The 57671-nt window shown below is 62.8% G+C and carries 48 protein-coding genes (2 of these 48 cut by a window edge); 19 read left to right on the forward strand and 29 right to left on the reverse strand.

The window, feature by feature from the left end:
• Positions 1–632, reverse strand: partial view of a trigger factor gene (gene tig / locus KW825_RS00265; RefSeq protein WP_042653668.1) — the 5' end (the start) only. Its footprint begins 679 nt before the window's first position; 632 of the gene's 1311 nt are visible here — the first part of the coding sequence; it begins with the start codon at positions 630–632; the stop codon falls past the left edge of the window.
• Between the two features lie 429 nt (positions 633–1061).
• On the opposite strand from tig, the gene KW825_RS00270 reads away from it, so the two are divergent.
• Positions 1062–1496 carry a YccF domain-containing protein gene (locus KW825_RS00270; protein WP_042653667.1) on the forward strand — a complete coding sequence of 145 codons (435 nt, stop codon included), beginning with the start codon at positions 1062–1064 and terminating at the stop codon, positions 1494–1496.
• A gap of 90 nt (positions 1497–1586) precedes the next feature.
• A complete protein-coding gene (yfbR, locus tag KW825_RS00275; protein ID WP_042653666.1) occupies positions 1587–2177 on the forward strand; it encodes a 5'-deoxynucleotidase in 591 nt (196 codons plus the stop codon).
• A 77-nt stretch (positions 2178–2254) separates the two neighbouring features.
• On the opposite strand, the gene lolE is transcribed toward yfbR, so the two are convergent.
• The 3 genes from lolE to KW825_RS00290 are packed head-to-tail and all read right to left on the reverse strand — an operon-like array spanning position 2255 to position 5485.
• Positions 2255–3496 (reverse strand): lipoprotein-releasing ABC transporter permease subunit LolE, encoded by a 1242-nt coding sequence (lolE, locus tag KW825_RS00280; protein WP_218327830.1) that lies wholly within the window; start codon positions 3494–3496, stop codon positions 2255–2257.
• Positions 3496–4209 (reverse strand): lipoprotein-releasing ABC transporter ATP-binding protein LolD, encoded by a 714-nt coding sequence (lolD, locus tag KW825_RS00285; RefSeq protein WP_218327831.1) that lies wholly within the window; start codon positions 4207–4209, stop codon positions 3496–3498. The genes lolE and lolD overlap by 1 nt, the downstream gene beginning before the upstream one ends.
• A 40-nt stretch (positions 4210–4249) precedes the next feature.
• Complete coding sequence (locus KW825_RS00290; protein WP_218327833.1) at positions 4250–5485, reverse strand: lipoprotein-releasing ABC transporter permease subunit; 1236 nt, start codon at positions 5483–5485, stop codon at positions 4250–4252.
• 76 nt (positions 5486–5561) lie between these two features.
• On the opposite strand from KW825_RS00290, the gene KW825_RS00295 reads away from it, so the two are divergent.
• Complete coding sequence (locus KW825_RS00295) at positions 5562–6137, forward strand: PilZ domain-containing protein (RefSeq protein WP_042653662.1); 576 nt, start codon at positions 5562–5564, stop codon at positions 6135–6137.
• Positions 6138–6177: 40 nt separating this feature from the next.
• Positions 6178–9621 (forward strand): transcription-repair coupling factor, encoded by a 3444-nt coding sequence (gene mfd / locus KW825_RS00300; RefSeq protein ID WP_218328148.1) that lies wholly within the window; start codon positions 6178–6180, stop codon positions 9619–9621.
• A gap of 67 nt (positions 9622–9688) precedes the next feature.
• Here the strand turns inward: mfd and fbp are convergent, their stop codons facing one another.
• A complete protein-coding gene (fbp, locus tag KW825_RS00305; protein ID WP_218327835.1) occupies positions 9689–10723 on the reverse strand; it encodes a class 1 fructose-bisphosphatase in 1035 nt (344 codons plus the stop codon).
• Between the two features lie 370 nt (positions 10724–11093).
• Here fbp and KW825_RS00310 point away from each other — a divergent pair, with 370 nt between their 5' ends.
• Positions 11094–12710: a peptide ABC transporter substrate-binding protein gene (locus tag KW825_RS00310; protein ID WP_218327837.1), complete on the forward strand. Its 1617-nt coding sequence runs from the start codon at positions 11094–11096 to the stop codon at positions 12708–12710.
• 50 nt (positions 12711–12760) lie between these two features.
• Here the strand turns inward: KW825_RS00310 and KW825_RS00315 are convergent, their stop codons facing one another.
• From KW825_RS00315 to sixA, 3 genes are all read right to left on the reverse strand, one after another.
• Positions 12761–13681, reverse strand: a complete 921-nt coding sequence (locus KW825_RS00315) for a DMT family transporter (RefSeq protein ID WP_218292268.1) — start codon at positions 13679–13681, stop codon at positions 12761–12763.
• Positions 13682–13882: 201 nt separating this feature from the next.
• Complete coding sequence (locus KW825_RS00320) at positions 13883–14089, reverse strand: DUF1107 domain-containing protein (RefSeq protein ID WP_042653763.1); 207 nt, start codon at positions 14087–14089, stop codon at positions 13883–13885.
• Between the two features lie 132 nt (positions 14090–14221).
• Positions 14222–14689 carry a phosphohistidine phosphatase SixA gene (sixA, locus tag KW825_RS00325; RefSeq protein ID WP_042653657.1) on the reverse strand — a complete coding sequence of 156 codons (468 nt, stop codon included), beginning with the start codon at positions 14687–14689 and terminating at the stop codon, positions 14222–14224.
• Positions 14690–14850: 161 nt separating this feature from the next.
• On the opposite strand from sixA, the gene KW825_RS00330 reads away from it, so the two are divergent.
• Positions 14851–17625, forward strand: coding sequence for an insulinase family protein (locus KW825_RS00330; RefSeq protein ID WP_218327840.1), 2775 nt, complete (start codon positions 14851–14853; stop codon positions 17623–17625).
• A gap of 291 nt (positions 17626–17916) precedes the next feature.
• Here the strand turns inward: KW825_RS00330 and KW825_RS00335 are convergent, their stop codons facing one another.
• From KW825_RS00335 to KW825_RS00365, 7 genes are all read right to left on the reverse strand, one after another.
• Positions 17917–18564, reverse strand: a complete 648-nt coding sequence (locus tag KW825_RS00335) for a thiopurine S-methyltransferase (RefSeq protein ID WP_218327842.1) — start codon at positions 18562–18564, stop codon at positions 17917–17919.
• Between the two features lie 149 nt (positions 18565–18713).
• The gene (locus tag KW825_RS00340; RefSeq protein ID WP_218327843.1) at positions 18714–20099 is read right to left on the reverse strand and encodes a leucine-rich repeat-containing protein kinase family protein; all 1386 of its coding nucleotides are present in this window, start codon (positions 20097–20099) and stop codon (positions 18714–18716) included.
• Positions 20100–20477: 378 nt separating this feature from the next.
• On the reverse strand, positions 20478–20900 hold the full coding sequence (locus tag KW825_RS00345; RefSeq protein WP_218327845.1) for a hypothetical protein: 423 nt from the start codon (positions 20898–20900) through the stop codon (positions 20478–20480).
• Positions 20901–21348: 448 nt separating this feature from the next.
• Entirely contained in the window at positions 21349–22938 is a 1590-nt protein-coding gene (gene guaA, locus KW825_RS00350) for a glutamine-hydrolyzing GMP synthase (RefSeq protein WP_042653655.1), read from the reverse strand.
• Positions 22939–23019: 81 nt separating this feature from the next.
• Entirely contained in the window at positions 23020–24483 is a 1464-nt protein-coding gene (gene guaB / locus KW825_RS00355; RefSeq protein WP_042653654.1) for an IMP dehydrogenase, read from the reverse strand.
• A gap of 275 nt (positions 24484–24758) precedes the next feature.
• Complete coding sequence (locus KW825_RS00360; RefSeq protein ID WP_218327847.1) at positions 24759–25397, reverse strand: YitT family protein; 639 nt, start codon at positions 25395–25397, stop codon at positions 24759–24761.
• A gap of 569 nt (positions 25398–25966) precedes the next feature.
• Positions 25967–29176, reverse strand: a complete 3210-nt coding sequence (locus tag KW825_RS00365; RefSeq protein ID WP_256353704.1) for an alpha-amylase family glycosyl hydrolase — start codon at positions 29174–29176, stop codon at positions 25967–25969.
• A 395-nt stretch (positions 29177–29571) separates the two neighbouring features.
• Here KW825_RS00365 and KW825_RS00370 point away from each other — a divergent pair, with 395 nt between their 5' ends.
• From KW825_RS00370 to xseA, 5 genes are all read left to right on the forward strand, one after another.
• The gene (locus KW825_RS00370) at positions 29572–30336 is read left to right on the forward strand and encodes an energy transducer TonB (protein ID WP_218327849.1); all 765 of its coding nucleotides are present in this window, start codon (positions 29572–29574) and stop codon (positions 30334–30336) included.
• Between the two features lie 2 nt (positions 30337–30338).
• The gene (locus tag KW825_RS00375; RefSeq protein WP_218327857.1) at positions 30339–31091 is read left to right on the forward strand and encodes a MotA/TolQ/ExbB proton channel family protein; all 753 of its coding nucleotides are present in this window, start codon (positions 30339–30341) and stop codon (positions 31089–31091) included.
• The gene (locus KW825_RS00380) at positions 31091–31513 is read left to right on the forward strand and encodes a biopolymer transporter ExbD (RefSeq protein WP_042653650.1); all 423 of its coding nucleotides are present in this window, start codon (positions 31091–31093) and stop codon (positions 31511–31513) included. The genes KW825_RS00375 and KW825_RS00380 overlap by 1 nt, the downstream gene beginning before the upstream one ends.
• A 172-nt stretch (positions 31514–31685) precedes the next feature.
• Positions 31686–32600, forward strand: a complete 915-nt coding sequence (locus tag KW825_RS00385) for a DMT family transporter (protein WP_218327859.1) — start codon at positions 31686–31688, stop codon at positions 32598–32600.
• A gap of 127 nt (positions 32601–32727) precedes the next feature.
• Positions 32728–34089: an exodeoxyribonuclease VII large subunit gene (gene xseA / locus KW825_RS00390; protein ID WP_218327861.1), complete on the forward strand. Its 1362-nt coding sequence runs from the start codon at positions 32728–32730 to the stop codon at positions 34087–34089.
• A 62-nt stretch (positions 34090–34151) separates the two neighbouring features.
• On the opposite strand, the gene hutW is transcribed toward xseA, so the two are convergent.
• From hutW to pspA, 12 genes are all read right to left on the reverse strand, one after another.
• On the reverse strand, positions 34152–35498 hold the full coding sequence (hutW, locus tag KW825_RS00395) for a heme anaerobic degradation radical SAM methyltransferase ChuW/HutW (RefSeq protein WP_218328150.1): 1347 nt from the start codon (positions 35496–35498) through the stop codon (positions 34152–34154).
• A gap of 325 nt (positions 35499–35823) precedes the next feature.
• On the reverse strand, positions 35824–36312 hold the full coding sequence (locus tag KW825_RS00400) for an OmpA family protein (protein WP_218292255.1): 489 nt from the start codon (positions 36310–36312) through the stop codon (positions 35824–35826).
• Between the two features lie 37 nt (positions 36313–36349).
• Entirely contained in the window at positions 36350–37594 is a 1245-nt protein-coding gene (locus KW825_RS00405; protein ID WP_218327862.1) for a diguanylate cyclase domain-containing protein, read from the reverse strand.
• Positions 37591–38133 carry a YfiR family protein gene (locus KW825_RS00410; RefSeq protein ID WP_218327863.1) on the reverse strand — a complete coding sequence of 181 codons (543 nt, stop codon included), beginning with the start codon at positions 38131–38133 and terminating at the stop codon, positions 37591–37593. Before KW825_RS00410 ends, KW825_RS00405 begins: the two co-directional genes overlap by 4 nt.
• A gap of 183 nt (positions 38134–38316) precedes the next feature.
• Positions 38317–39864, reverse strand: coding sequence for a transcriptional regulator TyrR (gene tyrR / locus KW825_RS00415; RefSeq protein WP_042653644.1), 1548 nt, complete (start codon positions 39862–39864; stop codon positions 38317–38319).
• Positions 39865–40168: 304 nt separating this feature from the next.
• Positions 40169–40507: a 4a-hydroxytetrahydrobiopterin dehydratase gene (locus KW825_RS00420; protein WP_218292253.1), complete on the reverse strand. Its 339-nt coding sequence runs from the start codon at positions 40505–40507 to the stop codon at positions 40169–40171.
• A 49-nt stretch (positions 40508–40556) separates the two neighbouring features.
• The gene (phhA, locus tag KW825_RS00425) at positions 40557–41351 is read right to left on the reverse strand and encodes a phenylalanine 4-monooxygenase (protein WP_218327864.1); all 795 of its coding nucleotides are present in this window, start codon (positions 41349–41351) and stop codon (positions 40557–40559) included.
• Between the two features lie 155 nt (positions 41352–41506).
• Positions 41507–42547 (reverse strand): YcjF family protein, encoded by a 1041-nt coding sequence (locus KW825_RS00430; RefSeq protein ID WP_218327865.1) that lies wholly within the window; start codon positions 42545–42547, stop codon positions 41507–41509.
• A 58-nt stretch (positions 42548–42605) separates the two neighbouring features.
• On the reverse strand, positions 42606–44012 hold the full coding sequence (locus KW825_RS00435; protein WP_218327866.1) for a YcjX family protein: 1407 nt from the start codon (positions 44010–44012) through the stop codon (positions 42606–42608).
• A 67-nt stretch (positions 44013–44079) separates the two neighbouring features.
• Positions 44080–44481, reverse strand: coding sequence for an envelope stress response membrane protein PspC (pspC, locus tag KW825_RS00440; RefSeq protein WP_106886959.1), 402 nt, complete (start codon positions 44479–44481; stop codon positions 44080–44082).
• Positions 44482–44575: 94 nt separating this feature from the next.
• On the reverse strand, positions 44576–44812 hold the full coding sequence (gene pspB / locus KW825_RS00445) for an envelope stress response membrane protein PspB (protein WP_042653638.1): 237 nt from the start codon (positions 44810–44812) through the stop codon (positions 44576–44578).
• A gap of 3 nt (positions 44813–44815) precedes the next feature.
• Positions 44816–45496 carry a phage shock protein PspA gene (gene pspA / locus KW825_RS00450; protein WP_042653637.1) on the reverse strand — a complete coding sequence of 227 codons (681 nt, stop codon included), beginning with the start codon at positions 45494–45496 and terminating at the stop codon, positions 44816–44818.
• A gap of 195 nt (positions 45497–45691) precedes the next feature.
• On the opposite strand from pspA, the gene pspF reads away from it, so the two are divergent.
• The 6 genes from pspF to KW825_RS00480 all read left to right on the forward strand — a co-directional run bounded on the left by pspF (position 45692) and on the right by KW825_RS00480 (position 52747).
• Positions 45692–46732, forward strand: a complete 1041-nt coding sequence (gene pspF / locus KW825_RS00455) for a phage shock protein operon transcriptional activator (protein WP_218327867.1) — start codon at positions 45692–45694, stop codon at positions 46730–46732.
• A 256-nt stretch (positions 46733–46988) separates the two neighbouring features.
• Positions 46989–48584 carry an ABC transporter substrate-binding protein SapA gene (sapA, locus tag KW825_RS00460; RefSeq protein WP_042653635.1) on the forward strand — a complete coding sequence of 532 codons (1596 nt, stop codon included), beginning with the start codon at positions 46989–46991 and terminating at the stop codon, positions 48582–48584.
• Between the two features lie 79 nt (positions 48585–48663).
• Complete coding sequence (locus tag KW825_RS00465) at positions 48664–49623, forward strand: ABC transporter permease subunit (protein WP_042653634.1); 960 nt, start codon at positions 48664–48666, stop codon at positions 49621–49623.
• A 149-nt stretch (positions 49624–49772) separates the two neighbouring features.
• Positions 49773–50666 (forward strand): ABC transporter permease subunit, encoded by an 894-nt coding sequence (locus KW825_RS00470; protein WP_042653633.1) that lies wholly within the window; start codon positions 49773–49775, stop codon positions 50664–50666.
• Positions 50667–50748: 82 nt separating this feature from the next.
• Positions 50749–51747 carry an oligopeptide/dipeptide ABC transporter ATP-binding protein gene (locus KW825_RS00475; RefSeq protein WP_042653632.1) on the forward strand — a complete coding sequence of 333 codons (999 nt, stop codon included), beginning with the start codon at positions 50749–50751 and terminating at the stop codon, positions 51745–51747.
• 214 nt (positions 51748–51961) lie between these two features.
• Positions 51962–52747 carry an ATP-binding cassette domain-containing protein gene (locus KW825_RS00480; protein WP_218327868.1) on the forward strand — a complete coding sequence of 262 codons (786 nt, stop codon included), beginning with the start codon at positions 51962–51964 and terminating at the stop codon, positions 52745–52747.
• Between the two features lie 142 nt (positions 52748–52889).
• On the opposite strand, the gene KW825_RS00485 is transcribed toward KW825_RS00480, so the two are convergent.
• Both KW825_RS00485 and KW825_RS00490 read right to left on the reverse strand, forming a co-directional pair.
• Positions 52890–53648 carry a tRNA-(ms[2]io[6]A)-hydroxylase gene (locus KW825_RS00485; RefSeq protein ID WP_218327869.1) on the reverse strand — a complete coding sequence of 253 codons (759 nt, stop codon included), beginning with the start codon at positions 53646–53648 and terminating at the stop codon, positions 52890–52892.
• A gap of 104 nt (positions 53649–53752) precedes the next feature.
• Positions 53753–54763, reverse strand: a complete 1011-nt coding sequence (locus KW825_RS00490) for a LacI family DNA-binding transcriptional regulator (protein ID WP_218327870.1) — start codon at positions 54761–54763, stop codon at positions 53753–53755.
• A 259-nt stretch (positions 54764–55022) separates the two neighbouring features.
• Here KW825_RS00490 and ascF point away from each other — a divergent pair, with 259 nt between their 5' ends.
• A complete protein-coding gene (ascF, locus tag KW825_RS00495) occupies positions 55023–56480 on the forward strand; it encodes a PTS cellobiose/arbutin/salicin transporter subunit IIBC (RefSeq protein ID WP_218327871.1) in 1458 nt (485 codons plus the stop codon).
• 33 nt (positions 56481–56513) lie between these two features.
• On the forward strand, positions 56514–57671 hold the 5' portion of the coding sequence (locus KW825_RS00500; RefSeq protein ID WP_218327872.1) for a 6-phospho-beta-glucosidase. It continues 273 nt past the right edge of the window; only the first 1158 of its 1431 coding nucleotides appear in the window; it begins with the start codon at positions 56514–56516; the stop codon falls past the right edge of the window.

Genomic DNA, 57671 nt, shown 5'->3' on the forward strand with positions numbered 1-57671 from the left:
AACTCGTCGCCCGCTTTCTTGCCCAGGATGGCATCTTCGAAGCCCGGGATCATGCGGCCAGCGCCCAGCTCCAGGGTGAAACCTTCGGCCTTGCCGCCGTCGAACTCTTCACCGTCGATGGAACCGACGAAGTCCAGGGTGACACGCATGCCCTTGGCGGCAGCGGCGTCAACATCGGTCCAGGTCGCGTGCTGCTTGCGCAGGGTGTCGATCATGTTGGCCAGATCTTCATCCTTGACGGTCGCAACCGGCTTCTCGACCTTGATGGTCTCGAGGCCTGCAACTTCAAACTCCGGGTACACTTCGAAAGTGGCGGTGAACTCGAAATCCTGGCCTTCCTTGATCTCTTTCGGATCCATGGTCGGCGCGCCGGCCGGGCTCAGTTTGTTTTCGATGATGGCCTTGATGAAGTTGTTCTGCATCATTTCATCGGCAACGCGGGCATGGGCCATGGCGCCGAACATCTTCTTGATGATGGCAACCGGAGCCTTGCCAGGACGGAAACCGTCGATGCGACGAGTCTTGGCCAGGCCATTCAATTCTTTACGCACGGCAGCGTCAACGGTAGCAGCCGGTACAGTGATGGTAAGACGGCGTTCCAGACCCTGGGTTGTCTCTACAGAAACTTGCATTCTTTTACCTCGTTCAACTCAGCACTGTGTGCTGACCCTTTATTACCCCTGGGTAAAACCCGGAGTCTTCCTGTTTATAAAGACAACGACTGTCTTTGTGATGAGAAAATATGACACGACATTATAGCGGCGCACATTGGTCGCGTCGAGCCGCACATCCCCCATCCGGGGCACAGACGGCACAATTTGCGCATGTCTGCCCCTTATATGGGGAAGCCCTGGCCCCAGTTCAAGCGCCAGGTTAGCAATAATTTGCACTCGCTCACCTTTTTACGCACCAACCCTCCCTTTTTCCACCCCTGTGGCCCGCAAAACGGCCCCGCCGAGGGCGGCTGCGACCCAAATTGTCCACCTTCTCGCATCAGCCATTGCGTCCCTCGACGCCGCTCGCTATGGTGACAACCAATTTATGAGTCTGGAGTGACCCACATGTCCTTTTTCCGCTTCTTGTTTAACCTGCTCTGGTTTGTACTGGGGGGCGTCGTCATGGGGCTGGCCTGGTGGCTGGCCGGGCTGCTCTGCTTCGTGTCCCTGATAGGGATCCCCTGGGGGCGTTCCTGCTTCGTCATCGGCACCTTCACCTTCTTCCCGTTTGGCAAGCAGGCGGTGAGCCGCAAGAGCATGACCGGCCAGAGCGACATCGGCTCCGGCGTGCTGGGGCTCATCGGCAACATCCTCTGGTTCCTGGTGATCGGGGTCTGGCTGGCCATCGGCCATATCGCCTCGGCGCTGGCCTGCTTCGTGACCATCATCGGCATCCCGTTTGGCATCCAGCACCTCAAGCTCGCCTTGATCGCGCTGGCCCCCATCGGGCAGATGGTGGTGACCAATCACGAGGCCGAATCCGGTCGCTACATTCGCTAAACAAGAATGCGGCGGCGGGCTATGCCTGCGAGGTAAAAAAAGGGCAGACTAGGGTCTGCCCTTTTTCATTGCCCCCGTTCGAGGTCATTCATGCTCCCCAGCCACTTCTTCGCCAACCTCGCCCGCATGCGACTCATCTATCGCTGGCCGCTGATGCGCAACATACAGCCGGAAAACATCGCCGAGCACAGCCTGCAGGTCGCCATGGTGGCCCACGCCCTCGGGGTCATCCAGAATCGCCTGTTTGATGGCAGGGTCGATGCCAACCTGGCCGCGGTGATGGCGCTCTACCACGACAGCAGCGAGGTGCTGACCGGTGATCTACCGACCCCGGTCAAGTATTTCAACCCCGAGATAGCCCGTGAATACAAGAAGATAGAGCTGGCGGCCGAGCAGCGCCTGCTGGGGATGCTGCCCCCCGAGCTGATGGAAGATTTTCGCCCCCTGCTCGACTCCGGCGCCCAGGATGGCGAGCTCAGCCGGCTGGTGAAGGATGCCGACACCCTCTGCGCCTACACCAAGTGCCTGGAAGAGATCAATGCCGGCAACCGGGAGTTCGAGCCGGCCAGGAAGCGGCTCGAGCAGATGCTGGCCGCCCGCATGAACCCGGCGATGCGCTACTTCATCGACGTGTTCGTGGCCAGCTTCTCGCTGCCCTTGGATGAACTCAACGCCCACTGAGCCTTCCATCGCCGCCACCAGAAAAAGCGAAGGGCCCGTAACGGGCCCTTCTTCTTTGTCTTCACATCCGGCGTCGATCAGTGTCCCAACTCGCGGGACGGCACCAGGCCACTCGCCCGCCAGGCGGGATAGAGGGTCGCCAGCAGACTCATCAGGATGGCGGCGCTGGTGACTATCACCAGATCCTGCAGGTGCAGCTCGGTCGGCAGGAAGTCGATGAAGTAGATGTCCGGGTTGAGGAAGCGATGGCCGATCACCCCCTCGATGAAGCTCAGGATCTGGGTCAGCTTGCTCGAAAGCAGGCCGCCGAGCAGGGCCCCGAGCAGGGCGCCGAGCACCCCGTTCACCATGCCCTGGATGACGAAGGTGAGCCGGATCTGGCCCGGGCTCGCCCCCATGGTCTTGAGGATGGCGATCTCGCTGCGCTTCTCGTTCACCGCCATCACCAGAGTGGAGACGATGTTGAAGCAGGCTACCGCCACCACCATCAGCATCACCACGTACATCACGGTGCGCACCATCTGGATGTCCTGATAGAGGTAGCCCTGGCGGCTCATCCAGCTGCTGATGTAGACGTAATGCGGAAATTTCTGGGCGGCCGCCACCGTGATGGACTGCGCCTTGAGCACGTCATTCACCTTGAGGCTGAAGCCCTCCACCGCGCTGCCCATGCCGGTGATGGCCTGGGCGTCGGCGAGGTGCATGAAACCGAGCAGCCCGTCGAGTTGGCCGCCTATCTCCAGCAGCCCCACCACCTTGAGCGCCTCCCGCTTCGGATTCTTGATGCCGGCTGCATCTCCCCCCTGCGGCAGCAACAGGGCGACGGTGTCACCGATCCCGACCCCCAGCTTGTCGGCGATGGTCTTGCCGAGGATGACCCCGTTGCCACCGGCCTGCAGCTCGCGCAGGCCGCGCCCCGTCATGTACTTGCCCGCATCGGACAGGTTGGCCTCGAGCTCGGGCAACACGGCGCGTACCTGCACCCCCTTGAGGGCGGAGCCGTGTTCCAGCAGGCCATCGAGACGGATGACGGGGGCGGCAGCTTCGATCCCGGGCTGGGCCAGCAGGTAATCCCGCAGCCTGGGCCAGTCGGGCAGCGGCGCCTCCATGCCGATCAGCTCGCCATGCGGCACCACCGAGAGCACCCGATTCTTGAGCTCGCGCTCGAACCCGTTCATGGCCGAAAGGCCGAGGATGAGGGCCATCACCCCCAGCGCGATGCCGATGAGGGAGGAGGCCGAGATAAAGGCGATAAAACCGTTACGACGGCGGGAGCGGCTGTAACGCAGGCCCAGAAAGAGGGGCAGCGGCTTGAACATCAGGCGACCTCCGCCATGATACCGCTCACCAGGGTCACCCGGCGATGCAGCTTGGCGGCGAGGCTCAAGTCATGGGTCACCACCACGAAGGCGGTGCCCAGCTCCCGGTTCAACTCGCACAGCAGCTCGTAGACGGCGGTGGCACTGGCGTGATCCAGGTTGCCGGTCGGCTCGTCCGCCAGCACCAGGCTCGGCTCGTTGACCAGGGCGCGGGCGATGGCCACCCGCTGGCGTTCGCCACCGGAGAGCTCGGACGGCCTGTGATGGAGGCGATGGGAGAGCCCCACACGCCCCAGCATCCGGGTTGCCTTGTCGCTGGCGCTCGCCACCGATTCCCCGGCGATCAGCAGCGGCATGGCGGTGTTCTCCAGCGCGGTAAACTCGGCCAGCAGATGGTGGAACTGGTAGACGAAACCCAGCTCCTGGTTGCGGAACCTGGCCTGGGTGCGACTGTCCCAGTGATGGATATCCTGCCCCTTGAACAGCACGGCGCCGCTGGAAGGGTTGTCTAGCGCCCCCATCAGGTGCAGCAGGGTGGTCTTGCCCGAACCCGAGCTGCCCACCACCGCCAGCATCTCGCCGGGGGCTACGCTGAGATCTATCCCCTTGAGCACCTGAGTCTCGAGATTGCCCTCTTTGTAGACATGATTCAGTGCCTCGCAACGCAGCAGAGGTTCACGCGGCTGAGCGTTACGTGATAAGGACTCATTCATAAGAGGGGCTCCACTGGGATGCAATATAAGAGAAGATGAATTATTCATAACGCAGCGCCTCGGCCGGTTTCACCCGGGCCGCACGGGCCGCAGGGTAGAGGGTGGCGCTGAAGCTGAGCAGCACGGCGCCCAGCAAGATGGTGACGACCTGGGCGGGCTCGACGATCACCGGCAGGCCAGAGCCGCCGGCGGCCATATAGAGGTTGAGCCCCACCGCATCGAGTAGGGGGTTGAGCCCCAGGGAGAGGCCAAGCCCCGCCAAACCACCAAACAGGGCACCTATGACCCCGCTGGAGGCGCCGAGTACCATGAAGATCTTGACGATACCGGACTCGCTCATGCCCATGGTCCGCAGGATGGCGACCTCCCCTTCCTTGTCGGTGACCACCATCACCAGGGCGGAGAGGATGTTGAAGGTGGCGACCGCGATGATCAGCACCAGCATCAGCCCCATCATGCGTTTCTCCATGGCCACCGCCTGGAACAGCTCGCCGCGCTCGCGGCGCCAATCCTGCCACTCCAGCCCGTCGGGCAAGGGGGTCTTGATCACCTGATCGGCGGCGAAGGGATCATCCAGCCAGAGGCGAATGCCGCCGACTGTGCCTTCGGGCAGGCGCAGCATGCGCTGGGCGTCGCCGAGCGCGATCAGTGCCACCTGGCTGTCCACATCGGCGCCGACCCCGAAGATGCCGGAGACGGTGAACAGCCGCTGGGCCGGTACCCGGCCAAAAGGCGTGAAGCGGGTGCCCTCGGTCAGGATGAGACGCACCTGGTCGCCGATGGACACCTTGAGGCGGTTGGCCACCCCCTGCCCCAGCACTATGTGGTATTCACCGCGCTGCAGGCTGTCCAGCCGCCCGCCCAGCATCTGGGCGTGCAGGATGTCATCCTTGGGCCACTGCGCCGGATCTATGCCCTGCACGCTGACGCCGGTGAGCTGGCCCGGGCTCTGCAACATGCCTTCGCTGTCGAGCATGGGGGCACGGGCGACCACGTGGGGCAGCCTGGCCAGATCGGGCAGGCCAGGGGGCGCCACCTCCATCCGGCCGGCGGCATTGGTCACCACCACATGGGGGATCACCCCGAGGATGCGGCCCTTGAGCTGCCCCTCGAAACCGTTCATCACAGAGATGACCACCATCAGGGCCGCGACCCCGATGGCGATGCCGAAGGTGGAGAAGAGGGAGATGAATGAAACGAAGCGGTTACTGCGTCGTGAGCCTGCATAACGCAGGCCGATGGCCAGCGACAGTGGCTGAAAAAGTCCAGTCTTCAAGGATATGTACGTTGCCAACGAAATAAGATACCGGATAATAAAGGCAAATAGACTATGACAACAAGGGATAGCCTCCATGCAGGAACAGTTCTTCAGCGTCACCCATGCCACGCCGGTCAATGTGATCCCCATGCCGGCCGATTTTCACCTGCCGACGCTGGAGGCACTGGACGCCGAGCTGCCCGAACCCTTTCGCATCGCCTCCTCCATCACCTCCATCGACATGATGAGCAGCCGCCTGCTGCGCAACCAGAACGAGTCGATGCACGATCTGGTGGAGATCATCAACCAGCAGTCGCGCAAGATCGACATGATCATGGGCTATGTGCTGGCGGTACAGGATCACCCCGAGCATCGCTTCCACACCCTGCGCTTTGGCGCCGGTCAGCTCACCTACCTGCATCCACGTCAGGGGCATGGCGAGGCGCCGCGGGTCCATCAGCTGGTGCGCCTCAAGATCTTCCTGCGCGAGGAGGCCTCCGCCGTCTACTGCTATGCCGAGGTCAAACACCTGGAGCCGAGCGAACATGGCGTGCACGTGGTGCTCGACTATGTGCGGATCCGCGAGGATGACCGGGAACTGCTGGTGCGCGCCAGCCTGCATGTGCAATCGAAACAGCTCAAACTGCGTGCCCAAGAGCGTCAGCGCTAACCACAGCCAACGTCAACGTTAAAAGAATCGAACGATGCCAATGAAACTCCCCGCCTTGCCCGCCAAAGCGGGCCAAAAGTTAACGCTCGGCCAGCTGGTCGGCAGCAGCCTGGCGCTGGTTGCCGCCCGCCTCACCCAGGAGGCGAATCGCCCCGTCCTGCTGGTGACCGCCGATACCCCGAGTGCCCTGCGCCTCGAACAGGAACTGCAGTTCCTGCTGGACGATCCCGTGCTGATGTTCCCGGATTGGGAGACCCTGCCCTACGACACCTTCTCCCCCCACCAGGACATCATCTCCCAGCGGCTCGAGACCCTCTACAAGCTGCCGCAGATGAACAGCGGCGTGCTGATCGTGCCCATCTCCACCCTGATGCTGCGCTGCGCGCCCCAAGTCTATCTCGACAAGTACAGCCTGCTGGTGAAGGCCGGTCAGCGCCTCAACCTGCAACAGCTGCGGGGTCGCCTCGCCGAGGCGGGTTACGTGGCGGTGGATCAGGTGCTGGAGCACGGCGAATTCGCCGCCCGCGGTTCCCTGCTCGACCTCTTCCCCATGGGCAGCAACAGCCCCTATCGCATCGACTTCTTCGACGACGAGGTGGACTCCATCCGCCCCTTCGATCCCGAGACCCAGCGCTCCAGCGAGCCGGTCAAGAGCGTCAGCCTGCTGCCCGCCCGGGAGTTTCCCACCGACGAAGGGGCCATCGAGCTGTTCCGGGGCCAATTCCGCGAGCAGTTCGAGCTGTCGCGCGCCGAGGGATCTGTCTACCAGGAGGTGAGCAAGGGGCGCTGGCCCGCCGGCATCGAATACTATCTGCCGCTCTTCTTCGCGCAGACCGCCAGTCTGTTTGATTACCTGCCGGACAACACCCTGCTGCTCACCGTGGGGGAGATCTATCCCGCCGCCCAGCGCTTCTGGAACGATATCGGCCAGCGCTATGAAGACAGGCGCTGGGACAACACCCGCCCCTTGCTGCCGCCCCAACAGATCTATCTGCCGGTGGAGCAGCTGTTTGCCGCCCTCGGCCAGTATGGCGCCGTGCGGCTGCAGGAGGCCGCCACCGACGGCGGCGCCGGCCACTGGGATCTGCCCCTGGCTCCCCTGCCAGACCTGCAGCTGGATCACAGCAAGGAGCAGCCCCTGCTGGCGCTGGGCCAGTTCCTCGACCAGTTCAAGGGCCGCACCCTGTTTGCGGTGGAGTCCGAGGGGCGGCGCGAGGTGCTCGGCGATCTGCTGGCACGCATCCAACTGCAGCCCAAGGAGTTCGCCTCCCTCGATGCCTTCATAGGGAGCAAGGCGCGCCACGGCCTGCTGGTCAGCCCGCTGGAGCGGGGCTTCCTGCTGCGCGAGCCCGGTCAGGACGAGCTGGCGCTCATCACCGAGACCGAGCTGCTTGGCGGCAAGATCCGCAGCAAACGGCAGCGGGAGAAGAGCAAGAACCTGAGCTCGGATGCGGTGATCCGCAACCTGGGCGAGCTGACCCAGGGCCAGCCGGTGGTGCACCTGGATCACGGGGTCGGTCGCTATCTCGGCCTCGAGACCCTGGATGCCGGTGGCCTGCCCACCGAGTTCCTGACCCTGGAATACGCCGGCGGCGACAAGCTGTTCGTGCCGGTCACCAACTTGCACCTGATCAGCCGTTACACCGGCTCCGACAATCCGCCGAGCCACAAGCTCGGCGGCGAGGCCTGGACCAAGGCCAGGCGCAAGGCGGCGGAGAAGATCCGCGACGTGGCGGCCGAGCTGCTGGACGTCTATGCCCTGCGCGCCGCCCGCAAGGGCTTTGCCTTCAAGCACGACAAGGAGGCCTACCGTCAGTTTGCCGCCGGCTTCCCGTTCGAGGAGACCGAGGATCAGCTCAACGCCATCAACGCTGTGCTGGGGGACATGTGCCAGGCCAAGAGCATGGACAGGCTGGTGTGCGGCGATGTGGGCTTTGGCAAGACCGAGGTGGCGATGCGGGCCGCCTTCGTGGCGGTGCACGGCGGCAAGCAGGTGGCGGTGCTGGTACCCACCACCCTGCTGGCCCAGCAACACTACGACAACTTCCGCGATCGCTTCGCCAACTGGCCGGTGCGGGTGGAGGTGCTGAGCCGCTTCCGCTCCGCCAAGGAGCAGACCGCCGTGCTCAAAGAGCTGCGCGAGGGCAAGGTGGACATCATCATCGGCACCCACAAGCTGCTGGGCTCCGAGCTTACCTTCAAGGATCTGGGGCTGCTCGTCGTCGATGAGGAGCACAGATTCGGGGTGCGCCAGAAGGAGAAGATCAAAGCGTTGCGGGCCGACGTGGACATCCTCACCCTCACCGCAACCCCCATACCGCGCACCCTCAACATGGCGATGTCCGGCATGCGGGATCTCTCCATCATTGCCACCCCGCCGGCCAAGCGACTCGCCATCAAGACCTTCGTGCGCCAGCAGGAGCCGGCGGTCACCCGCGAGGCGGTGCTGCGGGAATTGAAACGCGGCGGTCAGGTCTACTACCTGCACAACGACGTGGAGAGCATCGAGAAGTGCGCAGGCGATCTCGCCGAGCTGGTGCCGGAGGCGCGCATCGGCATCGCCCACGGCCAGATGCGCGAACGCGATCTTGAGCGCATCATGTCGGACTTCTATCACCAGCGCTTCAACCTGCTGGTCTGCACCACCATCATAGAGACCGGCATCGACGTGCCGAGCGCCAACACCATCATCATGGACCGCGCCGATCATCTGGGGCTGGCCCAGTTGCACCAGCTGCGGGGCCGGGTCGGCCGCTCCCATCACCAGGCCTATGCCTATTTGCTCACCCCCCATCCCAAGCTGATGAGCAAGGACGCCATCAAGCGGCTGGAGGCCATCGCCTCCCTCGAGGATCTCGGTGCCGGCTTCGCGCTGGCCACCCACGATCTGGAGATCCGCGGCGCGGGCGAGCTGCTCGGCGACGATCAGAGCGGCCAGATCGAGTCGATCGGTTTCACCCTCTACATGGAGCTGCTGGAGCAGGCGGTGGAGGCGCTCAAGAACGGCAAGGAGCCGTCCCTTGAGCAGCTGATGAGCCAGCACACCGAGGTGGAGCTGCGCCTGCCGGCCCTGTTGCCGGACGACTACATCCCGGACGTCAACATGCGGCTCTCCATGTACAAGCGCATCGCCAGCGCCGCCGACGAGCAGGAGCTGCGCGAGTTGAAGGTGGAGCTGATCGACCGCTTCGGCCTGCTGCCGGAGCCGACCAAGACGCTCATGGAAATTGCCGCCTTCCGCCAGCGTGCCACGGCGCTCGGCATCCGCCGGGTGGAGATGAGCGAGCGCGGCGGTTATCTCGACTTCAACCAGGACACCAGGGTCAACCCCGGCTATCTGGTCAAGCTGCTCTCCGAGCAGCCGCGCATCTACAAGATGGACGGGCCGACCCGCTTGCGCTTCCAGGTGCCGAATCAGGACAGGGCCATGCGCCTGAAGCTGGTGGACAGCCTGCTGACGGATCTCGCCAACCACAGCCTCTAAACACGGCGAGCACACAACAAAACGGGAGCCATATCGGCTCCCGTTTTTTATGCGGCTGGCGCAGGCATCAACCCTGGCTGGCCGGATCCTCGTGGGCGGAGAACTCCCGCATGAAGGCCTCGGCCCGCTCCACCATCTTGGTGGAGCCGACGAAGTAGGGGGTACGCTGGTGCAGCGCGACGGGCTGGACATCCATGATGCGGCCAAAGCCGTCGGAGGCCTTGCCACCGGCCTGTTCCACCAAAAAGGCCATGGGGTTGCACTCGTAGAGCAGGCGCAGCTTGCCGTTCGGAGAGTTGGTGCCAGACGGATAGATGTAGATGCCGCCCTTGAGCAGGTTGCGGTGGAAATCCGACACCAGGGAGCCGATGTAGCGGGAGGTGTAGGGCCTGTGGGTCGCCTCGTCCCGCTCCTGGCAATACTTCAGGTACTTCTTCACCCCGTCCGGGAACTTGATGTAGTTGCCCTCGTTGATGGAGTAGATCTTGCCTTCCTCGGGGATGCGGATGTTCTCGTGGGAGAGGCAGAAACAGCCGATGGAGGGATCGTAGGTGAAGCCGTTGACGCCGAAGCCGGTGGTGTAGACCAGCATGGTGGAGGAGCCGTATACCACGTAACCGGCGGCGACCTGGCGGTTGCCCGGCTGCAGGAAGTCTTCCAGGGTCACGCCGGCGCCCGGCTTGCTGACCCGGCGGTAGATGGAGAAGATGGTGCCAACCGAGACGTTGACGTCGATGTTGGAGGAGCCGTCGAGGGGATCGATCAGCACCACATATTTGGAGTGACGGGAGAGCTCGGAATCGAAGGAGACGAAGTCTTCTTCCTCCTCGGACGCCATGCCGCACACCTCGCCGCGGGCCTCCAGCGCCGCCTTGAAGCGCTCGTTGGCATAGACGTCCAGCTTCTGCTGCACCTCGCCCTGCACGTTTTCGGCCCCCATGGAGCCGATGATGTCCGCCAGCCCCGCCTTGTTGATCTCCCGGTTCACCACCTTGGCAGCCAGACGAATGGAGCTGAGCAGTGAGGTCAGCTCACCGGTCGCGGTAGGGTAGTCCGCCTGCTTCTTGACGATGAACTCGCCCATGGTGATCATGTTTCGCATTCTTGTTCCTTTAGGAGCGTTTCCGTTGGCCTTTGAAAACGTTTGCAAGCATCGGCAAAAAAAGTGCCGATCCTCGGCTGCGTTATTTTGTAACCTAATGTAACGCCTGTTTTTTGTTTTTGCAGCGAATTAAGCCGGCGTATAAATCACCAGTTTGCCCCGTAAAAACGCGATGGAACGCTGAAAAACAGGTTTCAATCGGCCTCTTTCTTCATGTTAATTCGTGACAATTATTCATCTTCGCCCCTCTCCCATACCCGGCCCCCATCCGGTCCAATGCCTGAAAAGCGGCCTGAGCCCCCCTTGAGATCTCGTCGCCAATACAGCATATTGGTTTGGCTTTGGAAGCAAAAAAACATAAGGATATTCAATGAAAAGGACTCTCATTGCCGGCACGGTTGCCACCCTGCTCGCCCTCCCCGCCCTGGCGGCCCAGGTGCCTGATGGCACCAAGCTGTTGCCCAGCGACCAACAAACCTTCGTGCGCAACATCGGCACCGAGCCCTCCTCCATCGATCCCCAGATGGCAGAAGAGAGCGCGGGCAGCGACATCGTCAACGATCTGTTCGAGGGACTCTATAGTCTGGACAGCAACGGCAAGCTGCGAGCCGCGGGCGCGCTCAGTTACGAGCTCGACAGCACGGGCACCGTCTACACCTTCAAGCTCAGACCCGAGGCCAAGTGGTCCAACGGCGAGCCGGTCACCGCGGCCGATTACGTCTATGGCTGGCAGCGGGCGGCCAACCCCAAGAACGCCTCCAACTACGCCTGGTTCATCGAGCTGACCGGCGTGGTCAACGCCGGTGGCGTCATCCAGGGCAAACGGGCACCGGAGGCGCTCGGCATCAAGGCGCTCGATGCGCACACCCTGCAGATCACCCTGAAAAACCCTGTCCCCTTCTTCCTGAAGACCCTGGCCCACTACACCACCTTCCCGGCGCCCAAGGCGGTCATCGAGAAGTTTGGCCATGAGTGGGTCAAGCCGGGCAACATCGTCTCCAACGGCGCCTTCGCACTCAAGGAGTGGACCCCGAACGAGCGCCTGATCGCCGAGCGCAATACCCACTACTGGGACAATGCCCATACGGTGCTGAACAAGGTGATCTACCTGGAGATCGTCTCGGAGACGGCGGCCTACAACCGCTATCGTTCGAGCGAGCTGCACTACACCACCTATCCGCTGGAGCAGTACCAGCAGCTCAAGAGCCAGAGCCCTGATGAGCTGATCAATGCCCCCTCGCTTGCCACCTATTACTATGTGTTCAACACCCAGCGCAAACCCTTCGACGACGTCAGGGTGCGCAAGGCGTTGTCACTTGCCATCGACCGGGACACCATCACCGGGAAGATCCTGGGCCAGGGCCAGATCTCGGCCTTCAGCCTGACCCCTCCCAGCGTGGATGGTTTCGAGCTCAAGCGTCCGCCCAGCGAGCAGATGAGCAAGGAGGCGCGCCTCACCCAGGCCAAGGCACTGCTGGCCGAGGCGGGCTACGGGCCGCAGAATCCGCTGGATGTGGACATCCTCTACAACACCAACGAGGGGCACAAGAAGATAGCGCTGGCCATCTCCTCCATGTGGAAGCACAACCTGGGGGTCAAGGCAGAGCTCAGCAACATGGAGTGGAAGACCATGGTGTCAGCCCTCAACGAGGGGGATTTCGGGGTCAGCCGCTACTCGTGGAACGGGGATTACAACGATGCCTCCACCTTCCTCGACATCATGACCTCCAGCAGCAGCGCCAACAGCGGCAAGTGGTCCAACAAGCAGTACGACGCCCTGCTGACCAAGGCCCACGACTCCAAGGATCCGGCCGAACGCAACCGGCTCTATCAACAGGCCGAGGTGCTGATCGACGAGGAGGCACCCATTGCCCCCGTCTACTTCTACGTCAAGTCACGGCTGCTCAAGCCCTTCGTCAAGGGCTATCCCTACCACAACCCGCAGGATCTGGTCTATTCGAAGGACCTCTATCTCACCGCGCAGTAACGCCCTAGACCCCGTAAACGAAAAGACCGCCTCAGAGGCGGTCCTTTTATTCAATCTTCCTGGCAGCTGGCCATCGCGAGCCTTGCCCGTCGCCGCACGACCACGGGTTTGACCAGCAATTGCGCCAGCAACACCCCCAGCAGGGTCATGCCGCCACCGATCAGGTGGTAGCTGGTCAGCTCCTCCCCCAGCCAGCTGATGGCCAAGGCTGCCGTCATCACCGGCAACAGGTTCATGAAGATGGCGGTACGGCTGGCGCCCAGCAGCGCTATCCCCTGCATCCACAGCCAGGGGGAGAGGGCCGAGGTCGGGATCCCCGCATAGAGGATGAGCCAGAGCGCGCTGCGATCGGGCCATTGTCCATCCACCAGCAGGTAGAAGGGGGTGAGGAACAGCAGGCTGCACAGCACCTGGCCGTAGAGCATGGACCAGTTGTCGAGCCCCAGATCCCAGCGCTTGAGCAGCACGCTGTAGAGCGCATAGGTCGCCGCCGACAGCAGCATGTAGACGGAGCCGATGTGGATGCCCTGCGTGAGCAGCCGGGTCGGATCCCCCTGCCCCAGCAAGACGGCCAGCCCCAGGATGGAGATGACGCCGCCGAGCAAGGCCCCCCAGGTGGGCCGCTCGCGCAGCAGCCAGATGCTGAGCAACACCGTCATCAGCGGGGTCAGCCCCATCATCAGACCGATCTCGGTGGCTCCCAGGGTCTGGGCCGCGTAGTAGCCGAACGTCTGGTTCAGCACCATGCCGAGCAGGGCCAGCATGGCCAGCTGGCAAAAACCGGCCCGCAGTTTGGCCCGCACCCGCCAGGCCCGACGGGCGAGGAAGGGAGTCAGGACAATGGCCGCCACCATCCAGCGCGACCAGGCCAGCGCCGCCGGTGAGAGCACCCCCACCGCCAGCTTGCTGACGATGCCGTTGCCGGCCCAGATGGCCATGCAGGAGAAAGGAAACAGAAAGGCAAGGGGCATTGCTATATCCAGAAAGAGGGGGTGGGTATTTTAGGCGGGAGTATAAAGAGGCAAACAAGATTAGCAAGTGCGGCAATGGGGGAGCCCGGCAGTGCCTGCAGAAAGGGAATCAAACAGAACCGAAATCGAGGCGGCAGGGCCAAAAACAATCATGCCCGCACGGTGGCGGGCATGGGGAGGACGACCATCAGGATGCGATGATCAAGCCGCATCCATGTGCAGTCTCGAGATCAGCTCATTGACCTCGAGCACCGTCTGGCGGTGGGGAATGTCCGCTGGCGAGGGCATCATCAACAAGCCGGACTGGAAATCGAAGCGCCCCCTGCCGTGGATATAGATCCGCCCCTTGAAGAAGGTTTTGACATGCTTTGCCACCATCAGCGGCAGATACTTCTTGAACACTCTCATCGTTTGCAACCTCTTGCAGTTGTATCCGTATGACAGCAGCTTCTGCGAAATAATTCCGTTAATTTTGTATAAAAAACCGGAAAAATAGCCTATCTCATCCCAAAAAACCAATTCGTAACTTTTTATTAACTTTTAGCGTATTGTATGTGGTCCTTCGAGCCAGAGCAATACCCCCTTACCATCTTGCCACTCAATACAGGCCATTCCCGAGGTGGCAAACATGGGCGCACCGGCCGCCGGGCAGAGGCTCTGCACCAGATAACCCACCAGCGGCAGGTGGCTGACCATCAGGATGCTCTCATGCTGTGTCGCCAATGCGGCCAGATAGCTCGCGACCAGCGCCGGATCGCCATAGGGCGTGATCTCGCCGCTCTCTTCCACCTCTTGCGCGTCGGGCAACTCGGGGGCGATGGCCTGCCAGGTCTGTCTGGCTCGCAGGTAGTTGCTGTGGACCACCAAGCCCAGCGTTCCCGCCAGCTGGGGCGCCAACCAGCGGGCCATGTGAATGGACTCTTCGATGCCCTGCTCGGTCAGTGGACGCTGTTCATCCGTTTTCGCATTCATGCCAGCCTGGCCGTGACGCATGATGTAGATTTTCATTACAACCTCGCCCAACGGGCCTGTTTAGATAGCGGGGGGATCTTACCCCGCCATGCAGGGGGAAACAATTGCGCTACCTCTCAGAAAAGGGTTTGCCTCGTGAGATAGCGAGGTCGATAATCATGTTTAAATTCAAATAAATTCACCGCGAGTCAGCCCACATGAGCCCACATGCCAGTCCTAATGACCATCGGCGGTATCACTATCTGGAGCTGGCAAATCGGCTCAGAGTCTTGTTGATCTGCGATCCCGACACCGACAAGTCCGCCGCCTCCCTGGCCGTCAACACCGGTCACTTCGATGATCCGGCCGACAGGCAGGGCATGGCCCATTTCCTTGAGCATATGCTGTTCCTCGGCACCCGCACCTATCCCAAGCCCGGCGAGTATCAGCAGTTCATGAGCCGCCACGGGGGCAGCAACAACGCCTGGACCGGCACCGAGTTCACCAACTTCTTCTTCGATATCGACAACGCCTTCTTCGAAGCCGGGCTCGATCGTTTCTCCCAGTTCTTCATCTGCCCCACCTTCAGCCCGGAGTGGGTCGACAAGGAGCGCAACGCGGTCGACTCCGAATATCGCCTCAAGCTGCAAGACGACGTGCGGCGCAGCTACCAGGTGCATAAAGAGACGGTCAACCCGGCCCACCCCTTCTCCAAGTTCTCGGTCGGCAACCTGGATACCCTGGCCGATCTGCCCGGCCGGGATCTGCGCTCCGACCTCATTGCATTCTACGAAGTGCACTACAGCGCGGATCGCATGGCGCTGGTGATGATCTCGCCCGAATCCATCGAGACCCAGCTCGGCTGGTGCGATCGCTTCTTCAGCCCCATCCTGGATCGCAACCTGGGCACCCCGACCCTGTCCGCCCCCCTCTACCGGCTCGATGATCTCGGCATCCGCATTCAGATCAAGCCGGTCAAGGAGAGCCGCAAGCTGGCGCTGACCTTCCCGCTGCCCAACGTGGATGCGTTTTACGACAAGAAACCGCTCACCTTCCTGAGCCACCTCATCGGCTATGAAGGGGACGGCAGCCTGCTCTCATTGCTCAAGGCCAGGGGCTGGGTCAATCAGCTCGCCGCCGGCGGCGGCATCAGCGGCGCCAACTTCAAGGACTTCAGCATCAGCTTCGGGCTCACCCCGCTCGGGCTGGAGAGGGTGGACGACATCATCGCCGCCCTGTTCGGCTATCTGAAACTCATCGAGCGTGACGGCCTGCTGGCCTGGCGCTATGACGAGAAGCGCAGCGTGCTCGAGTCGGCCTTCCGCTTTCAGGAGCGGGGCCGGGCACTGGATACCGTCTCCGGCCTGGTGCTGAACCTGTTCAGCTATGCCCCGGACGATCTGCTCCACGGCGACTACATGATGCGCGAATATGATGAGGCGCTGATCCGCCGCTTCCTCGCCAAGCTCACCCCCCATAACCTGCGCATGACCATTCAGGCACCGGAGGTCAGCACCGATCGCCTCGCCCGCTGGTATCAGACCCCTTACAGCATCGCCCCCATCCCGGAGGCGGAGAAGATCCGCTGGCAGCAGAGCGAGCCGGATCCCGCGCTGCATCTGCCCGCACCCAACCCCTTTATCAGCAGCCGGCTGGATGCCCGCATGCCGGAGCTTTGCGCCGACCTGCCGGCCTGCCTCATCGACAGGCCAGGTTTTAGGCTCTGGCACCTGCACGAGCACCTGTTCGGGGTGCCCAAGGGCAACCTCTATATCTCCATCGACAGCGAGCACGCGGTCAGGAGCCCACGCCACATCGCCATGGCCCGGCTCGCGGTGGAGCTGCTGACGGATCACCTCAATGCCCTCACTTACCCGGCCGAGCTCGCCGGACTCGGCTACCAGATCTATGCCCATCAGGGGGGCTTCACCATCAACCTGAGCGGCTTCGCCGACAAGCAGCCGCTGCTGCTCGACATGATCCTCGGCAACCGCACCCTGGGTTATCCGGACCCTGCCCGCTTCGCCGAGATCAAGGAGCAGCTCATCCGCAACTGGGAGAACCAGTCCAAGACGAGGCCCATCTCCCAGCTCTTCAACCAGCTCACCAGCCTGCTGCAGCCCAACAATCCGCCGTTCGAGCAACTGCTGCGCCACCTGCGCACCATCACCCTCGACGAGATGCCCGACTTCGTCGCCCGGCTGTTTGCCGAAGTGCATGTGGAGACCCTGATCCACGGGGACTGGGACGTGGCCGAGGCACTCGAGCTGGCGGCGCTGCTGGAGCGCCACCTCGGCGTCAGCAGCCAGCCCAGCGCCGAGACCCGCCGCCCCCTCATCTCCATTCAGGACAGAGGCACCCTCATCCGCGAGCAGGGTTGCGAGCACGAAGACTCGGCGCTGCTGGTCTACTACCAGTCCCGCACCACCAGGGCGCGGGATCTCGCCTGCTTCACCCTGGCCAACCACATCATGTCCTCCACCTTCTTCCACGAGCTGCGCACCCGCCAGCAGCTCGGCTACGTGGTGGGCGCCGGCAACCTGCCCTTGAACCGCCATCCCGGCCTCATCTTCTATATCCAGTCGCCGGTGGCCGGACCCCAGATCCTGCTGGATGCGGTGGAGGAGTTCATCGATCTCTTCCCGCTGGCCATGCTGGAGCTCACCGAACAGCAGTGGCAGGACAGCAAGGCGGGCCTGCAGGCCCAGCTCAGCGAGCGGGACGCCAACCTGCGCAGCCGGGGCCAGCGGCTCTGGGTCAGCATAGGCAACAAGGATCTCGGCTTCGATCAGCGGGAGAGGGTGTGCGAGGAGGTGGGCAAGCTGAACCGGGCCGATCTGGTCCGCTTCATCACCCAGCTGAGATCGAGGACCTCGGATCGACTGATCCTCTGCAGCTATGGCCAGGGCCACGAGCATGACGAGCGGATCACCGGCCAGTTCATCGACGATCCCAAGGCGTTCCGGCTCGCCGCCAGCACCTTCGAGGCCTGAGCCCCCTCGAATCGCAGACAATAAAAAGCCGACCTGAGGGTCGGCTGGAAAAACCATATCAATTGCGACAGAGCCGCCAAAAGTGAACATGAGCGTGAAAATCAGACACTGAGTTGATGATCGGCCAGGTGATGCAAACCAGAGCTCATCGACCGAGACCAACAGTGATTGAGAAACAGGATCATCTTAGACAGGGCCCCTGTCTTTCACGTTGATCTATGTCAAAGGAGGTAAAGAGAGTCTCGCCTCGTCACCCTTTCGCCTCACCTTCCCTCTGGGTTCATCCATCGCTCAGGCGCGGCGGGTCAGCCGATAGGCCACCTCATCGAAATAAGAGAGCTGGCCGGATTGCACCCTGGGATGATCCTGCTCGGTCGCCCGACCCAGGACCTCCACGCTGAAATCGCGCTCGAACAGGTTGCGTACCTCCATCTCCCCCACCGAGAACGGCGGCTGCTGCTGTTGCTCCGGCTGATACTCCAGGGTCACCAGCAAGACTTGTCCAGCCGGCTCGATGAGACGGCTCATCAACTCGGCATACTGACGGCGCATCGCCGTCGGCAGCGCGATCAGCGCCGCCCTGTCATAGGCCAGCCGATAACGGCGCCCCAGGGTAGGTGCGGCGAAGAAGTCACCCTGATAGATGCGCAACGTCTCGTGCTGATGGCACTGGTAAGGCCCGACCTCGCTCACCGTCTCGCTCAGCTGGTTCTCACTGAAGAACTGGCTGATGGCAAGCTCGGACAGCTCGAAGCCGTCGACGGGGTGGCCCTGCTGATTGAGCCAGAGCATGTCGCCCGACTTGCCGCAGAGGGGAACCAGCACGGGCTCATCTCCCTGCCGGGCCGACCAGCCGGTCTGCAGCCAGCGATTGAACTCCACCTGATGAAAGCCTATCCGGTTCTCTTCCCACTTCTGATGCCAAAACGCCGCTTCCATCATCATCCTCTCGTCATCTGCAATGATGCATCAATATCACAACTTCAACGGGGCGGTGCAAGCCTTGTTGCCCCCTCATCCGCCTTTTTGCAAGACAAACGATTGCAAAACCGAAAGCGATGCCAAGCGCCGCTTTCGGCAGGTTTTACTCAAGACTCGACGCCGGCCGTCAGGAGTGCGCCAGCCCCGCTTTCCTCAGCATGGCTGTCACGATCGAGTCGGCTCCTGGCGTCGAGCAGCCGGACACAGATCGCGGTAAAGGCCGGCCGCAGCGCCGGCTCCCGCTGCTGGCAAGCCTGTACCAGCGCCTCGAGCCCGTGATGCGAGCCCGCTTGCGCCGGGCAGAGCGCCAGCAGCTCCTCCAGCAGGCAGCCGAAGGCCCGCACCTCCAAGCGCTCCAGCCGGGCGGCCAGCAGAGGATCCCGCACCGGGTAGAAGGAGGCGGCGCCGAAGTCCCCGAGCAGGGCGGCGCCCTGCCCGTCATGGAGGATGTTATGGCCATAGAGATCCCCGTGCATTATGCCCAGCCGATGCAGATGGGCGGCGGCAGAGGCGATATGCCAGGCCATCTCCAGCGCCGTCGGCAGCGAGAGCGCGAGCGAGGCCGGATAGACATCGCGAGTACAAGACGCGAGGCTGGGGGGACCGGCCAGGTTCACCAGCTCAGGCGCGATCAGCGCCATCACCAGCGCGGGGATGCCGGAAGGGTGATCGCCTATCCGGCCCACCACCTCGATCAAGGCCGGATGCTGACCCGCGGCCATGGAGGCTGTCATCTCGGCCCCCGGCAAGCCATCGCTGGTCACCTCCCCCTTGAACAGCTTCACCGCCACGGCGCGGGGCCCCTTCCCCTCGACCCACTGCGCTCGATGGATGACCCCGGAGGCCCCCTGCCCCAGCAGTTCGCCGATGGCCAGCTCATGCCAGGGGATCTCGGCGATGGCTGTCGCCTCGCCCAGCCGCTTTTCCCACCCCTCACAGAAGGGGTTGCCCGAGTAGGCCAGCCAAGAGAGCCGTGGCAAGGAGAGCAGCCACAGGGGCAATGCCTCGAGCCGGTTGGCGGAGATGCGCAGCAACTCGAGGCGGGTGCAGTGCGCCAGCGCAGCTGGCAGCGTCTCGAGCCGATTGCCCGCCAGCATCAGCTTTTGCAGTGCCGTGCACCGACCCAGCTCATCGGGCAATTGCTCAATCTCGTTATCGGTCAGGATCAGCCAGCGCAGCTTGGCGGGCAGTGATTTCGGGGATACCACGCTGATCCGATTGGCCTTGAAGCCCACCATGGTGAGCAACCGGCAGCGCCCCAGCACCTCGGGCAGCTCGGTGAAGTTGTTCTCGGAGCAGAAGAGGATGCGCAGCTTGCTGCATTCTGCCAGTTCGTCAGGCAGCGCGCTTAGCTGGTTGCCGGTGAGATCCAGCACCTCCAGCGTCGCTTTGAGGCTCAAAATCTCGAGGGGGAAAGTCGTCAGATTTTCAGAGATCTTCAGATGGCGGGTGCCGTTCAACTCGCCAGCGCGCAGCTGTTCCAGGGTATGCATTACAACACCTCGATAGGAATGGCTCTTTATCAGCCATCGGCACCACCGAACGACCCGTTCGGCAGGAATAAATAAAAGAGGGGCATTATAGAGAATTGCAGCCAGAGGTCGCCTGTTTTGTTGCTCCGACAATGGGATATGGTGGCTAGTAGAGCTGTAGCATATAGACGTTCATGATCAGCTTAGTAGGGTGTAATAAGCGAAGCGCATTGCGCCGTTTTTATAATGGCTTTCGCATAAGATATGACACATCAAATTAGCGGTGCAATTCACGTTGTTCATTGCACCCTACGGTACTACGGTACTGGTATCCCACAAATGGTCAGGAAATATATTCGAAATAGGATGACATATTAACTTAATTCTATTTAACGATATTTAAATTTTATTTTTCCAAAAGCTTACCATTTGTTCAAGAAACTGATCCGCTGATATCTCTTTGCCTAAAGACGATACGATAATAAGTGGACGTGCAAAAGCATTACTAAAAGCAGACGAAAAACCACTCTGGCTACGTGTTGTAGTTGGTTTGACTTTGAAATGCTTCAATCCATTGGTAATATCTCTAGCCATTTCCAATAACGAAGCCACCTCTTTATCTTCAGGGTATCGTTCAATAAACCTATCGATCGTAAATTTTTCTTTAGGATTTACCCATTCATACATGTGGTATGTGAGCATTGTTGTTAACAGAGCACTTTTTAAACATGCATTATTAGCCAAAAATTGCTCGTATTGTGGCTTAACCATAATATAGAAAAAAGACTCTGCATCGACTACTTGAAAACTAGATGTACTCATTCTTTACCTCGAAGAGCATAACAATTCAGTATGCGGAATTATTCCATCTATTCTGCCGCAGAACTTGGCCGAATTCATTCAATATATAAATGCAAACTGCCTTACCTATGCCGATATCCTACTACTGGATAGTAACAGGGAATGCGTCATATGAACAATGAAGCAGGTAGCAAAAATGGAGGAAAACAAACAATACCTTCCTGTTACAGAGAACTCCATGCTATTGCATTACTGAAAGTGGTCATAGGCGGAATTATCGTTCACTTGAATGCGGGCAGAACTAGCGAGCAGGCGGAACAGAGCATAACGTATTTACCACCCATCAGCAGTCGGATACGTGAAAGGTTCCCTCCGATATAATATTGCCACGCAAACGATTAGAAAAAGAAAAGACGCCGCAAGGGCGTCTTTTTTTGCACTCTTTTGAAAATCAGGGCGCGTTAGCCGCTTATTCCCACTCGATAGTAGCGGGCGGCTTGCCAGATACGTCGTACACCACGCGGGAGATGCCGTTGATCTCGTTGATGATGCGATTCGACACCAGACCCAGGAAGTCGTACGGCAGATGGGCCCAGTGGGCGGTCATGAAGTCGATGGTCTCGACGGCACGCAGGGCGATGACCCAGTCATATTTGCGGCCGTCGCCCATGACGCCGACGGAACGTACCGGCAGGAAGACCGCGAACGCCTGGCTGACCTGGTTGTAGAGGTCGGCCTTGCGCAGCTCTTCGATGAAGATGGCATCGGCCTTGCGCAGCAGCTCGCAGTACTCTCTCTTCACCTCGCCCAGCACGCGCACACCCAGACCCGGGCCCGGGAAGGGGTGACGGTAGAGCATGTCGTAGGGCAGGCCCAGCTCCAGACCGACGCGGCGCACCTCGTCCTTGAACAGCTCGCGCAGCGGCTCCACCAGACCCATCTTCATCTCGTCCGGCAGGCCGCCGACGTTGTGGTGAGACTTGATGACGTGGGCCTTGCCGGTGGCGCTGGCGGCAGATTCGATGACGTCCGGGTAGATAGTGCCCTGGGCCAGCCACTTGGCGTTCTTCAGCTTCTTGGCTTCGTCGTCGAACACCTCAACGAAGACGCGACCTATGGTCTTGCGCTTGGCTTCCGGCTCGTCGATCCCCTTGAGGGCGCCGAGGAAGCGCTCTTCGGCGTCGACCTTGATGATCTTGAGACCAAAGTGGTCACCAAACATCTCCATCACCTGAACGCCTTCGTTCAGACGCAGCAAGCCGTTGTCGACGAACACGCAGGTCAGGCGATCGCCGATGGCGCGGTGCACCAGCATGGCCACCACTGAGGAGTCCACCCCGCCGGAGAGACCCAGGATCACCTCGTCGTCACCCACCTGCTCGCGGATGCGGGCGACGGCGTCGTCGATGATGGTGGCCGGGGTCCACAGGCATTCGCAGCCGCAGATGTCTTTCACGAAATGTTCGAGCAGACGGGCACCCTGGCGGGTGTGGGTCACTTCCGGGTGGAACTGCACGCCGTAGAATTTCTTCTCTTCGCAGGCCATGGCCGCATGGGGGCAGGTCGCGGTCTGGGCGATGGTGGCGAAGCCCGCCGGGATCTCGGTCACCTTGTCACCGTGGCTCATCCAGACATCCAGCAGGGCGTGGCCGTTGGGGGCGATGGCGTCTTCGATGTTGCGCAGCAGGGCGCTGGCCTGGCCGGACTGACCCAGCACTTCGACCTGGGCATAACCAAACTCACGTTCGGTGGAGGATTGCACCTTGCCACCGAGCTGCTCGGCCATGGTCTGCATGCCGTAGCAGATACCGAACACCGGCACGCCGGCGGTGAACACGTAGTCGGGGGCACGGGGGCTGCCTGCCTCGGTCACGGACTCGGGGCCGCCGGAGAGGATGATGCCGTTGGGATTGAATTCGCGGATCTGCGCTTCGGTCACATCCCAGGCCCACAGCTCGCAGTAGACACCGATCTCACGGACACGGCGGGCGATAAGCTGGGTGTACTGGGAACCGAAATCCAGGATCAGGATACGGTGAGCGTGAATATTTTTAGTCATTTTATTCCTGCATCAGGCTGATGTTGTCACAAAAAGTGTGGGATAAAAATGGTGTAAAAACGGGGCCAGAGCCCCGTTTTATCAGCCCATCCGATAGTTGGGGGCTTCTTTGGTAATGGTCACATCGTGGACGTGGGACTCTTTCATCCCGGCCCCCGAGATGCGCACGAACTCAGCCTTGGTGCGCATTTCGTCGATGGTGGCGCTGCCGGTCAACCCCATGGAGGAGCGCAGGCCACCCATCTGCTGGTGAATGATCTCTTTCAGGCGGCCCTTGTACGGCACCCGCCCTTCGATCCCTTCCGGCACCAGTTTGTCGGCGGCGTTGTCGGTCTGGAAGTAACGGTCGCTCGAGCCCTTGGACATGGCGCCCAGAGAACCCATACCACGATAAGACTTGAAGGAGCGGCCCTGGTAGAGCTCGATCTCGCCCGGTGCCTCTTCGGTACCGGCGAACATGGAGCCCACCATGACGCAGCTGGCGCCCGCGGCGATGGCCTTGGCCACGTCACCGGAGAAACGGATGCCGCCATCGGCAATGACCGGCACGCCGGTGCCTTCCAGCGCGTCGACGGCGTCGGAGATGGCGGTGATCTGGGGCACGCCGACACCGGTCACGATGCGGGTAGTACAGATGGAGCCCGGGCCTATGCCTACCTTGACGGCGTTGACGCCGGCGGCGACCAGCGCCAGGGCACCGGCGGCGGTGGCGACGTTGCCACCGATGATCTGCAGATCAGGGTAGGCATCGCGGGTCGCCTTGATGCGATCCAGCACGCCCTGGGAGTGGCCGTGGGAGGAGTCAATCAGCAGCACATCCACACCGGCCTCGACCAGGGCGGCGACGCGCTCCTCGTTGCCGGCACCGGCACCGACGGCGGCGCCGACGCGCAGGCGGCCACGCTCGTCTTTACAGGCGTTCGGCTTGCGCTCGGCTTTCTGGAAGTCTTTGACGGTGATCATGCCCTTCAGTTTGAAGTCGGCATCGACCACCAGCACCTTCTCTATACGGTGCTTCTGCATCAGGGCGACCACCTCTTCGCGAGGGGCCCCTTCACGCACGGTGACCAGACGATCTTTCTGGGTCATGACTTGTTCGACGGTCTGGGAGAGATCGATCACGAAGCGCACGTCACGGCCGGTGATGATACCAACCAGCACGTTGCCCTCGGTCACCACGGGGTAACCGGCGAAGCCGTTCTTGAGGCTCAGCTCTTTGATCTGGGCGATGGTCATGTCAGGGCGTACGGTCACTGGGTCGGAAACGACGCCGCTCTCGTACTTTTTGACCTTGCGCACTTCGAAGGCCTGTTGCTCGATGGACATGTTCTTGTGAATGAAGCCGATACCGCCTTCCTGGGCCAGTGCGATAGCCAGACGGGCTTCGGTCACTGTGTCCATGGCAGCGGAAATCATCGGGATATTCAGGGAGATAGCAGACGTCAGCTTGGTACGCAGATCGGCTGTATTAGGAAGAACAGTGGAGTGGGCTGGAACCAACAATACATCGTCGAAGGTCAGCGCTTCTTTGGCAATCCTGAGCATGGCAATATCTCACCGTTGAGGAGTGGGGGTGTAAAATATTGCCGACAAATTTTACTCATGCATTGGCCACTGGTAAAGAAGTTTTTTGAATTTTTTATGGGGTAGCCCGGTTTAACGCCACCAACGGGGTAAAAAACCAATAAATTCAGGCGTAATCATGCCATTTTTCGCGACATGATGATCTTTTTTGCCGTTGGCATCCCATCTGCCACGAACCGCCCGTCGGATCACTTTTTAACAATTCCCCTCCCCCACGTCTCTCCCGTGGCCGCCACTCAGCCGCCCTGATAGCGGCCGGGCTTGTGCCAGTTCATCAGCATGGCGTTCATGGCGAGCGCACTCAGGGTGGACCAGAGCAGCAAAGGCAACGGTAGCGTGAGCAAGGAGAGCGCAAACACCAGCACATCGAGCAGCATCTGGCTCTTGCCCGCGTTGATGCCGGCGCGTCTTTGCAACCAGAGCGTCACCACGCCTATGCCCCCCACGGAGGCGTTGTGGCGGGCGAGGGATAACACCCCCATGCCGAGGAAGGTGCCCCCCACCAGGGCGGCAAACAGCGGGTGGATGTAGCTCACCGTCAGCAGCAACGGCACCCCCTGGGTCGCGGCCGAGAGCGTCACATTGACCACCAGCGTCTTGAGCATGAAGCCCCGCCCCATGGTGAAGTAGCTGAACACCAGAAAAGGCAGGTTGGCGAGGAAGAACAGCAGGCCGATGGGCAGGCTGCTGACGTGGGCGAGCAGCAGCGCTATGCCCGCGATGCCGCCGGTGATCATGCCGGAGCACTTGAGCAGGTTCAGGCCCACGGCGATGAACATGACGCCGAGCACCATGCCATAGACATCATCCTTGAGGCTATGAGCCAGTCCCTTACCCGCTGAGAGCGGCGACTGCAGGGTCATATCATTGGCCATATGGCTCCTTTCAATTACAACATTGGGACTCTTTCCCACTCGGCAATTCCCCCTGGGCTTCTGCCGATGAGGGATGCATTCGATGGCGTACGAGGAGGCGTCCTTTCCATAGAACGCGCCCACGACATGTGCAGCAAGAACGACGCCAGTCGGAACAAGAATCCGCATACTATTGTTTATTTGAATTTAAACGCCAAATTTAACATTTAAACCAGATGATACGACCAACTAAAAAACCTGAGGATCCGGCGGGGCAGCATAACTGCGATGCCAGAAGAGATGCCCACGCCGGGAGTCTGCATTTTCCTCCTCACCGCTGGGGTCGATAGGCCGGAAAGGCTTGCCCCATCAGGCCTGAGACTGGGCGAGGTGATCCCGGAGCCCCCCTGAAGGAGGCGCCGTCTTGAGCAAATGGGGTAACCATCGGCATGGCATGATGCACCACAGACGCACCATAAAAGTGCAGGCGCGCCATTAAGGTGCAATGAGAGGTTGGCTTCCCCCTCCCACCAGGGGTGAACGGAGACAAAAAAGTCGGCCCGCGGGCCGACTTTTTGACGGGCTGTGCATCACTTCAGATATTTGCCGTCGACCCCTATCTTGCCGGGGCCGTTGAGCACCCAGACACGGGCGGAATAGGCCGGTACCTGGAACGAGAGCGTGCCATTGCCGACCGTTAACGTGCTGCCGGTGACCGCCTCTGTGTAGCTGCCGTTCTTGACGCCGCTGATGGTGATCTGCTGGGCCGAGTTCGCGGCCAGGCCGACCGCCGCATAGCTGCCCTCGGCGCCGAGATCGCGCACGAAGCTGATGCCGCTCCCCCACTCGTTGACCTGGCTCATGGGCGCCTTCTGCAGGGCCGGTACCGCCTTGCGGATCTGGTTCAGGCGTTTGATGTGCTGGTAGAGCGGGTGTGATGGGGTCGCGGGGTTGTCCAGCACCTCGCCGTAGTAGGCGCGGCCGGTCTGATCCACCGTCATGGTGGCACCATCGATGTCCTGCGGCTTGCCGGCCTGGAACATCACCTCCTCCCCGTAGTAGAGGGTCGGGATGCCCCGCGCCGTCCACAGCAGGTTGTAGGTCATGGCCGCATTGCCCTCTTCCCCGCCATAGCGGTACTTGAAGTCGTTGTCCGGCCCCACGTCATGGTTCTGGAAGAAGGTGATGAGCTTGGTGGCATCCCCATAGACCCAATCCATGCCGAAGATGCCGCCCACCCCGCCGAAGCTGCCCTTGGTGACGTTGTCACGGAAGGTCGAGAACAGGGAGAAGTCGAGCACCGACAGCCCGGAGTCGCCGCCGGCGCGGGGATTGGCCGGGTTGGCCGTGGTGCGGGTATACCACCAGGGGCGGATCACCGCAGAGGCGTTGTCGTTGGCCAGCTCGGAGCCCCAGCCCGTGCCCTTCACCAGGTTCTCGCCGAACACGAACAGCCCCGGTTTGTGGGCCTGCCAGTCATGGACATAGCCGAGCAGCTCGTCGCGCTCTATGTGCTTGAGGGTATCGATGCGGATGGCGTCGACCCCCATGTCGAGGTACTGGTGGATGGCGCCGTTGAGATACGCCTTGACGTTGGCGTTGCCGGTCGCCAGATCGATGCAGTCCCCCGCCATGTGCTTGCGCTGCAGGGCGAGCGGGCTTTCCCAGTCGCCGCCGGACATGAAACCGTCCTGGTGATACCAGCTCGGATCCAGCCCCTGGGCATCGATGCCGAAGAAGCGGTTCGGGTTATAACCAGCGCTTGGCACGCTGCTGCCGGTCTTGGGATCGACCAGCGGCACCAGGCCTGCCGGATCGGACTGACAGCGGGCCTTGTACCAGTCGGGCGCCGCCGGGTTGTCATCGTCACAGCGGTTGAGGGTGGCGTAATCCCCCAGGTTGCCCTGGTAGGGACCGTTGTTGATCAGCCCCTGGCTTGAGCCCGTCGGCACGTAGTATTTGACCGGCAGGCGATCGATCCACACCTTGCCGCGCAGGCCGTACTGGCTGGAGTGGTTGATGACCACGTCCTGAATCACCTTGAGCCCCTTGCCGTGGGCCGCCTGGATAAACTCCCGGTAGCCGGCGCCCGGCGACTCCAGCCGGGGATCGACCCGGTAGAAGTCGTAGGCATGATAGCCGTGGTAGTCGAGGCCGGAGCGGTTCTCCACCGGCGGCGTCACCCAGATGGCGGTGAAGCCGAGATCCTTGATGTAGTCGAGCTTATCGATGAGCCCCTTGAAGTCGCCGCGCCAGTGGGGATCCCCGGCCTTGTAGCGATCCCGGTTGTAGTAGTTGTTGCCCGCATCGCCATCATAGAAGCGGGCGGTCAGCAGGAAGTAGATGCTCTCGCCACGGAAATCGCCGCTGGCCACCCCCTGCTCGCCGATATGGTAACTGAAGCTCTGAGTCTGCTGATTGCCGCTGGCATCTATGCCCAGGGTATTGATCACCAGATCGACCCCACTGCCCTTGTCGCTGGCGTCGAACGACTGCCCGGCGTAACGCGTGGAGCTCGTGGTGGGCGTGCTGCCATCCAGGGTGAAGTAGAGCCTCGGGGCGCCGTCCTGATCGTCGCTCACCGTCAGGCTGACTGACTGCGCCTGGGCATAGCTGCCGGCGGGCGGGGTCGCGCTGACCGTCGGCGCCTGAGTATCGACCCCGGCCAGCGGTGCCACATCCAGCACCTTGCGCTGGGCATCGAAGCAGATGCGATAGCCGGTGTTGGCCGCCACCTTGTAGTCCTGGGCCGGGTAGGCCTCGGTCCAGTCCCCCTTGTGATCGATCTTGAAGCGGGGATCGCTGCTGCCAAAGGCCTGCTCGGTGCAGAAATTCACCCCATCCAGGCTGGTCATCGCCGTGAGGCCCCAGTTGTTGGGGGTGCCGCGGAAGTACCACTTGTCACCGGCGACGGCCTCCCCGACCACCACGCTGACGCTGCTGCCGGCCTTGGCCCCCTGATCGTCGGTGACCGTCAGGCCATAGGTGAAGGTGCCCGCCTGGCTGGTGTTGACGACTATGCTCTCCGTGCTCTCGCCGTTGCTCCAGAGGTAGCCGGTGACCTGGCCATCGGGATCGGTGGAGTCGCTGCCGCTCAGGGTCAGCGCCGCCCCCAGTGCGACTCGGACCGTGCCGCCCGGGCTGATGACCGCCAGCGGCGGCTGGTTATCATCCCCCAGGGGCGTGATGCTGTAGGCTTGCGTCTGATCATTGACCTGGAAGCGGACAGTGCCGGTCCCGCTCCAGAAGATGTCGCCGCCGCCAGGCTCGAGCCCCCCATCGGCGTTGCTGTCGCCGAAGCTGGTCACCCAGTCCCCCGCCTGATCGAACTTGAGGCGCTGGTTGCTCTTGCCATCCAGATAGGCCTCGGCCTGCCACAGGTGATCGGCCACCAGCTGCATGGGCACAGAGCCCCAGCCGTTGAAGGTGCCACGCACCTGCAGTTGCGGCCATGTCTTGGCGAAGCCGGACGAGGTGCAGCTGTCGACCGCCGTGGCGGTGATCGCCTGGTTGCCGGCGTTGATGTTGATCCGGTAGTGGGTGTTGGCACTGACCGCATAATCGGCCGCCGGGTAACTCTGCTGCCAGTTGCCGTATCTGTCGATCTTGAAGCGCGGGCCGCCGCTGGCATCCCCGCTCTGGAAAAATTGACAGGTGTTGTAATTGACGCCGTCGGTCGAGACCATGGGAGTCGCCGCCCATCCATTGGCGGTGCCGCGGAAGAACCACTCAGCCGCCGTTACGCCGGGCGATGCAATGAGTGTCCCCAACAATCCGGCAGCCATTATCCATCTAGCCATTGATAGTCCTTTATTCTTTTGTGTGTGAGGCCGGGCATGCGTCCCGGCATGTCCCCCATCCGCTACCGCCTGTCTTCAGATGAGCTCGGTCAGTCTAGGGCGCATCTGGGCCTATTCATGGCAGACGAGTGCAAAATGTGACCACAATCGACCTCAGGATTGGCTAGATGTGATTGATAGCGCTTTCATTTCTGCTCCCGCCTCGCCCTCTTTCCAGGGCTCTCGACGCCCACTCTTCCCCCTCGCGATCCAGGCTCCGGTGATTAAAACGCGATTGATAATGTTTCTTGTTTGCAGGCCCTGAAGTGGCGCATGCTGGGCGCCAAAGGCCGGCTTTGGCGCCTATTTCATAGACATTTGAGTACGAACATGACGATCAGGAAGGAAGCAGGTCGATGAGCGCCTGTGCAATGAGACCGGCCATCGGCCGCGACAAGATGGCATTTGGCCCTGTCCAACTTGCCTGCCTGGCCATCGCCGCGCTCCTGCACCTCGCCATCCTGTGGCTGATGCAGGGGAGCCACCCCGCCCCCATCCAGCCACCCGAGCCCCTCACCCTGTCTGCCCGCTGGGCCGGGGAGTCGAACAAGGATGACGCGCCGGGCAAACCGGCGGCGCCAGCGCCCACCCCGGCACAGCCGAAGGTAGTCAAACAGCCTGCGCCGGTTCAGCACAAGCCGGTCAAGCCGGTCGTCAAGAAAGTCGCTCCCAAGCCTGTGCCCAAGGCACCGCCCAAGCCTGCCCCCCTGGTCAAGCCCGTCGCCAAGGCCCAGCCGGTAACGGCGCCCGCCGCGCCGCTGACCACGGCCAATCACCAGAGCGGCAGCAGCAATAGTGCGCCTGCCAAGACGAACCAGACTGGGACCGGCGGGGGCAGCAGCGCCCCCATTGCCCGCGATGCCAGATTGAACAACCCTGAGCCCCCCTATCCTCATGAGTCACGCAGACGAGGGGAGGAAGGGCGTGTGGTGTTGAAGGTTCGCGTCAGCAAGGAGGGCACGGCCGAGTCGGTCGAGGTCGAAAACAGCAGCGGTTACCGGCGCCTGGACATGATTGCCCGCAAGACGGTCAGCCGCTGGCGCTTCATCCCGGCCAGGCAGAATAACGCCGCCGTCGCGGCCTGGACCGGGGTCACCATCATCTTCAAGTTAGGGACATAACCATGAATCCGGAAATCGAAACGAACGGGATGGGCATCGCTCATCTGCTCAGCCAGAACACGGGAGTGGGCCTTACCCCATTGATCTTGCTGGTGCTGATGTCGCTTGCTACCTGTTACTACGCCCTGCTCAAACTCTGGCTCGGCTATCGCGAGCAGCGCCTCAATGCCCGGTTCGTGAGCCAGTTCTGGCAACACGCCAGCGTGCAGGAGATGGAGCGCCAGCTCGCCCAGACGCCGCCTCAGGAAGGCTATGGGCGGGTGACGCGTGCCGCCCTCGCGGCCGTGGCCCAGCTTGACAGGGCGCAGGAACGGGCCGTCTCCCTCAAGTTGGGATCCCCCGACGACTTCTTGCTGCGCGCCCTGCGCCAGGCCATCACCCTGGAGCGGATCCGCCTCGAGCAGGGCCTGACCTTGCTCGCCTCCGTGGGCTCTGCGGCCCCCTTCATCGGGCTGTTTGGCACCGTGTGGGGCATCTATCATGCCCTGCTTGCCATCGGCAGCGCCGGCCAGAGCAGCCTGGACAAGGTGGCGGGTCCGGTCGGAGAGGCGCTGATCATGACCGGCTTTGGCCTCGCCGTCGCCCTGCCGGCGGTGCTCATCTACAACTTCTTCGTGCGCCGCAATCGCCTCAAGCTGGCGGCTCTCGACGAGTTTGCCTATGACCTCTTCGCCTTGCTGGTGACCGGGTTCGAGCAGGCCTCGCCCAAGGTCACCCAGCTCGCCGAGCGGGAAGCCAGGAAGGGGCGCGGATAATGGCATTTGGTAAATTATCCAGTGACTCGGACGATCAACCCCTCTCCGAGATCAACATGATCCCGATGATCGATGTCATGCTGGTGCTGCTGATCGTCTTCATGATCACGGCCCCCCTGCTGACCAACGCGGTCAAGCTCGACTTGCCCGAGGCCAGCAGCCAGGCCAATCAGCCGAAACAGGACGACATCAGCCTCTCCATCGACGGGGCCGGCAAGATGTACTGGAATGACAAGCCGGTCGACGAGGCGGCCCTGATCGCCCAGATGAGCGCGGTCGACCAGAAGGCGCAGGAGCTCCCCGAGATCCAGCTGCGCATCGACAAGAGTGTCGAATACGGCACCATTGCCAGAGTAATGGCCCTGGCCTCCCAGCATGGCCTGCACAAGATCGCCTTTGTCAGCCAACCCGAGGCCGAGTGATCGTCCCAGGTCAGTGCGAATCGAAGCGATGCTGGCAACAAGGCATCACCCAGGTGGTGCCTTGTCTGTTTGCCTCCCTATCACCCGGTTGTCAGACGCGGGGCATCCCTGCATGATGCGGGATCTGCATGTCAGAGCGCTGGCGTGAGCCCCATGATTTCAAGGAGAGAAGATGAGAACATCGGATTATGTGAGGCTGCTGGCACTGGCGGCTATCTGGGGCGCCAGCTTCCTGTTCATGCGCATCGCCGCGCCGGCATTTGGCTCGGTCAATACCACCTTCCTGCGGGTCTTTTTCGCCCTCATCGGGCTCGCCGTCATGCTCCTGCTGCTGCGCACCCCCATGAGGTTCAAGGGCAAGCTAAGATCCGCCATGCTGCTCGGCATCATCAACTCAGGTGTGCCCTTTCTGATGTACGCCATCGCCGCGCTCTGGTTGCCGGCCGGCTACTCGGCCATCCTGAACGCGACCACCCCGCTGATGGGGGCCATGATCGGCTTCTCGTTCTTTGACGAGAAGCTGAGCCCGCGCAAGTGGTTCGGTGTGATGCTGGGGCTCGTCGGCATCGCCCTCATCACCACCACCGGCGAGGTACACCTGAGCGGCAACGTGATCATCGGCGTGCTGGCCTGCCTGTTTGCCACCGCCTGTTACGGCTGCGCCGGCTTCCTGACCCGCCGCTGGATCACCGAGCAGGGCGGGCTCGATGCCAAGCTGGTGGCCTTCGGCAGCCAGCTGGGTGCCTGCGTGTTTCTGCTGCCCTTCTTCGGCTACACCATGACGGCGGGGCCCGCCGTCAACTGGGCCATCCCCGAGGTGTGGGCCAGCATCCTGGCCGTCGGCTTCGTCTGTACCGCCCTCGCCTACCTGCTCTATTTCAGGCTGATCGCCGACATCGGGCCGCTGCGCTCCCTGACGGTGACCTTCCTCATCCCGCCGTTCGGCATCTTCTGGGGCTATCTGGTGCTCGGCGAGACCCTCACCGAGGGCTTCATCATCGGCGGCGTCATCGTCTGCCTCTCGGTCTGGCTGGTGGTCAGCCCGGCCAGGAGCCAGCCCAGGGTGAACCCGGAAGTCGAACGCTAGTCATGGCGGGGCCGAGCGACAGGCTCGGCTCAGCGTCCAAACTGGGGTAAGATGGCCCCATTCGCTTTCTCCTTTTTTCATCCCCCTCGGCCTTGCCAAGGAGAGGGGCGCACCAGCAGGATCTGCCTTGAACCACCTCGACGACCGCCAGCAGAAGCAGCAACAGATCTTTACCGTCACCCGCCTCAACAGCGCCGTGCGCATGATCCTGGAGCAGGATCTGGGGCTGGTGTGGCTGACGGGGGAGCTCTCCAACCTGGCGATGCCAAGCTCGGGCCACTGGTATTTCTCCTTGAAAGACATCTCGGCCCAGGTGCGCTGCGCCATGTTCAAGGGCAACAACCGCCGGGTGCCGTTCCGCCCGCAGGATGGCATGCAGGTGCTGGTACAGGCGCGGGTCTCCCTCTACGAGCCGCGCGGCGACTATCAGCTGATCATCGAGTCGATGCAGCCCGCCGGCGATGGCATGCTGGCCCTGCGCTTCGAGGAGCTCAAGCGCCGCCTTGGCGCCGAGGGGCTGTTTGACGAGGGCCGCAAGCGACCGCTGCCGCGCGAGCCCCGCGCCGTGGGGTTGGTCACCTCCGCCACCGGCGCCGCCCTGCACGACATGCTGACGGTGCTTGAGCGCCGCGCCCCGGATCTGCCGGTCTTCATCTATCCGACCCAGGTGCAGGGCAGCGCCGCCATCGGTCAGATAGTGGCGGCGATCCATCTGGCCAACCGCCGCGCCGAGGTGGATGTGCTGATCGTCGGTCGCGGCGGCGGATCACTGGAAGATCTCTGGTGCTTCAACGAGGAGGCGGTGGCCCGGGCCATCGCAGGCTCCGCCATCCCCGTCATCAGCGCGGTGGGCCACGAGGTGGACGTCACCATCAGCGACTTCGCCGCCGACTTGCGCGCCCCCACCCCCTCCGCCGCCGCCGAGCTGGTGGCGCCGGATCAGGGCGCCCGCGCCCAGCGCCTCACCCACCTGGGGCAGCGGCTGACCCAAGCCATCAGCCGCCACCAGACCGCCGCCCGCCACGGCTTCGCGCTGCTGCAAAAACGGCTCGACCATCAGGATCCGAAGCGGCGGCTGGAGCAGCAGTCCCAGCGGCTGGACGAACTCTCCGGCCGTTTGCAGCAACTGCTCAACCAGCGCCTGCATCAGGGGGAGCGGCGCCTCGCCAACCTGGAGCTGCGGCTGCAGGCCAGGAGCCCGGAAAAGCTGCTGGCCGCCGGGAAGCGCCGTCACCAGCTGGCCGAGGAGCGTCTCTTCGCCCTGATGAACAAACGCCAGAGTCTCGCCGACCATCGCCTCGCCATGCTGAGCGCCCGCCTCGACGGGGTGAGCCCGCTCGCCACCCTGGGGCGTGGCTACTCCATCACCCGCACACAGAGTGGTGAGGTGATCAGCCGCGCCGCCCAGGTGAGCGCCGGGCAGTCGCTGGTGACCACCCTCGCAGAGGGGTATCTGCGGGTGCGGGTCGAAGAGGTACACAACCCATAGATAAACAAGGGGGCCTTCAACCGGCCCCCTTTTCGTCCCCTCCTCGTCTTGATCCCAGCCAATTACACCAGCGCGTGCCGCACCGCCTCTGCCGGATGAGCGCCGCTCGCTGCCCCGCCATCCAGCGGGTTGAGCTGCAGGAACTCGAACAGCCCGGCCTGCAGATTGACGTTCCAGAAACGCCCCGCCAGGGTCAGCTCCAGCCGATCCTCCGTCAGCGCCGCCAGCCCGTGCCGTTGCCATGCCTGAAACAGCGGCATCAGCTGTTCTCGCAAGGGGGCAGGCAAGCGCGCCAGGGCGAGCCAGCCGGTATCGAGGGCGCCGCGTAGCAGGCCGTCGATGTGCGCGTTGGGATTGCGCCCCATCACCATGCCGGGGGCCCGCACGCCGCTCGCCAGCGCCTCGTGCCAGGCCCCTAGATCCCGGCCATACATCAGGCCATGACCCTGCACATTGCCCCCGGCGCCGGCGCCGAAGGGGAGGATCTCGGCGCCGCGCTTGGCCATCTGGTTGTAACGGCTCTGCTCGCGCTCCCCCCGCCGCCAGTGGCTGCTGGAGAGCCGCTGCCAGCCCCCCCGCTCCAGGGTCTGGGCGCCATAGGCATACATGCCGGCCCGCTGCTGGCCGTCGGCCGACCAGTCGAGCCTGCCCCTCTCCTGCGCCCGCTCCAGATTGGTGCCCGCCATGGCGATGAGCTGATAGAGATCCACCCCGTGCACCCCGCTCGCCATCACGTCCGCTATGTCCTGGTGCCAGACGGCGTCATCCTGCCCCGGCAGGCCGAAGATGAGATCCGCCACTATGACGGCGGCATCATCCCGGGTCAGCTCGGCCAGCCGATCGAGCAGGGTCTCCCTGTCATCGAAGCGGGCCGCCTGCTGGCGCACCTCTGTGTCGAAGCTCTGCACGCCAAACGAGAAGCGATTGAAGCCCCCCGCCAGCGCGGTCTGCCACTTCTCGTCATCGAAGCCGTTGAGCCGCCCCTCCAGGGTCAGCTCCGCATCCGGGGTCAGGGGGAAGGCGCGAATGGCCCTGGCCAGTCGCCCCAGATCCACCGCCGCCATGTCGGTCGGGGTGCCGCCCCCCACGTAGACGGCCGAGAAGGGCTGACTCTGACCGAGGGGGGACTCGGCGGCCCGCTGCAGGCTGTCACACAGGGCCGCCATGTAGCGGCTCATGCGCGCCGGATTGGCGCCATTCTCGAAGAAGTTGCAGAAGCTGCAGCGCTTGCGACAGAACGGAATGTGGATGTAGAGCGCCCGCTCCTGCGCCTGGCTCGGCTGTTGCCACCAGCCTTGCCAGGCGGCGTCATCCAGCGACAAGGGGCTAATGCCGCCCCGGCTTGCGTGGGCCGAGGTCTTGGCGGTGAAGGCAAACTTGAGGGGATCAGGAGTCGAGAGTCCGGTCATGGTCGGGGTGAGCTGTGCTGTCGTCACTGGAGGTTACCATTTGGAAATAATGAAAATGATAACGAATATCACTCAATGGTGAGCTTGTGCCAGATCAAGTCTGTGGCACTGGGCCGCCATTTATCCCTCGGGCTGGCGTCAGCCAGGGGGTTTGTTGAGCGAAGGTTGGTTCAGGAGGGAGTGTACTGGCGGAGAACCACTCCCCTGTCGGCATCGGGGTCATCGACAGGAGAGCGGACACACACGCATTCAGGCTAGCGGGGAGCCTTGCTGCCAGCCTCGAGCAACGGACGGAGGCGGCGAATGCACTGCGACTGGGGTGGGATCAGCCGTTGCCGATGATGATGGCCACCCGGCGATTCTCCGCCCGTCCGGCGGCGGTGCCGTTGTCGGCGACTGGCGCCTGCTCGCCGCGACCACGAATGTCCAGGTTGGCCGCCGGCATCCCCACCGACGCCAGCACGTCGGCCACGGACTGGGCCCGCTTGCGGGAGAGCTGCTCATTGTAGGCCGCCTCGCCGTTGGAGTCGGTATGACCGTCGACCCTGACCCGGTTCAGGCCCACGTCCAGCAGGGCCTTGCCCAGCTTCTCCACCACCTGGCGGGTATTGGGGTTGAGTGCGCCCACATTGTTGGCAAACAGCACCTTGTTGGAGATGTCCAGCGTCCAGCCCTCATCGGTGAGGTGGAAGCCCTGCTCCTTGAGCACGGTCACCTGCTCCGCCGTGAGACCCTGAGGCGCACTCTGGCAAGCCGCCAACACACTCAACAAGAGCCCGAACAGACCCACCTTCATCAGGTTGGAAATTTTCATTGTTATAGTCCTTTTGTTATTTTTGCCTGCAAAAACATCAAATACTCAGCTTGTGGTCGGTGACCTCCTCCCTGCGTTGTCGTTTGGCTTGATACATGGCACTGTCCGCGTGCTGCAGCAGCTCATCGGCGGTCAGCCCCTGCTCGGGGAACATGGCATAGCCGACGCTGACCTTGGCCACCAGATGGCGGCCATCCCCCAATACCACGGGCACTATCATCGCCTGCTGGATCCGGATCATCACGTCGCGCACCTCGCGCTCATGCTGCAGCGGCGCCAGCAGGACCGCAAACTCGTCCCCCCCCAGCCGGCACACCAGATCCATGGGTCGCAGCTGATGCTGTATCCGCCTGGCCAGCGTCACCAGCACCTCGTCACCGGCGGCATGGCCCAGGCTGTCATTGATCTGCTTGAAGCGGTCGCAATCGAGGTACAGCAGGGCGAACCGCTCATGCTGGGCGCGACCGGTCGTGATGGATTGATCCAGCCGGGCTTCGAACAGCGCGCGATTGGGGAGACCCGTCAGGGGATCGTGGGTCGCCTGGTGCAGCAGGCTGGCATTCTCCCGTTTCTGATGGAGTTGCCAGGCCTCCAGCTCATCGAGCAGGGAGTTGAAATCTTCCCCGAGCTCATGCAACTCGGCGATGTCGGCCGCCGGGACGCGCTGCTTGAGGGCGCGCTGGCGGCGGACGCTGTGGGCTACCTGCGCCAGCGCCTTGAGGGGATCTGTGATGGAGTACTGCATGCGGCGCGCCACATAGAGCGCCCCCAGTATGCTGAGCAGCAGGCAGAGCAGGGTCGCCATCAGGGTCTGCAACAGGAAGCGCAGCAGGTATTGGCCGTGGCCGACCAGGTGGATCCGCGCTATCTCCTTGCCCTCCCGCAGCACCGGCAGCTCCACCGGCCCCGGCAGGATCAGGTGGGCCAGCTGTTGCTCCAGGCTGGACCAGGGGGTGGTGATGGCCCGGGTCCAGCTCGCCAGCACCTGACCATCGGCCAGCTGGATGCGGGCGCTGGCCACATCCTCGTGGGAGGCGATGGCCTGCAGGGTCTCTTTCGCCGCCTCCTCGTCGTGGAACACCACCGCCGCCTCAGTGGTGTAGCTGATGGCGCGTGCCACCAGCTCGAGGTTGTGATCGGCGTAGAGGCGCAGCGCCAGCAGGGCGGTGATGGTCAGGAACAGGCCGGCCATGCAGACCGCGGTGAGGGAGGTCATCATGTGGGTGCGGCCCAGGCTCTGTCGCAACGTGATCCGCTGCTCGGAAGGGATCTGATTCTTCATCGTGCGTCCTCGTCCGCCCTGGCCAGCTTGAGCACGGCCGGGTGTACCCGCACGCCGCTGCGGGCGAGCGCATCCAGATTGACCTTGAAGCGCACCCGCTCCTGGCTGACCTGCAGGCAGAACACCGCATCGGCGATGCACTCGTGGCTCTGTTCACCGATGCTGAGGATGGCGTGCCCACGCAGGCGCTGGAACAGCGCCACCCGTTGCTCGCTCGTCATCACCCCCAGATAGAGCACGTCACAGCGCTGGCTCAAGGCCTCGTCATCCAGATCGTAACGGTGCACATCGACCGGGCGGCCGTTGGCCTGCTGCTTGATGGAGGGCAGAGCCCCGGCATACTCCGTCGGCGCCGCGATGCACAGGCGCAACTCGGCAGGCTCGGTGGGCCAGCGGGTATAACTGAGGATGTCGAGCACCGTCTGGCGCACCAGCTCGGCGCGCACCTCGGCCGAGGTCTCGCTGACGCTGGCCAGCGCCAGCGAGCAGAACAGCAGCGCCAGCCACGCCATGGCCCGGATCAGAGAATGTGACTGCATGATGCCTGCCTGTTCACGTCTGCCCAAGAGGCCAGAGGGCTATGCCAAAGAGGAGTGGCATCAAGCTTATCAGTCGCGCGCCAGCCACCCATGGCTCTGCGCGCAGGCTGTGTCACCTTGTGTCGTACTAATGACAAGGGCCCACCCGGATGTGAGCCCCACGGACCAACGGCAGGCATGGGCTTACTTCTTGCCGATCCCGTATTCGCGCAGCTTGTTGGCGATGGCGGTGTGGGAGACCCCGAGCCGCTTGGCCAGCTGGCGGGTGGAGGGAAAGGCTGGATAGAGCCGCTCCAGCAGCCGGCTCTCGAAACGCTTCACCGCCTCATCCAGCCCGCCCTCGAACCACTCGTCGATGAGCGGCATGGCATCGGCCGCCACCGGCAGATCTACGTGCTCGGGGCCTATCTCGTCCCCTTCCAGCAGGGTCATGGCGCGGTAGAGGCAGTTGCGCAGCTGGCGCACGTTGCCGGGCCAACGATAGGCGGTCAGGTATTCGGCCATGTTGCGGGTGAAGCGCGGGCGGGGCCGCTGCAACTCGCTGGCGAAGCGGGAGACGAACTGCTGGGCCAGCGCCATGATGTCCGCCTTGCGCTCGCGCAGGGGCGGCAGGCCTAAGCTCAGCACGTTGAGGCGGTAGTAGAGATCCTCGCGAAACTTGCCCTCGTGCACCAGATCCAGCAACTGCTTCTGGGTGGTGCAGATGAAGCGCACGTTGACCCTCACCTCCTGCTCGTCACCGACCCGGCGGAAGACGCCGTCCTGCAACACCCGCAGGAACTTGGTCTGCAGATGGGGGGACATGTCGCCGATCTCGTCCAGCATCAGGGTGCCGCCGCTGGCCAGCTCCAGCACGCCGCGCTTGCCCTCGGTGTTGTTGCCAAAGGCGCCGGGGGCGTAGCCAAACAGCTCGCTCTCGGCCACGTTGTCCGGCATGGCGGCACAGTTGAGAGCCATGAAGGGATGGCTGGAGCGCAGGCTGGCGCCGTGGCAGGCGCGGGCCAGCAGCTCCTTGCCGGTACCGGTCTCACCCAGGATGAGCAGCGGCGCGTCCTGCATCGCCAGCTTGGCGGCCTGGGCCAGCACCTCTTTCATCTTCTGGCTCTCGGCCTGCAGGTGCTCGAAGCCCCCCACCTCCACCGCGTGCAGCGCGCTGAAGTGCATGCCGACCCGGCGCGCGGACTTGAGCACCACCACGGCGCCGGCCAGGGCTTGGCGGCCCTTCTCTTCGGCCACGAACAGCGGCATCAGGTCGCCGAGGTACTCCTCACCGCCGAGGCTGAGCTTGCAGGTCTGCGGCTTGATCTCGCTCGCCTCCAGCCAGCGGGCAAAGGAGAAGCCCTTGACCAGGGAGCCGAGGGCCAGACCGCGCACCTCCTCCTGGGGCAAGGCAAGGGTGGTGAGGGCCGACTGGTTGGCCTGGGTTATCCGCCCCTTGCTGTCGAGGGAGAAGACCAGGTCCGGCAGCGCCTTGAGCAGCGCCTCTATCTCGTGATGTTCCCGCTCGGAGGGCATGTAGGGGATGGTCTTGACGTCATAGACACCGGGAATGCGGCGGATCTCCGGCATCAGATGCTGGAAATCTCGAAACTCCAGCTCGGGGAAGTTGAGATAGATGATGCCTGTGGTATCGATTTCGATGCCGCGCAGATCGATGTTGTGCTCCACCAGACGGTCGAGCAGTTCCCGGGTCAGGCCCAGGCGGTCTTCACAGCTGACTTCAAGACGCATTCGGGACACACTTCCTAGCTAACACTCTGAATAACGGGATGATACAGACTCGATCCCGCCAGTGCGAGCGCTCGCCCATAAAAATGCGGGCCCGCCCCGCTTTCGCCGGACAGGCCCGAGTCAATGGCTGGCGCTTATTTCAGCAGCCGATCGGTGCACGCCACCATGATGAACACCTTGCCATGCAGACCACCTCGTCTAAAGCGCTGATCCAGGCGCTTATTTCAGCAACTGGCCAGTGCGTGCCACCATGATGAACACCTTGCTATGCAGACCACCTCGTCTATAGCGCTGATCCAGCCGCTTATTTCAGCAGCTGGTCGGTGCGCGCCGCCATGATGAAGTCGTTGCGATGCAGGCCGCCTATCTTGTGGGTCCACCAGCTGACGGTCACCTTGCCCCATTCGGTCAGGATCGCCGGGTGATGGAACTCGGCCTCCGCCAGCTCGCCGAGACGGTTGGTGAAGGCCAGCGCCTCCTTGAAGTTGCGAAAGCCAAACTCCCTGCGCAGTTGCAGCTCTCCCTTCACCACCATGGGCTGCCAGTCGGGTATGGCGTGCATCAGCTCGCTCAGCTCCTGCTCGCTGACCTTGGGGGCATCGGCGCGGCACGCTTCGCACCGTTGGCTTGCCAGTTCGGACATTAGGGACTCCTTTCATTAACAATGGGTTGGAATGGATTGCGCGCCGTCGTCAGCTCGCCTGTTTGCCGGGCGCCGGCGCAAAACGCGGCGCTCGCAGGCCGAGGCGACGCGCCTGAGCCACGCAGGCCATGATGTCCTGCTCCGCCAGCTGATAGAGGGCATCCAGGCTGGGCAGCACGAAATAGGTCGGCTGCATGATGTCGATGCGATAGGGGGTGCGCAGCACCTCCACCGCATCGAACGGCTGCAGGCTGGGTTGACCAGAGAGGGCATAGGCGGTCTCGCCGATGGAGGAGAGAATGCCGCCGCCGTAGATACGCAGGGAGGCGGGGCTCTGCACCAGACCGAACTCCACCGTGAACCAGTAGAGCCGGGCCAGATAGACCCTGTCCTCCTTGCTGGCCTTGAGGCCGAGCTGACCATAGACATGGGTGAAATGGGCGAAGGCCGGGTTGGTCAGCATGGCGCAGTGGCCGAACAGCTCGTGGAAGATGTCCGGCTCTTGCAGGTAATCGAGCTCATCCCGGCGGCGGATGAAGGTGGCCACCGGGAACTGGCGCTGGGCCAGCAGCGAGAAGAAGCGATCGAAGGAGATGAGGGCGGGCACGGCTACCACGGACCAGCCGGTGCCAGGGGTCAGCACGGCGTTGATCTCCATCAGCTGCGGGATGCGATCACGAGGCAAGTCGAGTCGGGCCAGCCCCGCCAGGTATTCGTCACAGGCCTTGCCCTTGAGCGCCGCGAGCTGGCGGTCGATCAGGATCTGCCAGGTGCCGTGCTCCTCATCCGTGTAATGAATGAGGCCCTGCTCGTCCGGTTGATGTGCTGTGTAGAGGCTTGCCATGATCCCGTTCCATCCCGCGCCAGAGAGCGGCGCCTTTGCGTTGGTTGTCAGGATCACTGTAACGGTTTAGCCCCTAAAAAAGCAGCCGACCCCGAGGTCGGCTGCCGGCCACAAATGTAAACAACTTGTGACATTCTCTATTCATATATCCGGGCTCAGAACTTGTTGAGATAGCCCGCCAGCTGGCCGATAAGCCGCTTGCGCAACTCACCCAGTTTCGGCTTCTCGTCGCCGCACCAGGGCAGCGGGCGGCAGGCCTCTATGGTGCGCAGCCCCAGCCTGGCAGTGAGCAGGCCGGCGCCCACCCCCTGCGCTGCGCGGGCGGAGAGCTTGGCGGTGAGCTCGGCCCCCAGCAAGTCCATGCCCACCTCGGTCACCAGCTCGGTGGCGCCGGCATAGAGCATGTTGCGAAACACCTGGCGGATGAGGCTGATGCGGCTCCAGTAGCCGAGCTCGATGGCGTAGACATCGGCGATGTCCTCGATCATCCGCAGGTTGCGCCACAGCATCAGCATCATGTCGACGGTGGCGAGCGGGCTCAGGGCCACCAGCACCGCGGCTTCCCCCGACCATTTGGCGACCCTGGCCTGGGCGAGTTTATCCCGCTCGGTCAGCACCAGCTGGCTGTAGAGGGTCAGCACCTCCCGATCGCTGTGGCTCTCGTCGAGCTGGCCGAGCCAGTTCTGATAGCCCTCCCGCCCCTTGTCACCACTCTTCTCGGCCAGGGCCTCGCAGAACGCCTGCCCCTGCCCCACCCCCTGGTGAGCCAGCATGTCTTCGGCGCGGGAGCGCACATCCTGGCGCCGCTTGAGGGTGCGCAGTCGCAACCACTCCCGCCCCGCGACCCCGGCCGTGCCCACCACCACCAGCCCGGAGGCCAGCAACCAGGCGCCGCCCCAGAGCGGGGACGCGACGAACTGGTCGTAGAGGAAGCCGCCAAACTGGCCGAGGGAGAGCACACCGACCGCCCCCAGCCCCCAGCCCAGCAACCGGTGCCGGCGCCTTGGCCGCAGGGTCAGGGCCGGCTCCACGAAGTCATTGAGCTCGTCGAGCCGCTCGAAGCTCTCCTCCTCCAGCCGCTGGGCCGGGGCGGGTGCCTGCTCGGTTGGCGCCGCCGAAAACGCAGGCTCCAGCAGCACCTTGCCTTGCAACGGAACACCCTCGTCTGGCGTCCGTACTTTGGTCTGATCGTTCATCGCAATAGGTTCCTCTGTAGCGCTCGGTCAGGGCGCTGCACCCGCGCAGGGGTGGCGCTCATTCCAGGTGATCCCCCAGCAGAAACTCCAGCGCGGCGTCGAGCCGGATATGGGGCAACGCCTGATGGGGGCTCATGGGCAGGGGGCGAAACGCCTGAAAATCGAAGCCCTGGTTGTGCCACCACTGCGCCGGGGGAATGTGGGACGGCACCTCGCCGGGAAACAGCAGCAGCGGCTCGCCGGCCAGACTGGTGCCACGGATGGCCGGGAACTCGCGGCCATTGGCCAGCCCCTTGCCCACCTCGGTGGCCTTGATGGCGGCGAGTGCCAGGCACTCGGTCTCGATCCCCTCGAAGCGAGCCTGGCCACGGCCACTGCTCACCAGATGCTGCAACAGAGACACCAGCGGGGCGTGCTGCTCAGGGGTCACGTGATCCGCCTTGCTCGCCACGAACAGCAGCTTGTCGATGCGCGGGGCGAACAGCCGGCGCCACCAGTTGCTCTTGCCGTAGGCGAAGCTCTCCATGATGCGGGCGATGGCCTGCTGCATGTCGCCAAAGCTGGCGGCGCCGGCGTTGAGAGGTTGCAGGCAGTCCACCAGCACTATCTGGCGATCGAAGCCGGCGAAGTGCTGCTCGTAGAAGCCCTGCACCAGGTGCTGCTTGTACTGCTCGAAGCGCTGCTTGAAGGTGGCGTAGAGGCTGCCATCGGCGGGCTCGGAGGCGGGTTTGTCCCACACCCAGGGCACGAATTGCAACAGCGGAGCCCCGGCATACTCCCCCGGCAGCACGAAGCGGCCCGGCTGGATGAGGTGCAGCCCCAGCTCGCGCTTGCAGGCATGCAAATAAGCGGTGTAACGCGCCGCCAGCTCGCAGGCCGGCCGCTCCTCGAAGGCCTGCTCGGCCTGCCAGCGCGGTTCAAGCCAGCTGCTGGCGAGTGCTTGCAGCTCGGGGCGCCGCAGCTGGTTTGCCACCTGCTCGCTCCACTGCTCGTAGCTCAGCTCCAGCAGCGGCAGGTCCAGCAACCACTCCCCCGGGTAGTCCACCAGATCCACATAGAGGGTGGAGATCTCCCCCAGGTGCTTGCGCAGCGGATGGCGGGTACGGTAGCGGATCTCGAGCCGCACCTCGGCCACGCCGCGGGTGGGCTCAGGCCAGGCGGGCGGCTCGCCAAACAGGGAGTCGAGACCCCGTTCATAGGCGAAGGTGGGAATGTGGGCATTCAGCTGGGGGACGCGGCGCGCACCCAGGATCCGCCCCTGGCGCTGGGCATCCCACAGGGGCAGACGGCCGTCGATGGCCGCGTGCTCCAGCTGGTTGACCAGCGCGGTGATGAAGGCGGTCTTGCCGCTGCGTGACAGGCCGGTGACCGCCAGCCGGATGTGGCGATCCCGTACCCGGTTCACCGCCTCGAAGGCCTTGTGCTGCAGCACAGACCACTTCTGCTCTAGTTTGTTGCGTATCAAGGCTCGTTCGATCCTCCCGCTAAAGATCGCCGGCCCGTCTGGCCGGCGAGGCGTCATTTATGGTGCATTACAGCTTGCTGAACTCGCGCTGCAGGGTGAACTCCTTGGAGGTCACCAGCTTCTCGATGCGCTGCAGTCTGGGCTCGAGCGTGTCGAGCTCCTGGGCGATGCGGCCGAGCGCCTGATGGGGGGTGACCCCCGCCTGCCAGCTGCGCGCCTTCATGCGCACCTCGGCAAAATCCGCCTCCTGCTCCCCGTAGAGGGTGACCGGCTTCTTGTCGAGCAGAAACCAGGCCGCGATGTAGGCGGTGAAGGTGATGAAACCGGCGAAGATGAGGCCGGTGATGGCCAGCAGCCGCACTATCCAGGTCTCCACCCCGAAGTAGTCGGCAAGGCCGGCGCAGACGCCGGCTATCTTGCCCTTCTGGGGATCCCGGTAGAGATTGCGTGAGTTGTTCGAGGCGCTCATACCCTGTTCCTCCAACCGGAGACTTCCGCATCCGCCATGAAACCCTGTGTACCGACCGACGCAGACGTCACGCCATGGCAGCCATAGATGGCATTCATACCTTGTTCCTCCAACCGGGGACCTCGGCATCCAGAATGGATTCCAGTGCACCGACCCGCTCCTGCATCTTCTCGGCGCGAACCAGCAGGCCCTGCAACTCCTCCCGCTCATTGTCGGCGAGACCCGCACCGATCCGGCCCTTGGCGCGATAGTGCAGCACCAGCCAGATGGGGGCCACTATGACCATGAAGACGATGAGTGGCGTCGCCAATATCCCAAGAATGTCTTCCATTCATCACTCTCCCTGTTTCGAGGCGGTGTCACCCTGGCCCAGCTTCTGGCGCATGGCCTCGAGCTCGCGGCTGATCTGATCGTCCACTTCCAGCTCGGCAAACTGCTGGGCCAGCGCCTTGTCGGACTGGCCGAGATCGGCGCGGGCCTCCATCTCGTCGATGCGGCGCTCCATGCGCTCGAACTTGCTGACCACGGCCTGGCTGTCGCCACGGGCCACCTGGCTCTGCACGTTCAAACGGCTGCTGGCGGCCTCGCTGCGAATGGCCATCGCCTTCTGGCGGGCGCGGGCGTCTTCCAGCTTGGCTTCCAGCTGGCGGATCTCGTCACCCAGCTTGTCGATGCCGCTGTCCACCGCCTGCTGCTCACGATAGAGCGTCTCGGCCAGCTCGGTCTGCTTCTTCTTCTCGATGAGGGCGGCTCGGGCCAGATCGTCGCGACCCTTGGCCAGCGCCAGTTCGGCCTTGCCCTGCCACTCATTCACCCGCTCCTGGTGACGGTGGACCTGACGGCCAATCTCTTTCTGGTTGGCGAGGAAGCGGGCCAGGTTGGAGCGCTCCTTCACCAGCTCATCTTCCATCTCCTGGATGATCAGGCGCACCATCTTCTGGGGATCTTCTGCCTTATCGAGCAGGGCCGTCAGGTTGGAGTTGATGATGTCGGCCAGGCGGGAAAAAATACTCATGATTGTACTCCTGTGATGGGCATTGGGTTGTTTCTCCATTGACAATGGCAACTTGTGTGCCAATCTGGAACGAAATTTAACTTGTTGATTTATATGGGCGCTCTCCATGAGTTTCAAGACGCCCGAAACAAGAGATGATAAAAAACACTAACTTTTGGTAAGATTGACCAGATTTTTCACCGAACAGGGACCATTATGACCACGGACACGGAAAGCCTGTTGGGTGAGTCCAACGCCTTCCTCGAAATCATCGAACAGACCTCGCGCCTCGCGCCGCTGCGCAAACCCGTGTTGATCATCGGCGAACGGGGGACCGGCAAGGAGCTCATCGCCCACCGCCTACATTATCTCTCAGGACGTTGGGATCAAAGCTTTGTCACCATCAACTGCGCCACCCTGAGTGAGAGTCTGTTGGAAACCGAGCTGTTCGGCCACGAGGCGGGCTCCTTCACCGGCGCCGCCAAGCGCCATCAGGGCCGCTTCGAGCGCGCCGATGGCGGCACCCTGTTCCTCGACGAACTGGCCACCACCAGCGCCCGGGTGCAGGAGAAGCTGCTGCGGGTCATCGAATATGGCGAGTTCGAGCGGGTAGGCGGTGCCAAGCCGCTCAAGGTGGATGTGCGGCTGGTGTGCGCCACCAACGAGGATCTGCCGCGGCTGGCCGAGCGCGGCCAGTTTCGCCACGACTTGCTGGACCGGCTGGCCTTCGACGTCATCACCCTGCCCCCGCTGCGGGAGCGGCGGGACGACATCCTGATGCTGGCGGAGCACTTCGCCCACAGCATGACCCGGGAGCTGGGCTATCCGCTGTTTGCCGGTTTCTCCCGCAAGGCGACCCAGCTATTGCTGGACTATCCCTGGCCCGGCAACGTGCGCGAACTGAAAAACGTGGTGGAGCGCAGCCTCTACCGCCAGGGCAACCCCCAGCTGCCGCTCGCGGAGCTGGTGCTCAACCCGTTCGATTCACCCTGGCGCCCCCGCGCCAATGGCCTGGCACCCTCCCCCGTCGAGGCGGCGCCGAACGGGCAACAGGCCCACAACCTGCCGCTGGATCTCAAGGGGGCGGTGGCGGAATACGAGATTAATTTACTCAAGCAAGCGATGCAGCAATCCCAGTATAATCAGCGCAAAGCGGCTCAATTGCTGGCCCTGAGCTATCACCAGTTCCGGGGCATGCTGCGTAAATACCAACTGCTCGAGGGGGATGACAGCAATGGCAATGCGGACATCGACTGAGCCGGCGTCATCACCGATTTCGGAGCATGCTGCGTGAATACCAGCTGCTCGAGGGGGATGACAGCAATGGCAAGGCGGACAGCGACTGATCCTGCGCCATCACCGATTTCGGAGCATGCTGCGCACATGCCCGCGGCTGGATGGTGACAGCGATAGCGACTGATCCCAACAGAGGGAGTCCCTGCCCGGCAGGCTCCCGCAACGCGCCCGCCCCCCGGCGGGCAACTCTGCATGAAAACATGGTTCCATAATGAGAATGCTCAAACCACTGCTGCTCGGTCTCCTGGTCCTGGTCACCGGCTGTCAGAAACAGACAGAGGCCTCCAAGACAGGGCTCGTCTACTGCGTCGAAGGGGCTCCCCAGACCTTCAACCCGCAGCTCGCCAATTCGGGGGTGACCCTGGATGCCAGTGCCCGCCCGCTCTATGATCGCCTGCTCGAGGTGAACGCCAATACCCTGAGCATCGAGGGGGGCCTGGCCACCCACTGGCACAGCAGCGACGATGGGCTCTCCTATACCCTGAACCTGCGCAAGGGGGTGACCTTCCATCGCACCCCCTGGTTCAGCCCTTCCCGCCAGTTCAACGCCGACGACGTGCTGTTCACCTACCAGCGCCTGCTGGACGAACACCACCCGTTCCACACCATCTCCGGCGGCGAGTACCCCTATTTCTACAGCCTGGGGCTGGCCTCCCTCATCAAGCGGGTCTACAAGCAGGGCCCCTATGAGGTGGTGTTCGAGCTCAACCGGCCGGATGCCTCCTTCCTCGCCACCCTGGCAAGCGACTACGCCGTGGTGCTGTCGGCCGAGTATGGCGAGCAGATGATCAAGGCCGGCACCCCGGCGCTGCTCGACAATCGCCCCATAGGCACCGGGCCCTTCAGCTTCAAGGAGTACCGTCACAACGAGTTCATCCGTTACCTGCGCCATCCCGGCTACTGGGGCGGCGAGGCCAAGATTGAACAGCTGATCTACGACATCACGCCCAAGTCGTCCAAGCGGCTCGCCAAGCTGCTGACCGGCGAGTGCGACGTGATGAGCACCCCCTCCGCCAGCCAGCTGTCGGTGATCGACAAGGATCCGGATCTCAACCTGTCGATCCAGTCGGGCATGAACGTCGCCTTCCTGGCACTCAATACCCGCAAGGCCCCCTTCAACAAGGTGCAGGTGCGCCAGGCGCTGGCCAGCGCCATCAACGTGCAGAACCTGCTGCATGCTGTCTACTTCGAGACCGGACAGCCGGCCACCAGCCTGCTGCCGCCGCTCTCCTGGGGTTACAACCCCTCCCTGCAACTGCGTCAGCCGGACCTGAAGCTCGCCCGCCAGTTGCTCAAGGAGGCCGGCCTCCCTCATGGTTTCGAGATGCAGGTGCTGGTGCAGCCGGGGGCGCGCCCCTACAACCCGGACGGCCTCAAGACCGCCCAGCTGATGCGCAGCGATCTCGCCAAGATAGGGGTGAAGCTGAAGATAGTGCAGCAGGCCTGGCCGGTCATCGAGACCCGCCTCGCCAAGGGCCAGTACGACAGCCTGCTCTCCGGCTGGATCGCCGACAACGCCGACCCGGACAACTTCTTCCGCCAGCTGCTGAGCTGCGCCGCGGTCGAGCGGGGCAACAACTACAGCCGCTGGTGCAGCCCGGCCTTCGATCAGCTGCTGGACGATGCGGTGACCACGCCCCAGCTCGCCTTCCGCCTGCGCAATTACTACTATGCCCAGACCCTGCTCAATGAGCAGTTGCCGCTGATCCCGCTGGCCCATGCCCTGCGCACCCAGGTGAGCCGCAGCGATATCCAGGGGCTGACCCTCATGCCCTTCGGTGGCACCACCTTCAACCAGGCCTACCGGGAGTAAGCATGCGTCTCTATCCCCATCCCGGCAGCGGCAGCCGGCCTCCCCTGTCATCGACGCACCCGAGTGCGGAGGGCTAACCATGTTCTTTTATATTCTGCGCCGCATCAGCCTGCTGCTGATCACCCTGCTGGTGCTGACCCTGGGCGCCTATCTGCTGGAGTCTCGCCTCATCGGTCAGGTGCTGGACTTCGGCCATGGCTACCCGGATTTCCTGCGGCGCATCTTCGCCGGCGATCTCGGGCTGTCCAGCGTCTCCGGCCTGCCGGTGCTGGAGGAGATCCGTCACTACTTCCCGGCGACCCTGACCCTCTGCATCACGGCCTTCGCCATCTCGCTGCTGCTGGGGATCCCGCTCGGTACCCTGGCCGCCCTCTATCAGGGGCGCTCCCTGGATCTCTCCATCATGACCGCCGGCCTCATCGGCTACGCCGTGCCGGTGTTCTGGCTGGCCCTGCTGATGGTGATGTTCTTCTCGCTGGATCTTGGCTGGCTGCCGGCCTCGGGCCAGATCAGCCTGCTCTATGACGTGCCCTCCATCACCGGCATCGCCATCATAGACGTGCTGCTGAGCCAGGAGCCCTGGCGGGAGGCGGCCTTGCACGATGCCCTACGTCATCTGGTGCTGCCGTCGCTGGTGCTGGCGGTGGTGCCCACCACCGAGGTGATCCGCCACGTGCGCAGCTCGCTCATCGACGTGCTGAAGCAGAACTACATCAAGGCCGCGGCGAGCCGGGGCCTCTCCCGCCGCCAGATCGTCTGGCGCCATGGTCTCAAGAATGCCCTGCCCCCGGTGCTGCCGCTGCTCGGCCTGCAACTGGGCAGCGTGCTCACCTCCGCCATGATCACCGAGGTGGTGTTCGACTGGCCCGGCATCGGCCGCTGGCTGGTCAACAGCATAGCGCTGCAGGACTACGCCGCCATCCGGGGCGCGACCCTAGTGGTCGCCAGCTTCGTGATCTTCATCAGCGTCAGCACCGAGCTGCTCACCACCATCATGTACCCGGCACGGCGCAAAGAGCTCTATGCAAAACAAGATTAAACACGAACCTATGGTGAGCCTCTCTTGTCCGCTCTCTATGCTGTCAGCGCCGCGCTGCTCACCGCCCTCATGGGGTACCCGGCACGGCGCAAAGAACGCTATGCAAAACAAGATTGAACCTGCTCATGGCCTGGGCTGGAGCCTGACTTATGCAAGATAAATCGAACATCTATCCGGAGCTCAAGATCCTCTCCCCACTGGAGCAGACCTGGGCCTCCTATCGTCGTAACCCGTTGGCCATGGGTGGCCTCTGGTGCTTCGGCCTGCTGCTGCTGATCACCCTGGTGGGCCCCCTGGTGGTGCCCTACGGCATCGACGATCAACACAGCAGCCGCCTGCTGCTGGCCCCCTCCTGGGCCAGCACCGGTAACATCGACTACTTCCTCGGCACCGACGATCTGGGCCGCGACATCCTCTCCCGCCTCGTGGTAGGGGCCAGGCTCACCTTCGGCAACGCCCTGCTGGTGGTGGTGATTGCGCTCATCGTCGGCTCCGCCATCGGCATCCTCGGCGGCATGAGCAAGGGGGTAAAATCGAGCGTGCTCCATCACCTGCTCGATACCTTGCTCTCCATCCCCTCCCTGCTGCTGGCCATCATAGTGGTCGCCATCCTGGGGCCTGGCCTGTTCAACACCCTGATCGCCATCACGCTGGCGCTCATTCCTCCCTTCATCCGGGCGACCTACAACGCGGTCCACACCGAGATGCAGAAGGAGTACATCATCGCCAGCCGCCTCGACGGCTCACCCCCCTGGCGCATCATGCGGCTCGCCGTGCTGCCGAACATAGTGGAGACCCTGGTGGCGCAGACCACCCGTACCCTCTCCGCCGCCATCCTGGATATCTCGGCGGTGGGCTTTCTCGGGCTCGGCGCCCAGTCGCCGCAACCCGAGTGGGGCGCCATGCTGGCCGATTCGAGCGATCTCATCTATCTCGCCCCCTGGACCGTGACCCTGCCGGGCATGGCCATCCTGTTCAGTGTGCTGGTGACCAACCTGGTCGGCGAAGGCATACGTGAAGCGCTCAAAGAGGGGAATGATTGATGATGCCCTTACTCGATACCGTTAAAATTGGTATAGGTGCGACGCAAAAAGCCGTGCCAAGCCTTGATAAGGAGCGCCACTGATGCCCTTGCTCGACATACGCAACCTCACCATCGAGATCGATACCCCCCAGGGCAAGGTCAAGGCGGTGGACAGGGTCAGTCTGACCCTGAACGAGGGAGAGATCCGGGGCCTGGTGGGTGAATCCGGCTCCGGCAAGAGCCTGGTCGCCAAGGTGATCGTCGGCATCCAGAAGGACAACTGGACGGTGCGCGCCGACCGGATGCGCTTCAACGACATGGATCTGCTGACCATGGCCCCCAAGGAGCGCCGCCGCATCATGGGTCGCGAGATCGCCATGATCTTCCAGGACCCCATCAGCTGCCTCGATCCCTCGGAGGAGATAGGCACCCAGCTGGAAGAGGCCATCCCGACCGACTCCTTCGTCGGCAAGTTCTGGCAACGCTTCCAGTGGCGCAAGAAGAGGGCCATCGCCCTGTTGCACCGGGTGGGGGTCAAGGATCACCGCAAGGTGATGCGGGCCTACCCTCACGAGCTGTCGGACGGCATGTGCCAGAAGGTGATGATCGCCATGGCCATCGCCAACCAGCCACGGCTGCTGGTGGCCGATGAGCCCACCAGCGCCATGGAGTCGACTACCCATTCTCAAATCCTGCGGCTGCTGGACAAGATGAACAAGCTGGGCAACACCACCATCCTCATCATCAGCAACGACATCGCCGCCATCGCCAACCTGACCGATACCATCAACATCATGTACTGCGGCCAGATGGTGGAGGTGGGCACCCGGGAGCAGATCCTGACCTCGCCCCATCACCCCTATACGGACGCCCTGCTCAAGTCCATTCCGGACTTTGACAAGCTGGTGCGCCACAAGTCCCGGCTCGAGACCCTGCCCGGGGTGATACCGCCGCTGCAACACCTGCCCATCGGCTGTCGCCTCGGCCCCCGCTGTCCCTATGCCCAGAAGCAGTGCGTGCAGACCCCGCTGATGAGCAAGGTCAAGGGCCACCAGTTCAGTTGTCACTTCCCCCTGAACATGGACGAACCGAAGAAATGATCCGGACCCATGAGCAACGCCAGGGGCCAGCCAGGTATCAGCTGCCACTTCCCCCTGAACATGGACGAACCGAAGAAATGAGCCGGATCCATGAGCAACGCCAGGGGCCAGCCAGGTATCAGTTGCCACTTCCCCCTGAACATGGCAGAGCCGAAGAAATGAACATGAATCATCCGTCTGTGGCGACGCCGTCGCTCACCAAGGAGCCAAGCCTGTGATCGAACCCTCCCTGTTGCAGGTCAGAGGCCTCTGCAAGACCTACCAGAACCGTACCGGCCTGTTCAGACGCCAGGCGGTGGAAGCCATCAAGCCGCTCTCGTTCAATCTGGAGGTGGGCCAGACCCTGGCCATCGTCGGTGAGGCAGGCTCCGGCAAGAGCACGCTGGCGCGCATCCTGGCGGGCATGATAGAGCCCAGCGGCGGCGAGATCGCCATCGAGGGGCAACCCCTGGTGCACGGTGACTATCAGACCCGCTGCAAGCTGCTGCGGATGATCTTCCAGGACCCCAACACGTCGCTCAACCGCAAGATCCGGGTCGGCCAGATCCTGGAGACGCCGCTGCGCCTCAACACCGAGATGAGCGAGGAGGAGCGCAAGGAGAAGGTGGTGCAGACCCTGCGCATGGTGGGCATGCTGCCCGACCACGCCCTCTTCTATCCGCAGATGCTCTCCGCCGGTCAGCAGCAGCGGGTGGGGCTGGCCCGCGCCCTGATCCTCAATCCCAAGATAGTGGTGGCCGACGAGGCGCTGTCGACCCTGGACATCTCGGTACGCTCCCAGATCATCAACCTGCTGCTGGAGATGCAGGAGACCACGGGGCTGAGCTATGTGCTGGTGGCCAACGATCTCGGCATCGTCAGCCACATCAGCGACGAGGTGCTGGTGATGCACGATGGCCGGGTGGTGGAGCGCGGCAAGACCCTCAAGGTGTTTGCCGATCCCCAGCACGAGGTGACCCGCCGCCTCATCCAGAACTACAACAACGAATACCGCAGATGATGTCTAGGCCGCGGACCCGGCGCGGCCGTTCCCCCGTTTTTCAGGCATAAAAAAACCCGGCTTGTGGGCCGGGAATTGCGCTCAAAAAGTGATTGCGTCGCTCGTAGTAGGAACACCGAGATAGTAGGTGCCCCCTTGGGGTTCAACAACTGTCAGATCTGACAGGCGGTCCGCTATGGAACCTGAACTGCGGATCCGGCGAACTAATGAGCTCTGCCTCGATCTCGCCGAAGAAGGCCACCCGCTCGCTGATGTCCTCCCCCGCGAAATGCGAGGCCAATGCCAGATAATCCTGGTAGTGGCGCGCCTCCGAGCGCAGCAATGAGACATAGAAGCGCCCCAGCTCCTCGTCCAGATGGGGGGCTATCTTCGCGAAGCGCTCGCAGGAGCGCGCCTCTATATAGGCACCGATGATCATCTTGTCGACCACGGCGGCGGGCTCGTAGGTGCGCACATGCTTTAGCAGACTGCGGGCATAGCGGGAGGCGCTGACCGGGCCGTAGGGGATGCCGCGGGCGGCCATGATCTCCAGCACCTGCTCGAAGTGATGCAACTCCTCCTGAATGAGCCGCACCATGGGAAACAGCAGGGGGTTGCGCTCCAGTTCGGCAAACACGCTTCTGTCGGACTCCCCCATGGTACGTTTACCGAGGATCTCGGCCTTCTCGGGGATGGCGTCCAGTTCCCGGTAGAACGCCAGCTTGGGCAGCAGGTGGCGCTTGCCCTTGGGCAGGCAGTAGCGACGCACCAGGCTGTGGGCGGTCAGGGCGGCCTTGTTCTCGCAGTTGGCGTGATCGATAAGCAGAGTCGGCAATTGGGCAGGATCCCGCGCCATCTCCACCCAGGCATCCGGGGTCTCACAATGCAGGAACTGGCGAACGGGGGCTAGCAGGTCATCCATCTAACATCTCATCTCTTGCTATGACAGGCGGCGCACGCGCCGGGGCACCTATGCTAGCGGATCCCGCCTGTGCTGCCCACCACCTTGAGCGAGGAGCCAGCGCCTCACTCCAGCAGCCGTTTGAGGGAGTCGCGCCGGATCAGCTTGCCGCTGAAGGAGGGCAGCTCACCGGCCTCCCCCTCCTCCACCATGGTGATCAGCCGGCTGATGGTCTCCTGGATCATCTCGGTCACCGGCATCTTGACGCTGGCCAGCGAAGGAATGACGTAGGGGGCCAGCGCTATGTCATCGAAGCCGACCACGGAGACCTGCTCCGGCACCGACACGCCGGCCTGGTGCAGCTGCTTGATGGCACCGATCGCCATGTCATCGTTGCTGGCCACCAGAGCGCTGAAGCGAGCCCCCCGCCCCAGCAGGGTCGAGACCCCGGCCGCGCCGCAGGCGGGTGTCCACTTGCCTTGCGCGATCAATTCGTCGCGCAGCGGGATCTCGTGCCGGGCCAAAGCCTGCTTGTAGCCGGCCAGACGCTCGATGCCGGTCGGCGAATCCGCCGAGCCGGTGATGAAGGCGATGTCGGCGTGGCCCATCTCCACCAATTTATCCACCACGGCCGCGGCGGCAGCCCGTTGATCGGAGTAGACGCAATGGCGGTGGTGGCGCCGCAACTTGCGGTTGAGCACCATGATGGGCTGGGAATGCTGCTCGATGATCTCGTCCATCTCCTCGACGCTCAGAAAGCGCGGGTAGATGATGATGCCGTCACAGCGCAGGTCCAGCAGATACTGGATGGCCTGACGCTCCTCCTCGGCGCTGTGCTTGCCATCGGCCAGGATCAGCTGGCGACCGCGATCCTCGGTCATCCGCGCCGCATGGGAGAGCAGCTCGCTGAAATAGACGCCGTGATACAGGGTGTTGGTCACCACCAGCCCCAGGGTCTGGGTATTCTTGGTCGCCAGCTGCCTGGCCAGCAGATTGGGGCGATAACCGCTCTCCTCGATGGCCTGGAACACCCGGTCCCGGGTCTCCTGGCTGGTGTAGCCATTGCCTGACAACACGCGAGAGACAGTCGCCTTCGACACCCCTGCCCGCCTTGCCACCTCCAGCATCGTCGTCATCTTGCTCCATCCCGTTATGCTTGACGGGCCGCAGTGTACTGCACCGGCCTGGGGTTGTCGTAGCAAGAATGCGGGCATGGGGGGTCATTGAGTGATCCCATTCACGGATCTGCACAATGATCGGGGGACTGTCTTGTATCGCAGAAAGAAACTGAGCACTCTGTGTGGAACCGGTTCCACATGTGCAGTTTCACACCGTCCATCCGCACGCCACAGGCGGGGCTATGGCTGGTATCTCTTGGTCAAAAGGATAAACCAGATGTCAAAAAACTATGCGGCCCTGGCCAGTGCCGTCGTCAATGCCCTGGGGGGAGCGGACAACATAGTCGCGGTGACCCACTGCATGACGCGCCTGCGCTTCGTCTTGAAGGATTCAAGCCGAGTGGACAACCCCGCCCTGAAGGCCACCACCGGGGTGCTGGGTGTGGTGAACAATGACAACCAGTGCCAGGTGATCATCGGCAACATGGTGTCCCACGCCTACCGCGAGGTGCTCGCCCGGCTACCAGAAGACGCACAGGGCGCACCGCAAGAGGTGAAAGCCGGTTTCAGCCTCAAACACCTCGGCGCCGGCATCCTCGACGCCCTGATCGGCACCATGTCGCCGCTCATTCCGGCGATCATCGGCGGCTCCATGGTCAAGCTGCTGGCCATGGTGCTCAGTATGAGCGGCATGGTGGAGGTCACCTCCCCCAGCTACATCATCCTCAATGCCATCGGCGATGGCGCCTTCTTCTTCCTGCCCCTGATGGTCGCCGCCTCGGCGGCAGTCAAGTTCAAGACCAACATGTCGCTGGCCATCGCCATCGCCGGCGTGCTGGTGCACCCGAGCTTCATCGAGCTGATGGCCAGAGCCGCCCAGGGGGAGCCGGTCAGCTTCGGCTTTATCCCGGTCACCGCGGTGAAATACACCTATACCGTGATCCCGGCCCTGGTGATGACCTGGTGCCTCTCCTACATAGAGCGCTGGGTAGACAGGATCACCCCGGCGGTGACCAAGAACTTCTTGAAACCCATGCTGATCGTGCTGATCGCGGCGCCGCTCGCCATCCTGCTGATCGGCCCCATCGGCATCTGGATCGGCACCGCCATCTCCGGCCTGGTCTACACAGTGCACGATTACCTCGGCTGGCTGTCGGTGGCCATCATGGGGGCCCTGTGGCCGCTGCTGGTGATGACCGGCATGCACCGCGTCTTCACCCCGACCATCATCCAGACCATCGCCGAGACCGGCAAGGAAGGGATGGTGATGCCTTCCGAGATTGGTGCCAACCTCTCCCTCGGCGGCTCCTCCCTGGCGGTAGCCTGGCGTACCAAGAACCCCGAACTGCGCCAGACCGCGCTCGCCGCGGCGGCCTCCGCCATCATGGCCGGCATCTCCGAGCCCGCGCTCTACGGGGTGGCCCTGCGCCTGAAACGGCCGCTCATCGCCAGCCTCATCAGCGGCTTCATCTGTGGCGCCGTGGCCGGCATGGCCGGGCTTGCCAGCCACTCCATGGCGGCACCGGGTCTCTTTACCAGCGTCCAGTTCTTCGATCCGGCCAACCCCATGAGCATCGCCTGGGTGTTCGGGGTCATGGCACTCTCAGTGGTGCTCTCCTTCATCCTGACCCTGCTGATGGGCTTTGAAGACATTCCGGTGCAGGAGGAGCACCCCCAGGCCGCATCCGATGAGGCAGTGCCGACACTGCAGGTCAAGACTGCCGCCAGCCTGTGAATTCGCATCATCCGACATGACAAGAGGTAACAGATGTCGTTAGCAAGATTTCCCCGAGACTTCCTCTGGGGCGGCGCCCTGGCCGCCAACCAGGCGGAGGGGGGCTACCGCGAAGGCGGCAAGGGCCTGACCACGGTCGACATGATCCCCCACGGCGCCAACCGGATGGCGGTGAAACTCGGCCAGGAACCGCGCTTCACCCTGCGGGACGACGAGTATTATCCGAGCCATGACGCCATCGATTTTTATCACCGTTACAAAGAAGACATAGCGCTGATGGCCGAGATGGGCTTCACCGTGTTTCGCACCTCCATCGCCTGGGCCCGGCTCTATCCCAAGGGGGACGAGCAAGAGCCCAACGCCGAGGGCATCGCCTTCTACCGGGCGGTGTTCGAGGAGTGCCGCAAGTACGGCATCGAGCCGCTGGTGACCCTGTGCCACTTCGACGTGCCCATGCACCTGGTGGTGGAGTACGGCTCCTGGCGCAACCGCAAGATGGTGACGTTCTTCACCCGCTACGCGCGCACCTGCTTCGAGCAATTCGACGGGCTGGTGAAGTACTGGCTCACCTTCAACGAGATCAACATCATGCTGCACAGCCCCTTCTCCGGGGCCGGGCTGGTGTTTGAAGCGGGTGAAGATCAGGAGCAGGTGAAGTATCAGGCGGCCCACCACGAGCTCATCGCCAGCGCCCTGGCGACCCGAATTGCCCACGAGGTGAACCCGCACAACCAGATCGGCTGCATGCTGGCGGGGGGCAATTTCTACCCCTACTCCTGCAAGCCGGACGATGTGTGGGCTGCGATCCAAAAGGAGCGGGAGAACCTGCTGCTCATCGACGTGCAGGCTCGCGGCGCCTACCCTGCCTATGCCGAGCGCGTGTTCCGCGAGAAGGGGGTCCGGCTCGTCAAGGAACCGGGTGACGACGAGATCCTGAAGCACACCGTCGATTTCGTCTCCTTCAGCTACTACGCCTCCCGCTGTGCCTCGGCCGACATGAATCAGGACAACACCAGCGCCGCCAACGTGGTCAAGTCCCTGCGCAACCCCCATATCAAGGTGAGCGAATGGGGCTGGGGCATAGACCCGCTCGGCCTGCGCATCACCATGAATACCCTCTATGACCGCTATCAGAAGCCGCTGTTTCTGGTGGAGAACGGTCTGGGCGCCGTCGATGAGGTCAATGAGCAG

This window comes from Aeromonas sp. sif2433 (genome assembly GCF_019218705.1).
In the GTDB taxonomy this organism is placed as follows: Bacteria; Pseudomonadota; Gammaproteobacteria; order Enterobacterales; family Aeromonadaceae; genus Aeromonas; species Aeromonas encheleia.

What these genes read in the sequence shown, in the direction of transcription:
- KW825_RS00270 (WP_042653667.1), top strand. Translation starts at nt 1,062, where the DNA reads ATGTCCTTTTTCCGCTTCTTGTTTAACCTGCTCTGGTTTGTACTGGGG.
- yfbR (WP_042653666.1), top strand. Translation starts at nt 1,587, where the DNA reads ATGCTCCCCAGCCACTTCTTCGCCAACCTCGCCCGCATGCGACTCATC.
- lolE (WP_218327830.1), bottom strand. Translation starts at nt 3,496, where the DNA reads ATGTTCAAGCCGCTGCCCCTCTTTCTGGGCCTGCGTTACAGCCGCTCC.
- lolD (WP_218327831.1), bottom strand. Translation starts at nt 4,209, where the DNA reads ATGAATGAGTCCTTATCACGTAACGCTCAGCCGCGTGAACCTCTGCTG.
- KW825_RS00295 (WP_042653662.1), top strand. Translation starts at nt 5,562, where the DNA reads ATGCAGGAACAGTTCTTCAGCGTCACCCATGCCACGCCGGTCAATGTG.
- mfd (WP_218328148.1), top strand. Translation starts at nt 6,178, where the DNA reads ATGAAACTCCCCGCCTTGCCCGCCAAAGCGGGCCAAAAGTTAACGCTC.
- fbp (WP_218327835.1), bottom strand. Translation starts at nt 10,723, where the DNA reads ATGCGAAACATGATCACCATGGGCGAGTTCATCGTCAAGAAGCAGGCG.
- KW825_RS00310 (WP_218327837.1), top strand. Translation starts at nt 11,094, where the DNA reads ATGAAAAGGACTCTCATTGCCGGCACGGTTGCCACCCTGCTCGCCCTC.
- KW825_RS00315 (WP_218292268.1), bottom strand. Translation starts at nt 13,681, where the DNA reads ATGCCCCTTGCCTTTCTGTTTCCTTTCTCCTGCATGGCCATCTGGGCC.
- KW825_RS00320 (WP_042653763.1), bottom strand. Translation starts at nt 14,089, where the DNA reads ATGAGAGTGTTCAAGAAGTATCTGCCGCTGATGGTGGCAAAGCATGTC.
- sixA (WP_042653657.1), bottom strand. Translation starts at nt 14,689, where the DNA reads ATGAAAATCTACATCATGCGTCACGGCCAGGCTGGCATGAATGCGAAA.
- KW825_RS00330 (WP_218327840.1), top strand. Translation starts at nt 14,851, where the DNA reads ATGAGCCCACATGCCAGTCCTAATGACCATCGGCGGTATCACTATCTG.
- KW825_RS00335 (WP_218327842.1), bottom strand. Translation starts at nt 18,564, where the DNA reads ATGGAAGCGGCGTTTTGGCATCAGAAGTGGGAAGAGAACCGGATAGGC.
- KW825_RS00340 (WP_218327843.1), bottom strand. Translation starts at nt 20,099, where the DNA reads ATGCATACCCTGGAACAGCTGCGCGCTGGCGAGTTGAACGGCACCCGC.
- KW825_RS00345 (WP_218327845.1), bottom strand. Translation starts at nt 20,900, where the DNA reads ATGAGTACATCTAGTTTTCAAGTAGTCGATGCAGAGTCTTTTTTCTAT.
- guaA (WP_042653655.1), bottom strand. Translation starts at nt 22,938, where the DNA reads ATGACTAAAAATATTCACGCTCACCGTATCCTGATCCTGGATTTCGGT.
- guaB (WP_042653654.1), bottom strand. Translation starts at nt 24,483, where the DNA reads ATGCTCAGGATTGCCAAAGAAGCGCTGACCTTCGACGATGTATTGTTG.
- KW825_RS00360 (WP_218327847.1), bottom strand. Translation starts at nt 25,397, where the DNA reads ATGGCCAATGATATGACCCTGCAGTCGCCGCTCTCAGCGGGTAAGGGA.
- KW825_RS00365 (WP_256353704.1), bottom strand. Translation starts at nt 29,176, where the DNA reads ATGGCTAGATGGATAATGGCTGCCGGATTGTTGGGGACACTCATTGCA.
- KW825_RS00370 (WP_218327849.1), top strand. Translation starts at nt 29,572, where the DNA reads ATGAGCGCCTGTGCAATGAGACCGGCCATCGGCCGCGACAAGATGGCA.
- KW825_RS00375 (WP_218327857.1), top strand. Translation starts at nt 30,339, where the DNA reads ATGAATCCGGAAATCGAAACGAACGGGATGGGCATCGCTCATCTGCTC.
- KW825_RS00380 (WP_042653650.1), top strand. Translation starts at nt 31,091, where the DNA reads ATGGCATTTGGTAAATTATCCAGTGACTCGGACGATCAACCCCTCTCC.
- KW825_RS00385 (WP_218327859.1), top strand. Translation starts at nt 31,686, where the DNA reads ATGAGAACATCGGATTATGTGAGGCTGCTGGCACTGGCGGCTATCTGG.
- hutW (WP_218328150.1), bottom strand. Translation starts at nt 35,498, where the DNA reads ATGACCGGACTCTCGACTCCTGATCCCCTCAAGTTTGCCTTCACCGCC.
- KW825_RS00400 (WP_218292255.1), bottom strand. Translation starts at nt 36,312, where the DNA reads ATGAAAATTTCCAACCTGATGAAGGTGGGTCTGTTCGGGCTCTTGTTG.
- KW825_RS00405 (WP_218327862.1), bottom strand. Translation starts at nt 37,594, where the DNA reads ATGAAGAATCAGATCCCTTCCGAGCAGCGGATCACGTTGCGACAGAGC.
- KW825_RS00410 (WP_218327863.1), bottom strand. Translation starts at nt 38,133, where the DNA reads ATGCAGTCACATTCTCTGATCCGGGCCATGGCGTGGCTGGCGCTGCTG.
- tyrR (WP_042653644.1), bottom strand. Translation starts at nt 39,864, where the DNA reads ATGCGTCTTGAAGTCAGCTGTGAAGACCGCCTGGGCCTGACCCGGGAA.
- KW825_RS00420 (WP_218292253.1), bottom strand. Translation starts at nt 40,507, where the DNA reads ATGTCCGAACTGGCAAGCCAACGGTGCGAAGCGTGCCGCGCCGATGCC.
- phhA (WP_218327864.1), bottom strand. Translation starts at nt 41,351, where the DNA reads ATGGCAAGCCTCTACACAGCACATCAACCGGACGAGCAGGGCCTCATT.
- KW825_RS00430 (WP_218327865.1), bottom strand. Translation starts at nt 42,547, where the DNA reads ATGAACGATCAGACCAAAGTACGGACGCCAGACGAGGGTGTTCCGTTG.
- pspC (WP_106886959.1), bottom strand. Translation starts at nt 44,481, where the DNA reads ATGAGCGCCTCGAACAACTCACGCAATCTCTACCGGGATCCCCAGAAG.
- pspB (WP_042653638.1), bottom strand. Translation starts at nt 44,812, where the DNA reads ATGGAAGACATTCTTGGGATATTGGCGACGCCACTCATCGTCTTCATG.
- pspA (WP_042653637.1), bottom strand. Translation starts at nt 45,496, where the DNA reads ATGAGTATTTTTTCCCGCCTGGCCGACATCATCAACTCCAACCTGACG.
- pspF (WP_218327867.1), top strand. Translation starts at nt 45,692, where the DNA reads ATGACCACGGACACGGAAAGCCTGTTGGGTGAGTCCAACGCCTTCCTC.
- sapA (WP_042653635.1), top strand. Translation starts at nt 46,989, where the DNA reads ATGCTCAAACCACTGCTGCTCGGTCTCCTGGTCCTGGTCACCGGCTGT.
- KW825_RS00465 (WP_042653634.1), top strand. Translation starts at nt 48,664, where the DNA reads ATGTTCTTTTATATTCTGCGCCGCATCAGCCTGCTGCTGATCACCCTG.
- KW825_RS00470 (WP_042653633.1), top strand. Translation starts at nt 49,773, where the DNA reads ATGCAAGATAAATCGAACATCTATCCGGAGCTCAAGATCCTCTCCCCA.
- KW825_RS00475 (WP_042653632.1), top strand. Translation starts at nt 50,749, where the DNA reads ATGCCCTTGCTCGACATACGCAACCTCACCATCGAGATCGATACCCCC.
- KW825_RS00485 (WP_218327869.1), bottom strand. Translation starts at nt 53,648, where the DNA reads ATGGATGACCTGCTAGCCCCCGTTCGCCAGTTCCTGCATTGTGAGACC.
- KW825_RS00490 (WP_218327870.1), bottom strand. Translation starts at nt 54,763, where the DNA reads ATGACGACGATGCTGGAGGTGGCAAGGCGGGCAGGGGTGTCGAAGGCG.
- ascF (WP_218327871.1), top strand. Translation starts at nt 55,023, where the DNA reads ATGTCAAAAAACTATGCGGCCCTGGCCAGTGCCGTCGTCAATGCCCTG.